This is a genomic window from Flavobacterium hauense (assembly GCF_054457175.1).
On sequence record NZ_JBTKVX010000003.1, the window covers coordinates 173,014 to 219,022 of the forward strand.

Annotated in this window: 39 protein-coding genes, 1 tRNA gene, 1 pseudogene and 1 riboswitch (1 of these 42 cut by a window edge); of the genes and pseudogenes, 22 read left to right on the top strand and 19 right to left on the bottom strand. The window is 39.8% G+C overall.

Annotated features, from left to right (window positions below):
• Positions 1 to 373: the end of an AraC family transcriptional regulator gene (locus ACX0HA_RS03000; RefSeq protein ID WP_458843792.1), read on the top strand. 545 nt of this gene lie to the left of the window's left edge; the window shows 373 of its 918 coding nt (coding positions 546-918); the start codon falls outside the window, past its left edge; the stop codon is at positions 371 to 373.
• Positions 374 to 376: 3 nt separating this feature from the next.
• Here ACX0HA_RS03000 and ACX0HA_RS03005 read toward each other — a convergent pair whose 3' ends face one another.
• The 6 genes from ACX0HA_RS03005 to ACX0HA_RS03030 form a co-directional block, all read right to left on the bottom strand.
• Entirely contained in the window at positions 377 to 751 is a 375-nt protein-coding gene (locus ACX0HA_RS03005) for a DUF779 domain-containing protein (protein WP_458843793.1), read from the bottom strand.
• Between the two features lie 49 nt (positions 752 to 800).
• Positions 801 to 1,865, bottom strand: coding sequence for a 2,3-butanediol dehydrogenase (locus ACX0HA_RS03010; protein ID WP_458843794.1), 1,065 nt, complete (start codon positions 1,863 to 1,865; stop codon positions 801 to 803).
• Between the two features lie 76 nt (positions 1,866 to 1,941).
• Positions 1,942 to 3,444 (bottom strand): aldehyde dehydrogenase family protein, encoded by a 1,503-nt coding sequence (locus ACX0HA_RS03015; RefSeq protein ID WP_458843795.1) that lies wholly within the window; start codon positions 3,442 to 3,444, stop codon positions 1,942 to 1,944.
• Positions 3,445 to 3,607: 163 nt separating this feature from the next.
• Complete coding sequence (locus tag ACX0HA_RS03020) at positions 3,608 to 4,420, bottom strand: phospholipase A (protein ID WP_458843796.1); 813 nt, start codon at positions 4,418 to 4,420, stop codon at positions 3,608 to 3,610.
• A 190-nt stretch (positions 4,421 to 4,610) separates the two neighbouring features.
• On the bottom strand, positions 4,611 to 5,891 hold the full coding sequence (locus tag ACX0HA_RS03025; protein WP_458843797.1) for an inorganic phosphate transporter: 1,281 nt from the start codon (positions 5,889 to 5,891) through the stop codon (positions 4,611 to 4,613).
• A 25-nt stretch (positions 5,892 to 5,916) separates the two neighbouring features.
• Entirely contained in the window at positions 5,917 to 6,564 is a 648-nt protein-coding gene (locus tag ACX0HA_RS03030; RefSeq protein WP_458843798.1) for a DUF47 domain-containing protein, read from the bottom strand.
• 199 nt (positions 6,565 to 6,763) lie between these two features.
• Here ACX0HA_RS03030 and ACX0HA_RS03035 point away from each other — a divergent pair, with 199 nt between their 5' ends.
• The 5 genes from ACX0HA_RS03035 (at position 6,764) to ACX0HA_RS03055 (ending at position 11,574) form a co-directional block, all read left to right on the top strand.
• Entirely contained in the window at positions 6,764 to 8,392 is a 1,629-nt protein-coding gene (locus tag ACX0HA_RS03035) for an acyl-CoA carboxylase subunit beta (RefSeq protein ID WP_458843799.1), read from the top strand.
• A gap of 160 nt (positions 8,393 to 8,552) precedes the next feature.
• Positions 8,553 to 8,996, top strand: a complete 444-nt coding sequence (locus tag ACX0HA_RS03040) for a GNAT family N-acetyltransferase (RefSeq protein ID WP_458843800.1) — start codon at positions 8,553 to 8,555, stop codon at positions 8,994 to 8,996.
• A gap of 30 nt (positions 8,997 to 9,026) precedes the next feature.
• Positions 9,027 to 9,680 (top strand): class I SAM-dependent methyltransferase, encoded by a 654-nt coding sequence (locus ACX0HA_RS03045; RefSeq protein WP_458843801.1) that lies wholly within the window; start codon positions 9,027 to 9,029, stop codon positions 9,678 to 9,680.
• 54 nt (positions 9,681 to 9,734) lie between these two features.
• Positions 9,735 to 11,354, top strand: coding sequence for a M1 family metallopeptidase (locus tag ACX0HA_RS03050; protein WP_458843802.1), 1,620 nt, complete (start codon positions 9,735 to 9,737; stop codon positions 11,352 to 11,354).
• 1 nt (position 11,355) lies between these two features.
• Positions 11,356 to 11,574 (top strand): hypothetical protein, encoded by a 219-nt coding sequence (locus tag ACX0HA_RS03055; RefSeq protein ID WP_458843803.1) that lies wholly within the window; start codon positions 11,356 to 11,358, stop codon positions 11,572 to 11,574.
• A gap of 140 nt (positions 11,575 to 11,714) precedes the next feature.
• On the opposite strand, the gene ACX0HA_RS03060 is transcribed toward ACX0HA_RS03055, so the two are convergent.
• Both ACX0HA_RS03060 and ACX0HA_RS03065 read right to left on the bottom strand, forming a co-directional pair.
• Positions 11,715 to 12,764, bottom strand: coding sequence for an AMP-binding protein (locus ACX0HA_RS03060; protein ID WP_458843804.1), 1,050 nt, complete (start codon positions 12,762 to 12,764; stop codon positions 11,715 to 11,717).
• Positions 12,757 to 13,722, bottom strand: a complete 966-nt coding sequence (locus ACX0HA_RS03065) for a lysostaphin resistance A-like protein (RefSeq protein WP_458843805.1) — start codon at positions 13,720 to 13,722, stop codon at positions 12,757 to 12,759. Before ACX0HA_RS03065 ends, ACX0HA_RS03060 begins: the two co-directional genes overlap by 8 nt.
• Positions 13,723 to 13,809: 87 nt before the next feature.
• Here ACX0HA_RS03065 and arsC point away from each other — a divergent pair, with 87 nt between their 5' ends.
• Positions 13,810 to 14,151: an arsenate reductase (glutaredoxin) gene (arsC, locus tag ACX0HA_RS03070; protein ID WP_458843806.1), complete on the top strand. Its 342-nt coding sequence runs from the start codon at positions 13,810 to 13,812 to the stop codon at positions 14,149 to 14,151.
• Positions 14,152 to 14,206: 55 nt separating this feature from the next.
• Positions 14,207 to 16,726: a TonB-dependent receptor domain-containing protein gene (locus ACX0HA_RS03075; protein ID WP_458843807.1), complete on the top strand. Its 2,520-nt coding sequence runs from the start codon at positions 14,207 to 14,209 to the stop codon at positions 16,724 to 16,726.
• Between the two features lie 32 nt (positions 16,727 to 16,758).
• Here ACX0HA_RS03075 and ACX0HA_RS03080 read toward each other — a convergent pair whose 3' ends face one another.
• From ACX0HA_RS03080 to ACX0HA_RS03090, 3 genes are all read right to left on the bottom strand, one after another.
• A complete protein-coding gene (locus tag ACX0HA_RS03080; protein WP_458843808.1) occupies positions 16,759 to 17,148 on the bottom strand; it encodes a hypothetical protein in 390 nt (129 codons plus the stop codon).
• A gap of 11 nt (positions 17,149 to 17,159) precedes the next feature.
• Positions 17,160 to 17,525, bottom strand: a complete 366-nt coding sequence (locus ACX0HA_RS03085) for a hypothetical protein (RefSeq protein ID WP_458843809.1) — start codon at positions 17,523 to 17,525, stop codon at positions 17,160 to 17,162.
• 92 nt (positions 17,526 to 17,617) lie between these two features.
• Positions 17,618 to 18,892 carry a Glu/Leu/Phe/Val family dehydrogenase gene (locus ACX0HA_RS03090; RefSeq protein WP_458843810.1) on the bottom strand — a complete coding sequence of 425 codons (1,275 nt, stop codon included), beginning with the start codon at positions 18,890 to 18,892 and terminating at the stop codon, positions 17,618 to 17,620.
• Positions 18,893 to 19,181: 289 nt separating this feature from the next.
• Here ACX0HA_RS03090 and ACX0HA_RS03095 point away from each other — a divergent pair, with 289 nt between their 5' ends.
• The 4 genes from ACX0HA_RS03095 (at position 19,182) to ACX0HA_RS03110 (ending at position 22,950) form a co-directional block, all read left to right on the top strand.
• The gene (locus tag ACX0HA_RS03095) at positions 19,182 to 19,976 is read left to right on the top strand and encodes a sulfite exporter TauE/SafE family protein (RefSeq protein ID WP_458843811.1); all 795 of its coding nucleotides are present in this window, start codon (positions 19,182 to 19,184) and stop codon (positions 19,974 to 19,976) included.
• A 45-nt stretch (positions 19,977 to 20,021) separates the two neighbouring features.
• Positions 20,022 to 21,437, top strand: coding sequence for an MBL fold metallo-hydrolase (locus ACX0HA_RS03100; protein ID WP_458843812.1), 1,416 nt, complete (start codon positions 20,022 to 20,024; stop codon positions 21,435 to 21,437).
• 80 nt (positions 21,438 to 21,517) lie between these two features.
• Positions 21,518 to 22,693: a redoxin domain-containing protein gene (locus ACX0HA_RS03105; RefSeq protein WP_458843813.1), complete on the top strand. Its 1,176-nt coding sequence runs from the start codon at positions 21,518 to 21,520 to the stop codon at positions 22,691 to 22,693.
• A 176-nt stretch (positions 22,694 to 22,869) separates the two neighbouring features.
• A tRNA-Tyr gene (locus tag ACX0HA_RS03110) sits at positions 22,870 to 22,950 on the top strand.
• Positions 22,951 to 23,008: 58 nt separating this feature from the next.
• On the opposite strand, the gene ACX0HA_RS03115 is transcribed toward ACX0HA_RS03110, so the two are convergent.
• Positions 23,009 to 24,292, bottom strand: coding sequence for a voltage-gated chloride channel family protein (locus ACX0HA_RS03115; protein WP_458843814.1), 1,284 nt, complete (start codon positions 24,290 to 24,292; stop codon positions 23,009 to 23,011).
• 37 nt (positions 24,293 to 24,329) lie between these two features.
• A riboswitch (Fluoride riboswitch) is annotated at positions 24,330 to 24,401 on the bottom strand.
• A 77-nt stretch (positions 24,402 to 24,478) separates the two neighbouring features.
• Here ACX0HA_RS03115 and ACX0HA_RS03120 point away from each other — a divergent pair.
• Complete coding sequence (locus tag ACX0HA_RS03120; RefSeq protein ID WP_458843815.1) at positions 24,479 to 25,477, top strand: phosphotransferase enzyme family protein; 999 nt, start codon at positions 24,479 to 24,481, stop codon at positions 25,475 to 25,477.
• 54 nt (positions 25,478 to 25,531) lie between these two features.
• Here the strand turns inward: ACX0HA_RS03120 and ACX0HA_RS03125 are convergent, their stop codons facing one another.
• Positions 25,532 to 26,224, bottom strand: coding sequence for an SIMPL domain-containing protein (locus ACX0HA_RS03125; RefSeq protein ID WP_458843816.1), 693 nt, complete (start codon positions 26,222 to 26,224; stop codon positions 25,532 to 25,534).
• A 56-nt stretch (positions 26,225 to 26,280) separates the two neighbouring features.
• Positions 26,281 to 26,904, bottom strand: coding sequence for a rhomboid family intramembrane serine protease (locus tag ACX0HA_RS03130; protein WP_458843831.1), 624 nt, complete (start codon positions 26,902 to 26,904; stop codon positions 26,281 to 26,283).
• Positions 26,905 to 27,001: 97 nt separating this feature from the next.
• Between ACX0HA_RS03130 and ACX0HA_RS03135 the strand changes: the two genes are divergently transcribed.
• Complete coding sequence (locus tag ACX0HA_RS03135; protein ID WP_458843817.1) at positions 27,002 to 27,886, top strand: lysophospholipid acyltransferase family protein; 885 nt, start codon at positions 27,002 to 27,004, stop codon at positions 27,884 to 27,886.
• A 62-nt stretch (positions 27,887 to 27,948) separates the two neighbouring features.
• Here the strand turns inward: ACX0HA_RS03135 and ACX0HA_RS03140 are convergent, their stop codons facing one another.
• Entirely contained in the window at positions 27,949 to 29,445 is a 1,497-nt protein-coding gene (locus ACX0HA_RS03140) for an aminotransferase class V-fold PLP-dependent enzyme (protein ID WP_458843818.1), read from the bottom strand.
• A gap of 200 nt (positions 29,446 to 29,645) precedes the next feature.
• Here ACX0HA_RS03140 and ACX0HA_RS03145 point away from each other — a divergent pair, with 200 nt between their 5' ends.
• On the top strand, positions 29,646 to 30,053 hold the full coding sequence (locus ACX0HA_RS03145) for a hypothetical protein (protein ID WP_458843819.1): 408 nt from the start codon (positions 29,646 to 29,648) through the stop codon (positions 30,051 to 30,053).
• A gap of 8 nt (positions 30,054 to 30,061) precedes the next feature.
• Here ACX0HA_RS03145 and ACX0HA_RS03150 read toward each other — a convergent pair whose 3' ends face one another.
• The 3 genes from ACX0HA_RS03150 to ACX0HA_RS03160 form a co-directional block, all read right to left on the bottom strand.
• Positions 30,062 to 30,529, bottom strand: coding sequence for a hypothetical protein (locus ACX0HA_RS03150; RefSeq protein ID WP_458843820.1), 468 nt, complete (start codon positions 30,527 to 30,529; stop codon positions 30,062 to 30,064).
• 113 nt (positions 30,530 to 30,642) lie between these two features.
• Positions 30,643 to 32,331 carry a T9SS type A sorting domain-containing protein gene (locus tag ACX0HA_RS03155; protein ID WP_458843821.1) on the bottom strand — a complete coding sequence of 563 codons (1,689 nt, stop codon included), beginning with the start codon at positions 32,329 to 32,331 and terminating at the stop codon, positions 30,643 to 30,645.
• A gap of 167 nt (positions 32,332 to 32,498) precedes the next feature.
• Positions 32,499 to 33,722 carry a porin gene (locus ACX0HA_RS03160; protein WP_458843822.1) on the bottom strand — a complete coding sequence of 408 codons (1,224 nt, stop codon included), beginning with the start codon at positions 33,720 to 33,722 and terminating at the stop codon, positions 32,499 to 32,501.
• Positions 33,723 to 33,904: 182 nt separating this feature from the next.
• Here ACX0HA_RS03160 and prmA point away from each other — a divergent pair, with 182 nt between their 5' ends.
• A complete protein-coding gene (gene prmA / locus ACX0HA_RS03165) occupies positions 33,905 to 34,738 on the top strand; it encodes a 50S ribosomal protein L11 methyltransferase (RefSeq protein WP_458843823.1) in 834 nt (277 codons plus the stop codon).
• 24 nt (positions 34,739 to 34,762) lie between these two features.
• The gene (locus ACX0HA_RS03170; protein WP_458843824.1) at positions 34,763 to 35,038 is read left to right on the top strand and encodes an ATP-dependent Clp protease adaptor ClpS; all 276 of its coding nucleotides are present in this window, start codon (positions 34,763 to 34,765) and stop codon (positions 35,036 to 35,038) included.
• 50 nt (positions 35,039 to 35,088) lie between these two features.
• Here the strand turns inward: ACX0HA_RS03170 and ACX0HA_RS03175 are convergent, their stop codons facing one another.
• Entirely contained in the window at positions 35,089 to 35,619 is a 531-nt protein-coding gene (locus ACX0HA_RS03175) for a hypothetical protein (protein ID WP_458843825.1), read from the bottom strand.
• Positions 35,620 to 35,982: 363 nt separating this feature from the next.
• Between ACX0HA_RS03175 and ACX0HA_RS03180 the strand changes: the two genes are divergently transcribed.
• The 5 genes and pseudogenes from ACX0HA_RS03180 to ACX0HA_RS03200 all read left to right on the top strand — a co-directional run.
• On the top strand, positions 35,983 to 38,787 hold the full coding sequence (locus ACX0HA_RS03180; RefSeq protein WP_458843826.1) for a helix-turn-helix and ligand-binding sensor domain-containing protein: 2,805 nt from the start codon (positions 35,983 to 35,985) through the stop codon (positions 38,785 to 38,787).
• Between the two features lie 242 nt (positions 38,788 to 39,029).
• A complete protein-coding gene (locus ACX0HA_RS03185) occupies positions 39,030 to 42,089 on the top strand; it encodes a SusC/RagA family TonB-linked outer membrane protein (protein ID WP_458843827.1) in 3,060 nt (1,019 codons plus the stop codon).
• Positions 42,090 to 42,092: 3 nt separating this feature from the next.
• Entirely contained in the window at positions 42,093 to 43,589 is a 1,497-nt protein-coding gene (locus tag ACX0HA_RS03190) for a RagB/SusD family nutrient uptake outer membrane protein (protein WP_458843828.1), read from the top strand.
• Between the two features lie 6 nt (positions 43,590 to 43,595).
• Positions 43,596 to 45,125 carry a hypothetical protein gene (locus ACX0HA_RS03195; RefSeq protein ID WP_458843829.1) on the top strand — a complete coding sequence of 510 codons (1,530 nt, stop codon included), beginning with the start codon at positions 43,596 to 43,598 and terminating at the stop codon, positions 45,123 to 45,125.
• A 4-nt stretch (positions 45,126 to 45,129) separates the two neighbouring features.
• Positions 45,130 to 46,009: pseudogene (locus ACX0HA_RS03200) on the top strand (glycoside hydrolase family 16 protein); the annotation flags it as partial.

Below are 46,009 nucleotides of genomic sequence, written 5' to 3' on the forward strand. Positions count from 1 at the left end.
CATACAGACGCAAACCGCGCAAAGGACCGAAAATCCTTCTTCAATGGATACTGACAGTCTAATGTACACCATCACCGATTACATCCGCAAAAACATAAACTCAGGCATAAGCCTTAAAGAACTCAGTGAAAAGGCCTGCATGAGCACCACCACCTTTTACCGCTATTTTAAGAGGGAACTGGGGATGAGCCCGATAGAATTCATACTGAATGAAAAGATAAAACAGGCAAAAAAACTGCTTAAAAATCCGGGAATACAGATAAACGAAGTGTGCTATATGGCCGGTTTTGACGATTGCAACTATTTTATCAGGCTTTTCAAAAAGTATGAAGGCATTACACCAAAACAATACCAGTTATTACAGGTAAGTTAATAACTAATCCTCAAGGTATTTGAGTGATTCAAGGTTTTTGGCTTCTTCTTCGGTAAAAAGCCGTGATTCTATGATGAATCTTTTCCCTAACGGAATTTCTAGCGAAAAGCTGGCACCCCGGCCTTCCACGGCATTCATAGTAAGGTGAGTATGCTTCCAGTATTCAAATTGGTCTTTGCTCATCCAGAATTCACAGCCTTCAATTACGCCAAGGCATACATCACTATAACCCAACCTAAAATCGCCTTTTTCAAAACACATAGGTTGTGAGCCATCACAACAGCCGCCACTTTGGTGAAACATCAATTCTCCATAGCGTTCTTTAAGTTCTGCAATAAGCGTAGTAGCTTGTGGGGTAACATCAATTCTTTTATACATAGCCTAAAATAAAAAAGCAGGGTCAAAGTAATTGACCCTGCAGTTATAATTATCCATTAATATCAACCAGTATTTTTACCTGTGACGGATTAGAAACCAATGCCTCAAAACCATCGGTAACAATATTATCAAGCTTAATTTTTTGGGTTACAAGCTTCTCAACCGGCATACGCCCAGAGTCAATAAGGTTAATAACCTGAGGAAATATATTTCTGTAGGCTATGATACCCTTAATGGTGATTTCGCGCACCACCTGATCAAAAGCATCATGCGTTACAGTCTTGCCAAAAAGCGCTACAAGAACAGCCGTCCCTCCGTTCTTGAGGCTTTTTATCCCGTTATCATAAGTAGCCTGTACACCGGCAGCATCAAGAAACACATCGGCTCCGCCATTGGTTAGTTTTTTTACCTGCCCGGCTATGTCTTCACTTTTACCATTAATAATATTGGTAGCACCTACTTCTTTTGCTTTTTCAAGGCGTTTATCGGCTACGTCTACCACGATAACATTTGGCGAACCAGCCGCTATGGCTGCCTGAACACACAGCAATCCTATAGGCCCTGCACCAAAGATCACACAGGAATCACCCAAACGTAATCCGCTTTGCAGTACTGCATATACAGCAACCGCGGCAGGCTCTACAAGTGCTCCCTGTTCAAAGCTCATGGTGTCGGGTATTTTATGCACCATATAATCCTCTACAACCGTATATTTTGCAAAACCTCCATTAGATGTTAACCCTACAAAACCTAATGGTTCAGACAGATTATACTCTCCATTAGCTATAAAAGGGCTGTCCGGATTCTTAAACAACGGTTCTACAACTACCCTGTCACCAGGCTTAACATTGGTAACACCTTCTCCCACTTCACTTACTATCCCCGAAAATTCATGCCCCAGAGTAGTAATACCCTGATGCCCGTTTAACGGATAAGGCTTATCTACAGGAATAAGCATTGGCCCATGCGTGTATTCGTGTAAATCTGAACCACATATTCCTGTAAACTGAACTTCTATTTTCACTTGTTTTTTTCCGGCAGTAGGTATCTCAGCCTGTTCGACCCTGATATCTTTTGCAGCATGCCAGCGTGCCGCTTTCATTGTATTTGACATTCTAAATATTTTTTGGAATTATAATTTACAGCAGTGAGGCTGCCCTGAGGCAGCCCTTTACCAAACAATTTAACTTCTAAAAAAAACCTAATTTATTTTTATCATAAGAGATCAGCATGTTTTTGGTCTGCCTGTAATGTTCAAGCATCATTTTATGGTTCTCACGCCCAAAACCCGATTTTTTATATCCGCCAAATGGCGCATGTGCAGGGTATGCATGGTAATTGTTTACCCAGACTCTACCTGCTTTAATCGCTCGTGGTACCTGGTACAGTTCGTGGGCATCGCGTGTCCATACCCCGGCACCAAGTCCGTAAAGTGTATCATTAGCAATTTCAATAGCCTCTTCGGTAGTTTTAAAAGTAGTGACACAAACAACAGGGCCAAATATCTCTTCCTGGAATATCCTCATTTTATTATGTCCTTTAAAGATCGTAGGCTGAATGTAGAAACCTCCGCCCAGTTCGCCGTCAAGCTGATTTACTTCGCCTCCGGTAAGTACTTCCGCACCTTCTTCCTTGCCAATTTTCAGGTAAGATTTAATTTTTTCATACTGATCGTTAGAAGCCTGTGCTCCCATCGCTACGGTTTTATCTAGAGGATTACCTAATTTAATGGCTTTGGTGCGCTCTACTACCCTTGCGATAAATTTGTCATAAATATCTTCGTGCACAAGCATACGTGACGGACAGGTACAAATCTCTCCCTGATTCAGGGCGAACATTACAGCACCTTCAATAGCTTTATCAAAATAGGCATCATCAGCATCACCAACAGATTTAAAGAAGATATTAGGCGATTTTCCGCCAAGCTCCATGGTAGAAGGAATGATATTCTCGGCTGCATATTGCATGATAAGACGGCCTGTCGTGGTTTCACCCGTAAATGATACTTTTGATATCCTTGGCGAAGTAGCCAATGGCTTCCCTGCTTCTACTCCAAAACCATTTACAATATTGATAACACCTGCAGGAACAACATCTTTAAGCAGCTCCATCAACACAATGATAGACACAGGAGTTTGTTCTGCTGCTTTAACCACTGTACAGTTTCCAGCAGCAATAGCAGGAGCAATTTTCCAGGTAGCCATAAGTAACGGGAAGTTCCACGGAATGATCTGCCCTACCACACCAAGAGGTTCATGAAGCACTATACTAACCGTGTTTTCATCATGCTCTGCAATAGTGCCTTCTTCAGCTCTTATTACACCGGCAAAATAACGGAAGTGATCTATACATAATGGCAAGTCGGCAGCAAGGGTCTCACGTATTGCCTTACCATTATCGATAGCCTCGACAGTAGCAAGATATTCCAGATTAGCTTCCATAACGTCGGCGATCTTATTCAGAATATTGCTGCGGTAAGCAGGAGAAGTTTTGCTCCAGGTTTTGAAAGCTTCGTGGGCAGCATCGAGTGCAAGTTCAATATCTTCTTTGGTAGAACGTGCTGCTTTGGCAAACACTTTACCATCAATTGGCGATACATTATCAAAGTATTCACCTTTAACAGGAGGCACGAATTTACCCCCAATAAAATTATCATATTTGTCCTTAAAATCAGGACGTTTCGCTATGCTCATAGTCTTTCGGTTTATTTGTTATATTCCAAAATTAGCCGACTAAATCGTTAGAGTATAGCATAAATCATCCAATCGATAGCACAAATTTGTCAGATTGGTATTTTGCAATCCATATTAATGCAATAATGGTAAAATATATTAGGCCTTATGGTGATTAAGCAGTCTACATCCACTCCACTAAAGAAATTCCTAATCCTACAGTAGTCTGGCGGTTATTATAATCGATAAGAGATTCCCCATAACCGTGTGTCAGCTGGAAGTACCCTTTAAGATTACCGGTAAGGTTCCGTGACCAGGAAAACTCAGCATATCCTCTTAAGTGGTTACCGAATGAGAGATTACTACTGGCTGTAAGCGAGAGTATATTTTTACCCATCCCATAAATAACTGTGGCATCACCGTGGCCTATATAGTCTACAATATCCGGATTATCATCTTCATTGTTCTGATCCGGCAGCCTGAACCACGGGCGGATGTATACCTGCCATTTATCCCCTACTTCAAACCCTGTGTGTAGTATTATCCTGTTCCAGCTTCTTGATAGTGGAACATCCCTGCCGTTAGACTGATGGTTAAAACTTATTCCAACCATACGGTTTGTAACTCCGAGAACATTAAAATTAGTAGCAAAATTAAGAATGAGCTCCGGCTCATAATTTGTTTCCCTAAAGGGCCTGGACAGGCTTTTGTTGTAGATCTGCCAATAGGATTTTTGCGTATAGGCACCCCAAAGGTCACCTGTACCCCAAAAAATACCCTGTAGAACCTTTACTTTAAAGCTAATCTGAAATTTTGCTTCCAGATTATTCAGGTCGACATTATCATCTACCACATAAGCCGGGCTGTTATTACCGCTATGCGGCTGTCCGTTGGGGCTGCTTGACCAGCGGGCAGGAAGCAGATATAGTGGCTTATAAGGGGTAATAACAAAAGTACCCGAAGAAGTAAGTGTATCCAGTTCCCAACGTTGGGACATGGTTTTGGGCTTTTGGTTATTAAATATGGAAGCTACCTGAGCTTCAACAGCTACACTGTAAACCAGTAAGACTACAATGAAAAGGGTTCGATAAGAGACAAAAGAAACAGGCATAGAGGAATTTGTTTACTTACAAATTTACCTACTATGCCTGTTAAGATTATATTAAAGATTGTTATCGAATCTTATATTACAAGAATATGCTTAAAATGTAATAGATCAATGCCGCAAGTGCCGCAGAAACCGGGATTGTAAGTACCCAAGCCCAAACAAGGCTTACTGTAACTCCCCATCGTACTGCTGATACACGTTTTGTTAATCCTACACCTATAATCGATCCTGTAATAGTATGTGTTGTACTTACCGGGATTTTTAAGTGCTCAGTAAAATATAGCGTTAAAGCCCCGGCGGTTTCAGCCGCAACACCTTCAAACGAAGTAACTTTAGTGATCTTAGAACCCATCGTTTTTACGATCTTCCATCCTCCACTTAAGGTTCCTAATGCGATTGCAGAATAACACGCAAGTGGTATCCACCCCGGCATATGCCCTTCAACATCATCTTTAGGAAGTATAACGTTCAACCAGTCAGGTAGGCTTTCCTGAGCATGACCGCTTGTATGGATGTAAACAGCTACAGCTGCAGCAATGATACCCATTACTTTCTGCGAGTCATTACCACCATGTCCTAGACTGAATGCAGCAGAAGAAAGCAACTGCATCCTCTTAAGCCACGACTCAGCTTTACTGTGCGACAGCCTGCTAAAAAACAAACAGAAAGTACTTATTGTCAACACTATGAAAGCTACAAGAAGCCATTTTATGTTATGAGGCTCAAAAGCAACACTCCAAAAATGTGATTCGAAACGTGGTTTCTTTATTTTGTCATAACCTATAAACTGCGTAGCTACAAACCAAACCGTAAGCAGCATTAGAGATACAGTGAATATTTTTGGCTTAATACTCTTTTTTGAAGAGTTAAGCAGCCATATTGAGATCAGGTACGAAGCAAGGGCGCCCAGTAGTGGTGCGAGAACAATGAACGCAACAATAATAAGTACACCTGATGGCATTCCTCCCTCTTTGCCCGGCGTGTACCAGGAAACCACACTGAACCCTGCGTGGGCTATAGCAGCTCCTGCAAAACCACCAATAAGGGTATGCGACGAACTTGAAGGTATACCCAGCCACCAGGTTAGAAGGTTCCAAATGATAGCCGCTATTACACCCGCCAGAATAACCACAAGGTTAATATCCATGGTGTGTGCCGTTTTAGCGACGGTATCGGCTACTCCGAATCCAAAAACCCAATAAGCCAGAAAGTTAAAGAATGCTGCCCAGACAACAGCCTGAAAAGGTGTAAGAACCTTTGTTGCAACAATAGTTGCAATTGCATTTGCAGCATCGTGAAAACCATTGATGTAATCAAAGATCAATGCCAGTATAATAATTACACAAAGTAATGTAAACATAAGAAATGCTTTAAGAGGTTATGTTTTACGAATGCTTAACAGCAATCGACTCCAATACATTCGCAACCCCTTTACATTTATCAGCAGCTGATTCAAGAGCAGAAAGTACTTCTTTATACTTAATGATGTTTTTAGCATCTGTTTCGTTCTCAAAAATATCGGCAACAGCCTTATCAAATACGTTATCTGATTTATTTTCAAGCTTATTTATCCTTTTAGAAGCATCAGCAATGCCTTTAAGGTTCTTCATATCTTTAAGATCACCTACTGCTAAGTGTATAAGCTGGCAGCTCTCAAGCGTGATTTCAGTCATTTTTCGGATAGACTTGGTAATTTTTTCTACCTGGTAAAGCCTCATCCTGTTTGCAGCACCATATAGGTAATCTCCCACATCATCAATAGCAGAGATAAGCGCGTGAATATCTTCCCTGTCAAAAGGTGTGATAAAGTTACGGCTAAGCTCAAGGTTAGTCTGGTGAGCTATCTCTTCGATAATTGCTTCAAGCTCTTCTATTTTCCTGAAGTAAGTTTCCCTTTCTTCTTTAGGGGCGTTTACTGCTTCGTGAAGTGTCTCTGCAAGAACAACAAGGTTAGATGTTGCCTGCTCAAAAAGAGGGAAAAATTTCTTATCCTTTGGTACAAGAAATTGAAAGATACTGTTAAGTGATGCCATTTCGTGTTTTTTTCTGGTGCAAAGGTATCTTTCCAATGTTAAGAAATGGTTAAGTCATTATGAAGATGGGGTTATTTATTTTAAGAAAGTATTAAGACTTAGAAATAAAGGAATTCTCAATAATTTCGTTTGATGTCAAACGTTTTCGTATTTTAGCCCCACGAAAATTGCAAACAGCACACAAATATACATTATTGTCATGGATATTAACTTCAATAAAAACGAAGACCATAATAAACTCTTATTATCAGATTTTAAACAAAAGCTGGCCAAAGTAAAACTTGGAGGCGGAGAAAAAAGAATTGCAAAACTGCATGGCGAAGGCAAAATGACTGCCCGCGAACGCATAGAGTACCTTTTAGACAAAAACAGCAAAAGCATTGAGATAGGCGCTTTTGTGGGTGATGGCATGTATGCAGAACACGGCGGATGCCCATCAGGTGGTGTAGTTATAAAGATAGGCTATGTGCGCGGCAAACAATGCATCGTTGTAGCCAATGATGCAACCGTAAAAGCCGGTGCGTGGTTTCCTATTACAGGAAAGAAAAACCTTCGTGCGCAGGAAATTGCCATGGAAAACCGTCTTCCGATAATCTATCTTGTTGACAGCGCGGGTGTATACCTGCCGCTTCAGGATGAGATCTTTCCTGATAAAGAACATTTCGGACGTATCTTCCGTAACAATGCGATCATGAGCAGCATGGGCATTACCCAGATCGCTGCGGTTATGGGCAGCTGTGTTGCCGGCGGTGCTTACCTTCCAATAATGAGCGACGAAGCCCTTATAGTAGACAAGACAGGAAGTATTTTCCTCGCGGGAAGCTACCTCGTTAAGGCTGCCATTGGCGAAAGCATAGACAATGAAACTCTTGGAGGCGCTACCACACATTGTGAAATATCAGGTGTAACCGATTATAAAGCGAAAGACGATAAAGATGCGCTTGATACCATTAAGAACATCGTCGATAAAATTGGCGATTATGATAAAGCAGGCTATAACCGTATTAAAGCTGAAAAACCAGCCTTAGATGAAAATGACATTTATGGCATACTGCCAAAATTGCGTACCGAACAGTATGATATGATGGAAATCATTAAGCGAATGGTGGATAACAGTGATTTTGAAGAATATAAAGCAGGCTACGGCCAGACTATCATTACCGGATATGCCCGTATCGATGGCTGGGCTGTGGGTATTGTAGCCAACCAGCGTAAAGTGGTAAAGTCTAAAAAAGGTGAAATGCAGTTTGGAGGTGTTATCTATTCAGATAGCGCGGATAAGGCCACACGTTTTATTGCCAACTGCAACCAGAAGAAAATTCCGTTAGTATTCCTTCAGGATGTTACCGGATTCATGGTAGGCTCAAAATCAGAACATGGCGGGATCATTAAAGATGGTGCCAAAATGGTAAATGCCGTGAGTAATTCGGTAGTACCAAAGTTTACAGTAGTTGTAGGGAACTCTTATGGAGCAGGAAACTATGCCATGTGCGGAAAGGCTTATGACCCAAGACTGATATTTGCGTGGCCAAGCGCAGAGCTTGCAGTTATGGGCGGCACGCAGGCAGCAAAAGTACTGATGCAGATAGAGGCTTCATCGCTTAAAGCAAGGGGTGAAGAAATAACTCCCGAAAAAGAGACTGAAATGTTCGATAAAATCAAAGCTAAATATGATGCACAGGTATCTCCTTACTATGCAGCCTCAAGACTGTGGACAGATGCCATCATAGATCCGCTTGATACAAGAAAATGGATATCGATGGGTATTGAAGCGGCTAACCACGCCCCTATTGAAAAACAATTCAATCTTGGTGTTATACAGGTGTAAGCTTCCTGTTAAACTTATTTTTTGAAACAAAATACATCAATACCCTTTATAGAATCAGCAATATGCTGATTCTATAAAGGGTATTTCTTTTAACTTTAGAAACTGGCAGGAGCATTTTAACGAATCGCCCATGCCTTATTTAGAAAAAAAAAAATTAAAGATGCTATTAAGAGAAGCTGAAATAAAGGACATAGAAGACATATCGATCGTACGCATGGCTGTTACTGAAAATGTATTGAATAATCCGGCACTGGTTACCCGTCAGGATTATGAAAATTATCTGACCACACACGGTAAGGGGTGGCTGTGCGAAATAAACAATGAGATCGTAGGTTTTGCTATTGTCGACACTATTGATAATAACATTTGGGCATTATTTGTAAAGCCCGGATTTGATAAGATGGGTATTGGAAAAGCCCTGCACAAACTGATGATGGACTGGTATTTTAACCACACCGACAAAACCGTGTGGCTTGGTACAGCGCCAAACACCCGCGCTGCCGATTTTTACACCCGCCAGGGATGGAAAGCTGTAGGGATGCATGGCAAAGAGATCAGGTTTGAAATGAGTAAATCTGACTGGGAATTATTCCAAAACAGATAAATGCTTCATTATTATTTGTAATTTGGGGGTATGAAACTATCTGAAAACGAATTACAGGAACTGGCACAACAGCTGCGTTGCCCTGATGGCGAAAATGGCATTAAAGTTGGCGAAATGATGAATTTTACCAATAGCAACATCATTACTAAAACTATTGAAAGCCTTAGCCTTAAAAACGGTGATACCCTCCTTGAAATAGGTCCGGGAAATGGCGCCCATGTAAAAGATATAGTGAATGCTGCCAATGTAGGCTATTTTGGTATTGATATTTCTGAGACCATGATAGCCGAAGCCGAAAAGCTGAATACCGATATATATAATGCCTCTTTCCTGCTAACGAATGGTGAGCATATCCCTTTTAGCGAAAAACATTTTGATGTTATCTTTACCTGCAATACCATTTACTTCTGGAAAAATCCACAGGAATATGCCCATGAGATTGCGCGTGTATTGAAGCCTGATGGTCTTGTATCCATAGGGTTCATCCCAAAAAGCACCATGCAAAAAATTCCGTTTGCCAAATATGGTTTTACGTTATACGATATCGAAACCGTAAGCGGACTAATGAATGCAACCGGACTCACAGTAATTGCTGCTGACATAAATACCGAAATGGTAATGAGCAATAGCGGTGAGCAGATTGAAAGGGAGTTTGTTATACTGACAGCTAAAAAATTAGCGTAACCTGTAACAATTCTTACTTTTCTGCACTAATAGGCTAACCAACCTGTAATCACAATGAAAAAAGTCCTTATTGCCACAGTTACCCTTTTGGGTATCTATACTGCTTCGGCACAAAACTACACCAGACGCGACAGTCTTCAGGGAGGGCTACGTCCGGAACGCACCAGTTTTGACGTTCAGCGCTATGACCTTAATATCAAAATAGATCCCGACAAGAAATTTATCAGCGGATATAACGACATCACATTTAAGGTGGTTGAGAATACTTCTAAAATACAGCTGGACCTTTTCGATAACATGAAGATTGACAGTATAGTGGTTAAGGGCAATAAAACTACCTACAAAAGAGATAATGATGCAGTCTTCATCAGTTTTGCAAAACCTTTGCAGAAAGGCAGTGAAGAGAAGCTGCGTTTCTATTATTCGGGAAATCCAATAATAGCTAAAAATGCTCCCTGGGATGGCGGTTTTGTATTTAAAAAAGATAGCGATGGTAAACCATGGATAGGCGTTGCTGTACAGGGAGATGGTTCGAGTATCTGGTACCCGGTAAAAGACCACCAGACAGATGAGCCTGACAAAGGCGCAACCATAAAAGTGGCAGTGCCTAACGGACTCATGAACGTTTCTAACGGACGTTTTACAGGAAGTGAAGATCTTAAGAATGGTTACACCCGTTGGGACTGGGAAGTGAAGAACCCTATAAACAACTATGACATTACAGTAAATGTTGCTGACTATGTTCATATACACGATAAGCTTGATGACCTTGACCTTGATTATTATGTGCTACGCAAAAATGAAGCAAAAGCCCGCAAACAATTCGAAGAAGTAAAGCCGATGATGCAATGCTTCCAGTCTAAATTCGGGAAATACCCTTTTGCCGAAGATGGATATAAATTAGTAGAAACGCCATATCTGGGTATGGAGCACCAAAGCGCTGTAGCTTATGGCAATCACTACATGAAAGGTTATATGGGCAGCGATATGACCGGAACCGGCATTGGCCTGCTGTTTGACTATATCATAATCCATGAAACAGGCCATGAATGGTTTGGCAACAGCATTACCTCAAAAGACATTGCCGACATGTGGATTCATGAAGGTTTCACAACGTACAGCGAAACGGTATATGTAGAATGCCAGTACGGTTATGATAAAGCAATGGAGTACATCGGCGGGCAGCAAAGAAACTCTATGAATATGAAGCCTGTAATAGGTGTATTTGGAGTAAATAAGCCGGGATCGGGTGATATGTACTATAAAGGGGCTGCAATGCTGAACACGCTAAGACACGTAGTAAATGACGATAAAAAATGGTGGGATGTTATCCTGAACTATTCCCTGATGTATAAAAAGGATATTATTGAAACCGAAACGGTGGTAAATTATTTCAATAACAAGACAGCGATGAACCTGACCCCTATTTTCGACCAGTACCTGCGTTACAAGAACATTCCTAAGCTCGAAGTAAAACTAAAAAACAAATCATTAGAGTACCGTTGGGTAACGGACGTAAAAGACTTCGCTATGCCGGTAGGTATTACCATTAACGGTATACCAGCCCGACTTAATGCTACTAATGAATGGCAAACTGTAAAAGTTGAGGCTTCGGATATTGATGCAGTGCAGGTAGAGAAGAATAAGTATTACGTTGAATTAAAGAGATTATAAAATGAATTTAAAGCAGCTGACATCACTTAAGTTCTTATTATTGATAATTTCACTTTTTGCAGGATATTACCTCTTTGAAAAGGCAGCAAAAAATCTTTATAGCAAAGAAGCCTTGTTCTTTGGGCTTTACATACTTTTTGTCTCTATATTGGTGAATATAATAAATGATAAAATTGACAGGATAAAAAAGGAAACCAATAATAAAAGTAATTCATTCTAAACAAGAAAGACAGCTTAAAAGCTGTCTTTTTTATATTCTTGTCAGTCATTGCGAGGAGGTACGACGAAGCAATCTAAAGAACAGATTGCCACGCTCCATTGCATTCCGCTCGCAATGACAAACCGTGTATTGTAAGATGTTTATGCCTCTTCAAGCGTTTTATCTCTAATTATTTTACCCGATGCCGTTTCAGCAAACTTAGGTACAAATAGTATCTCTTTAGGTTTTTCGAACCTGGTCAGTTTTTTGAAAACAGTTTCCTCGTTTATGATAAAAGGCTCCCCTTCTACAACCATGACCAGTTTTTCGCCAAGCTCTTCGTCAGCTACACCTTTTACAAAGAAACGCTGCGTTATCGTGCCTGAAAGCTTCTCCTCTATCTGTTCAGGGAAAAGTTTTACTCCCCCACTGTTGATGACATTATCATAACGTCCCAGCCAGATGAAATGGGTATCGTCTAATACTTTTACAACATCATTGGTTACCACAGGCTCATCGCACAGAACATAAGGATCGATAACCAGGCAATGCCTGTCATCTTCACTTATCCTTACATTAGGTAAAACAGTAAATGCCTCCTCCCCCACGCGCTTGGCAGCAATATGGGTAATGGTTTCGGTCATGCCGTAGGTTTCGTATATTTTTGTCGGTAGTGCTACTAACTGGTCAGACAACGCCTGGCTTACTTTGGCACCGCCCAGTATTATCTTTTTAACCTGTTGCAGCTTATCCAGCGAATGCTGAGCCTGCAACGGAACCATAGCAGCAAAATCATATTGCGAATCGCTTCTCAATGGTGTAGATGTTGGTGCTACCAGATCCATATCCCAACCAAGTATAAAAGCCCTTACAAGCATCATTTTACCCGCAACAAACTGTGTAGGCAAACAATGCAGAACCTTAATGCCCGAAGGCAGGTCGAAAAACTCACCCGTTGCCAGTGCAGAATTTATCATGGCCTGCTTGTCAACCCTTATAAGCTTTGGTACGCCTGTAGTTCCCGAGGTCTGCATTTCTATGTAATCCCTTTGGTCGAACCAGTCCAGCAGAAAATCGCCTACAGCCTTTTCGAAAGGAAAATCGCCTTCTTTTATAAAGCTATACGCAATACGCTTAAGGTCATCTTCATTAAGATGGAATCCGTTCAGTTTAAAATGGGGGTGTACAAAGTGGTAGTCAAGTTTATTCATGGCCCTGTCCTTTTTGGTCGATTGATATTTCATTTAGGGTCTGCAAATGCACTTTTCCTGTAAGTTTTTCTTTCCAGTTGGTCCATTTGTATATTCTACTAAAGATAAATAAAACAATTGGAAAAATTACAAGTACCGGAAATAATATATCTGTACCTGCTGTTGGCTCTGAGACATCAACAAAAACAGAATAAGTTTTAAAGGCAGTCCAGTCGGCGGTAACCAGCAGCACGCCTCCAAGATTATTCGCAGCATGAAAACCAAGAGCAAGCTCAGCCCCTTCATCCATCAGTGTCATGATCCCTAAAAAGAAACCGGTGCCTATATAGTATACCATTATCAGATATCCCATCTTTCCAACTTCAGGATTCGCAATATGCATACCTCCAAAGATAACAGATGTCATTACCAACGGAAACCACTTATTTTTAGCCAGATTACCAAAACCCTGCATCAGATACCCTCTGAAAACCAACTCTTCGACCGATGTTTGTATGGGTACCATTACTATGGCAATAAAGAATAGCGGAATGAATTTCCAAAGGTCAAACTGCAGTACGAAAGATTCAGGTTCAGCATAATAGCCGATAATGGTCGTTATAATAGAAAATAACATCCAAATACCAAATGAAAGCATCACGCGCCTGTAGTCTACTTTTGAACGCCCTGTAACTATTTCTTTAAACTTTTGCTTGTGAATGTGCTTAACCACCAATATAATAGCGATTAACGCAAACAAAAAAGACAACAGAATAAGTAACAGGTTAAGATTCAGCTCAAGATAACCCATAACTTCATCATTGGTCGTAGGCATTGCTTCTCCGGTTGACATAGCCTTCATGCCAATGGCTATTAATAATGGTAACTGTCCTATCACAGAGGCTGAAATAATAATTACTGAGCCTACCAGATATTTCCAAAACCTGTTCTCGGGCTTAATGCCCTGTTCTATAAACATATGCTTTCTGATTAAAATTTAAGATTTGTTTGCACTAAGTTAGTCCAAATTTTGGTTTAGAATAGCGACCTTTGCAAAAAGAATAAAATGATCACCATATACCATAATCCACGCTGCAGCAAGTCGCGCGAGTGTATGCAGCTATTGGAACTTCAGGATAAACCTTTTACGACTGTAAAATACCTGAATGAACCTCTCAGCAAAGAAGAGCTTACAGAGATAATCAACAAGCTGAATATAAAGCCAATAGACCTTATAAGGCAAAAAGAAGCAATTTGGATTGAAAATTACAAAGGCAAAGATCTGAGTGATGGCAAGGTTATTGATATTATGGCTGAACATCCGAACCTGATAGAGCGCCCAATCGTTATAAATGGCGAAAAAGCCGTAATTGCGCGTCCTGCAGAAAGGGTAAATGAAATTCTATAACCAAAAAAACATCACTATTCAACTGCTTAACGGCAGCTACACCAATTTTCACTGCATGAAAAAGTTTCAATCATCATCATTACTCCTGCTCTTTTTATTTTTTGCTTTTGCCGCTTTTGCCCAAAGGCCCCAGGGAGGAGCTCCGGGCGGTCAGGGAGGCCCTAAAGTAAAAATAAGCGGAAAGCTTATAGAACAGGACACAAAACAACCCCTTGAATTTGCCAACGTCATTATACAGACACTTGATAATGTTACCGTGAACGGCGGATTAACCGATGCCAAAGGTGAGTTTACTCTTGAAGTTCCGGCCGGAATCTATAACATTAAATATGACTTCATTTCTTTTAAGCCTGTTGTTATAGCAAACAAAGTAATTAAAGAGGATACAAATTTAGGTACTACTGCCCTTTTACCCGATGCTACCATGCTTAACGAAGTATCTATAGTAGCAGAACGTTCTACTGTCGATATAAAACTTGACAAAAGGGTATACACAGTAGGAAACGACATGATGGTTAAAGGTGGTACTGTAAGCGACGTGCTTGATAACGTGCCATCAGTATCTGTAGATGCCGAAGGAAATGTTGCCCTAAGGGGTAATCAAAGTGTTACAATCCTTATCGATGGACGCCCATCAACCATGGCAGGCAGCAATGTTGCTGAAGTGCTTCGACTACTTCCGGCAGATTCAGTAGATAAAGTAGAGGTAATTACTAATCCATCGGCACGTTATGATGCCGAAGGAGGTGGCGGTATCATTAATATAATCCTTAAAAAAGGTAAGGCCGACGGTTTTAACGGTTCGATAATTGCCAATACCGGTGATCCTGCAAACCACGGCGTGTCTGCAAACCTTAACTTCAGATCAGAAAACTTCAATATGTTCTCTAACCTTGGGTATAATTACAGAAAAAACCCAGGTAACTCGATGACCAATACCGAGTACCTGAATGAGGACAATACTACAAGGAACTATACAGACGAAAGAAGAGAAAACGAACGTCTTCGTAAGGGATATAATGCAAGCTTTGGCCTTGAATATTTCTTAAGCAAAAAAACAACCTGGACCAATTCATTTAGTTTCAGGAGAAATAATGGTGGAAACGAAACCGATACCTATTATGATAATTATGATGCTTCCCGCGTTTATACCGATACCCGTTACCGTAACAGCAATGAAGATTCGGACGACCAAAATGTAAATTTCTCGACGAACCTTATACATAAGTTTGATGACAAAGGGCATGAGATTAAGTTTGACGGATCTACATCTATGAGTAAAGAAGATGAGCTTGCACTAATCAGTGATGAGACCTTTGATGCTGATGCCAATGGTGTTACTGGCTATCAACGTACGCTTAACAACGAAAAAGAACACCGCTCTCTTCTTCAGGCCGATTATGTTTTGCCTATAGGTGAAAAAAGCAGGTTTGAAGCAGGTTACCGCGGAAGCTTTTCAGATCTTACGACTGATGCAAGAGCTGAAAATCTGCAAGATGGTATATGGGTAAATGACCCTAATTATTCGAATTTACTTGAATACAAGGAAAAAGTGAATGCCCTTTACTCTCAGTTTGGGTCTAAAGTGGGTAAATTCTCCTATTTATTAGGCCTTCGATGGGAAGATTCTAATATAGACGTAAACCTTCTTACAACAAACGATTATAACAATAAGAAATACAACAACTTTTTCCCAAGTGCTTTCTTAACGTATGAGTTTAGCCAGAATACTAGTTCAAGCATCAATTACAGCCGACGCATCAACCGTCCGAGAGGCCGATTCCTGAACCCGTTCTCAGGTCTTGAAAGCAATATCAATATCTTTAGAGGTAACCCGGATCTTAATCCGTCATATACCGACGCTATTGACCTTGGTTTCCTTAAAAAATGGACAACATTTACGCTTAGTTCATCTGCTTATGTAAACTTTACAAATGATCCGTTCCAGTTCATCAGAACACCAAACGGCAGCTATGTAGACAATACACCTGTAATTATTACTTCGCCTCGCAATATTGGAAAAGAATTCCGTTTTGGTTTTGAATTCAATGTCAACTACAACCCTTTCAAATGGTGGAGAATAAACGGTAACTTTAACTTCTACAGGAATGAGACACAGGGAGATTACAGCTATTCATACTTTGACCAAAAGTTGCAGGAAACCGTTAACGGTTATCTTGACCTGAACAGCGTAGGTGCATCCTGGACAACAAGGGTTAACTCTAAAATGACCCTGCCTTATAAAATAGACTGGCAGCTTAACGGTAACTATGAAGCTCCCCAAAATACATCTCAGGGACGCAGGGTTGGTGTGGCCAGCGCCAATACCTCTTTCAGTAAAGATGTACTAAAAGACAAAGGAACCATCGGACTTAGCATCCAGGATATCTTCAACTCAAGGAAAATGAAAAACGAAACCTTTATAGATGGTGTATCACGCTCTTATAGCGAAATGCAGTGGAGACAACGCCAGATCACACTATCATTCACCTATCGTTTCAACATGAACAAGAACGATAAGCAGCAAAAACAGCAGCAGCAAGATGGTGGAGGTGAAGAATATATGGGAGGATAAAAAACTAAAAACGGGCTTAAAGCCCGTTTTTTTTATGGTTGTTTAACTGAATAATCTTTTTCAGCATTAAAAAGCGATGTAAGGTTCTTTAATCCCCCTATGACATCCTGGTAGCCTGCAAAGTTGTAAGTAGGCCAATTACTTGGAATCTCTGTTATATAAGTCGAATTGCCATGGTAATACATGGCACCGTTGTACCCTACATATACATTACGTGCCCCGAAGTTATTGGCGTCACGGGTAAAATTAAATTCACCAAAAACCTTGTTATAGTTCTTAGCATAATAAGAGAAATCCAGCTTTAAAGGCATAATGGTTGCATCAGGCGCATTAAACCCTGAAACTTTCTGTGTACCCTGAACTGTCTGTCCGGACACCAATACGGATACTGTAAAGGCTAAGAGAAGGATTGCTCTTTTCATGTCGTTACTTTTTATTGCCTTGGCACATTTACAGGCTTATCAGGCAGGGCATACATTTTATCTACATTGTAAAAAGCATCTACTGCAAGATTTGTCTGATGCTGCTGAAGAACAATGGGTATATATGTATTTGAATACAATTTATCCCCATCTACATATATCATATTGATACGCCTGTCAAAAATATCAGACGTATAATTAGATTCTCTGAACACACCACCAAATTTAACAAAAAGAGATGGAGATGTCCCCACCGCATACACGCTAAGACCCTGTGCCTGCTTTACAGCTAAGTTCAGGTCGCTGGAAATATTTTTTTGCTGGCCATAACCGGCAACAGCCGCTAATACTGATATACAAACAAACAATTGTCTCATGTCAGATAATAATTACATTTACATCAAATATAAGCAATTAAAACTAAAAAAGGCACCCTAAGGTGCCTTTTTGTATATCATGTTCTACCTTATTAAGGGAAGATACCTCTTTGTTTGTAAGCCATTTCGATTCTGGTCAATGCTACGATATATGCCGCAGTTCTCCAATCGGTTTTGTACTGTACAGAAGACGTTATCACTTTATTGAAAGCCTCTTCAAGCTTTTTCCTAAGTTTAATAATAACATCATCCATTGTCCATATCTCACCGTTACGGTTTTGAAGCCACTCAAAGTAGCTACCGATAACACCACCAGAATTACAAAGAATGTCCGGAATGATATCTACACCATTAGCAAGTAGTATAACTTCAGCATCAGTGTCTGTAGGTCCGTTAGCACCTTCAGCGATAACCTGAGCTTTTATTGTATTTGCGTTCTCTTCAGTGATTTGGTTACCAAGAGCAGCCGGGATAACGATATCACAATCAATACCAAAGAACTCATCAGACTTATAGTTCTGAGTTCCTTTGTAACCTGTAATAGTTGCATTATCGCTCTGGTATCTAAGTAATGCTTCAGGATCGATACCTTCAGGATTGTAGATCGTACCTGTAGCATCCTGCACGCCTACAAGGATAGCACCGTTTTTGTTCATAAAATGAGCAGCCCAGTAACCTACGTTACCAAAGCCTTGTACAATGTATTTTTTACCTTCAAGACTAACACCTTTAGTTTTAGCCCAAGACTCAAGTGTTACAACAACACCAAAACCTGTAGCACGGTCACGGCCTTCAAGACCACCTGAACCTACCGGCTTACCTGTAACAACGTGTTGGTTTTTAGAACGCTCAGCCGGAGATTTTGTAGACATGTAAGTATCTGCAATCCAAGCCATCATCTGAGCATTGGTATTAACATCCGGAGCAGGGATATCGTGCTCAGGGCCAATGTTATCACCAAGAGCGAAAGTAAAACGTCTTGTAATTCTTTCTAACTCTCCCTGAGAATATTTTTTAGGGTCGATCTGGATACCACCTTTACCACCTCCGTAAGGAAGACCTGCAAGCGATGTTTTCCATGTCATCCATGTAGCCAGTGCTCTTGCAGCATCGATGTCTACTGTTGGGTGATATCTTAAACCACCTTTGTACGGGCCTAGTGCATTGTTATGCTGTACCCTGTATCCTGTAAATACTTCTACAGTTCCATTGTCCATTTTCACAGGAAAATGCACTACGATCTCATTATTCGTGATAGATAAGATCTTTTTAACGCTCTCATCAAGTCCCATAACGGCAGCCGCCTTCTCGAACTGATTCTTTACGTTTTCATACATGCCCAATCGGGGCTTTATTGCTGTTGCCATAAATTTTAACTTACAACTTTATATAATATAAATTTAGCTTTTTTTAAAAGCATCACAAATATATACGAAGTTTGTGATAACTTAATCGTTTGAATTAATAATTTTACAAAATTTAAATTGTAAAATTGCATTTGATTATTATTTAGACATCAAAAAGCCTACCAAACTGAACATATCATAAATATTAATCTGAAAATTGCAATACAAGTCATTAAAAACCAACAAAATAGACACACACTACCGTTCGGACAGCTGTTTTATACAGTTTTCTGCAGGGTAAAAAATTAAAATGGAGATAGTTACAGGATTTATTGGCGCTTTTATAATAGGAGTGATAATGGGCCTTATGGGTGGAGGTGGCTCTATACTTACTGTCCCTCTTCTTGTCTATTTTATGGCTATTAATCCGTTAATGGCAACTGCCTATTCCTTGTTTATTGTTGGCACCACAGCTGTCTTTGGCAGCGCTCAAAACTATTTAAAGAAAACCATTTCGATAAAAATGGGACTACTGTATGCTGCGCCGTCTTTAGTGGTAGTTTACAGCACCAGGCATTTCATACTACCTGCACTTCCTGACACTATATTTAAAGTAGAAGATTTCGAACTCAGCAAGGGTACGCTTATCATGCTTGTATTTGCAGTTGTAATGCTGATGGCATCCATATCAATGCTTACAAAAAAAATAGGCAATGATGAGAAAGAACCAAAAGAACCAAACTACTTATATATAATACCGGCAGCAGCAGTAATAGGCCTTGTTACAGGCTTTGTTGGTGCAGGCGGCGGATTCCTTATTATACCTACCCTTGTGTTCTTTGGCGGCCTGCCAATGAAAAAAGCAGTAGGAACTTCGTTATTTATTATCTCCATAAATTCACTTATAGGATTTTCCGGCGATATACAAAACTTAAACATTGACTGGGAATTTCTATTATTCTTTACTGTGATTTCAGTTTTTGGTATATTTGCAGGAACTTATCTGCAAAGGTTTGTAAACGAGAGACAGCTTAGGCACGGATTCGGTTGGTTCATACTTGTTATGGCTGCCTTTATCCTCTCAAAGGAAATCATCGGCTGGTAGCACTCCCCTGTTTCACTCCTTACATAGGTTTAACACTACACAATTATGAAAATAGAACAGATATATACAGGCTGTATCGCTCAGGCGGCCTATTATTTAGAAAGTAATGGCGAAGCAGCCATCTTTGACCCCTTAAGAGAAGTACAACCTTATATTGACAAGGCTGCAAAAGATAATGCAACCGTTAAATATATTTTTGAGACGCATTTTCATGCCGATTTTGTTTCAGGTCACCTTGACCTTGCTAAGAAAACAGGCGCACAAATCGTATATGGCCCTACAGCCCAACCTGAATTTGACGCTATTATCGCTACAGACGGTCAGGAATTTAAAGTAGGTCACTATACCATCAAAGCTATCCATACGCCGGGACATACACTGGAAAGTACTTGTTACCAACTGATTGATGAAAACGGAAACACACACGGTATCATTACCGGTGATACGCTATTTATAGGAGATGTAGGCCGTCCTGATCTAGCCCAGGCACTTACAGAAGAACTTACACAGGAAGTACTTGCATCTAACCTGTATGATTCTTTGCGTAATAAAATTATGGTTTTACCTGACGACATCACGGTTTACCCAAGCCATGGAGCAGGAAGTGCATGCGGAAAGAACATGAGCAAAGAGACTACCGACACTTTGGGCAACCAGAAAAAAGTAAACTATGCCTTAAGAGCAGACATGACCAAAGAAGAGTTCATTAAAGAGCTTCTTGACGGACTTGGAGCTCCACCTGCATATTTCCCTCAAAATGTAATGCTGAACATCCAGGGATACCAAAGCCTTGACACCATCCTTGAAAAAGGACAGACTTCATTTTCTGCTACAGAATTTAAGGCTAAAGCCAACGAAACTGAAGCTATTATACTTGATGTAAGACATGAGGATGATTTTGTAAAGGAACACATCCCGGGATCTATATTCATAGGCCTTCATGGTGGTTTTGCCCCATGGGTAGGCGCTTTGATCAGAGATGTAAACCAGCCGCTATTGTTAGTAACCCCTGAAGGAAAAGAAAGCGAAACCATTACAAGGCTTGCACGTGTAGGTTTTGATGCAAGCCTTGGTTACCTGAAAGGCGGCCTTAACGCATGGAAAGAAGCAGGTTTTGAAACTGACAGCATAGTCTCAATCTCACCTGAAGTTTTTGCAGAAAAATTAGCGAATGACGAAAAGATCGTAGTTGATTCAAGGAAACCGGGAGAATTTAATGGTGGGCATGTTGAAAATGCAGTAAACATTCCGCTTGACTTTGTAAACGAACAACTTGCCGAAGTGCCTAAAGAAGAAGATTTCTACCTTCACTGCGCAGGAGGTTACCGCTCAGTAATCATGGCTTCGATACTAAAAGCAAGAGGCTACCACAACATGATAAACATAGAAAAAGGCTTTGGCGGAATTAAAAATACATCTGTAAGGACTACAATTATACAGCCGGCATGCTCCCAGAGCTAAAAATAAAAATTATTTAAGGTGTAACAGTGTTACACCTTTTTTTAAATACTTTTACACTTTATAAAAACCTAGAAACAAATATGAAAAAAATTCTTTTCGTGCTTGCAGCTTCAGCATTCGTGATGTCTTGCAAAAACCTGGCAGACAATGAGTTTGAAATTACAGGTACAGTTGACCCTTCGCTAAACGGCAAAAACCTATTCCTTGAAAAACAAGATCCTGCAACCGGATTTAAAGCTATCGATACAGCAAAAGTGGAGAATGGCAAATTTACATTCAAAGGAACAGTAAAAGAACCTGATTTTCACTTTATCGCAATTGAAGGAAAAACTGACCAAAAGATCAACCTTGTTCTTGAGCATGGCTCAATCGAAGTTGAAATGGACAAAGACAGCCTGCATAAATCAAAAACAACAGGTACATACAACAATGATATGCTTACTAAATATATAGAAAGCACAAAACCATTTGATAAAGAAGAAAAAGCTTTCAGAGATAAAAACAAAGACGCTTACATGGCTGCTTTCCAGAAACAGGATCAGGCAACTATGGAAAAGCTAAACAACGATTACAAAGCGATCAAAAAGAAAAGAGAAACTTTTGATACTGATTTTATCAAAGCTAATCCAAAAGCATTTATCAACATTTTCCTAATTGGTCAGATGGCAGGCGGAAAATCTCCTGAAGAGGCAAAAAAACTATATGAAAGCCTGGATCCGGAATTGAAAAAAACTGAAAAAGGTAAAGAACTTGCCAAAGCTTATGGTGAAGTGCCTATCCCTGCACCAACTCCTACATCTGCAGCGCCGGCTGAAGCGCCGGGAAAGAGTAGTGCTGAACCAGGCTCTACGGCCCCTGCATTCAGCGCTAATACTCCTGCCGGAAAAAAGCTTTCTTTAAAAGAAGCTATGGGAAAAGTTACTATCATTGATTTCTGGGCTTCATGGTGCAAACCGTGCCGTATGGAAAACCCTAATGTTGTAGCCATGTATAAAGAATATCACGCAAAAGGACTAAACATCATTGGTGTGTCATTAGATAAGGATGCTGACAGTTGGAAACAGGCTATAACTGCCGACAATCTTACCTGGAGCCACGTATCTAACCTGATGTTTTGGGATGAGCCTATTGCAAAACAATATGGTGTAGAGTCTATACCTGCAACTTTTGTGCTTGACGCAAGCGGAAAAATTGTTGCAAAAGACCTTAGAGGCGCAGAATTAAAGGCTAAAGTAGCCGAGCTTCTTGCCAAATAAACCTGCATATAAGCATGTATTTTAAAAAATCTCCTTCGGGAGATTTTTTTATTTATTTAGGTTACAGCGCTTTAAAAAATAGTTATGAAATTACCCGCAAATATGTTTGTTTACTTAAAAAACAGTCCTATATTTGCACCGCAATGGCCGAGAACCTAATACGTTTTTGAATGCATGGGGAGATACTCAAGCGGCCAACGAGGACGGACTGTAAATCCGTTGGGAAACCTTCGAAGGTTCGAATCCTTCTCTCCCCACGAAAACCACTAAGCAATTAGTGGTTTTTTTATTTTATGCCAAATCGTTCCTTTTACACTATAGCTCTTCGAGGTTTCTTCTCTTTATCCTGCTATATAACCTGTGTTTGGCACCACCAATAATCTGCGAGGTATATATGCCTGTATATCCCGAAAAAAAATAAGCAACGCAACAGGCAAGGCCTATATATATTCCACTCTCAATCCCAAAGAGTTCGATTCCCATAAGTGTACAGGCAATCGGGGTATTAGTGGCCCCTGAAAATACCGCAACAAAGCCCATACCTGCCAATAGCGCCATTGGTAACGGAAAAACCAGGAATAATGCATTACCAAGGGCAGCCCCTATAAAAAACAACGGTGTTACCTCACCTCCTTTAAAACCGGCACCGAGCGTAAATGTGGTAAAAAAGAGCTTCAGCATAAAAGCATACACCGGGAGATTTTCACTAAAAGCATCTACAATAACAGGTATTCCTAAGCCTATATAATCAGTAGTACCCAATCCCCATACGGATAAGGCTATAAATATCCCTCCGATAAAAGGCCTTAAAGGCGGATAACCTATTGCATTCCTGAAAAGCTTTGTGAAAAAATGAACTGTCTTAGAAAATAACAATGCTGTGAGTCCAAACAATATCCCTGAAATGACAACCCACAAGAGTACATTAGGAGTAATATCCGGAACTGAAGGTATACTGTAGTACGTATGACCAACACCCCATGCTTTACAGCTATAATCGGCAATATAAGCAACTAAAAGACCTGGCAGTATGGCTTTATACCTGAATCGTCCCAAATCCATAACTTCAACGGCAAAAATGGCTCCCGCCAGGGGCGTCCCGAAAACAGAAGCAAAACCGGCACTGATACCCATTATCAGGATTATTTTTCTATCGTTTTCATTCAGTTTTAAAAAACGGGTAAACTGGTCGGCAATTGCGCCTCCCATCTGCACGGCAGTTCCCTCCCGCCCTGCCGAACCTCCAAAGAAATGCGTTATAAGTGTACCGAGAAGTACCAACGGTGCCATCCTGAAGGGAATGATCTTTTTAGGAGAATGTACTTCTTCTAATAGCAGGTTATTACCTTTTACCACACTGCTACCCCAATAATGGTACATCAGCCCAATAGCAAGCCCTCCAAGCGGAAGCAGGGCAATGACCCAGAGATGGCTTTCACGCCAGTTGGTCACCCAGTTTAATGAGGTAAGAAAAAAAGCTGAAACTGACCCTGTTATTGCGCCAATAACAACCGATAACAGCAGCCATTTGATTACATAGGAGAAATAAGTGATTTGGGAAATGTGAGCAATGCTTTTTTTGAAGTTAAAAGTTTTCATACCTTGAATTAATTAAATACATCTATTGTGGCATTAGCCATTAACAGACGTCATCAGCTCCAAAATAGTTTTGTAGCGGTTCAAGGCAGACATCATTGCCATATTATAGTACAAATATAAGTTTTAATTATATAACAGGACCTGATTGTTTTATATTTGCCTCCCGTTTTCTAAATCTTCCCAACCATGAGCATCTTCCCAACACAATACTCTCTATTGAAGGCAACTGCCGTCGGCGATTATATTGCCGACAACTACAAGCTACCTGTAACATCATGCAGCTTACTGATTCATAACGTTAGTGATACGTACATTGTTGAGACAGCTGACAACAAATACATATTCAAAATATACCGAAGCAGTCATCGTAACGAAGAAGCAATAAGAGGAGAAGCTCAACTGCTAAGGCTTTTAAAAGAAAGCGGAGTAAATATTGCTTATACCTTACCCAGCATTAAAGGAGATATGCTTACGCCGTTTTCAACAGCAGAGGGTGAACGCTTCGGGATGCTTTTTATTTATGCTGAAGGTGAGCCGGAATATAACCTCAGCAGCAACCAGTTGGAAACCTTAGGAAGGGAAATGGCAAAATTTCATAATGTATCTGCTACCATAAATCTGGATTACAGAAGGCCGGAATTTAATATAGATACAACGCTCCGCAACCCTTTGCGCATAGTAGAACCTGCCTTTAATAATATGCCCGAAGAATATGTCATTGCTACTGAACTTGTGAACATCGCCATAACGCAACTTGAAAAACTGCCTCTTGATACATTCTCCACAGGCTACTGCCAGTTTGACTTCCTTCCAAAGAATTTTCACTTTTCAGGAGATAAACTAACATTTTTCGATTTTGATTTTGCAGGGAAAGGACATTTAATTTATGACATCACCACTTTTTACATCCATTACTTTTTTGATGTATCCTTAGGAAAACGAAGCCGTGAAGATGCCGACAGCTGCTTTAGGATATTCCTTGACAGCTATAGAAAAGTAAGGCCAGTAAGCGATCTTGAAATTAATAACATGAAGTGGTTTGGTTTTGGATTCTGGATGTTCTATTTCGGCTTTCAGCATGAGAACTTCGACGACTGGTCGAATAATTTCTACACCGAACGTTTTATAAAAGAACGTGTGGCCATCTTAAAGAAATGGATGGACTACGAACCCTTTATAGCCTAAAAAACAAAGCCCCATGCAATGCATGGGGCTCTTTCAATTTAAATATACTAAAGATTAATTCAACTCAAAGCTTATGTTCACATTGGCCGTTACGGTTATCTCACCTATTGCCAACGTTTCTTTAGGCATATCGGCACTTTCCATATCAGAAAATTTCATCGCTGCCATAGCTCTTGGATAATATGTTTGTGTATTATCAGAAACAGTTACTGCTTTTCCAATTTTCTGGTTCAGTGCGCCTGCATAGTCATTAGCCTTTTGTTTGGCCGATGCTACAGCTTTAACGCGTGCTTCTGACTCATATTGTGCCAGTTTTGAAGTTTTAAACTCCACACCCTGTATATTGTTTACGCCGGCATCTACAAGCCCCATCATCATACTGTCATATTTAGACAGGTCTTTCAGGTGAATAACAATAGTCTGCGAAGCCGTGAAGCTATATTTTTTCTTGCTGGAATCATAGTTCCTGTAAAGGTTTACTCTTTGTGTCTGGTAATCCTCAGCAGGAAGTTTGATACTTTTCAGATACTTGATCACTGCATCTATGGTAGCATCATTCTTTTTCTTTACATCTGTGGCATCTGATCCCACATTTTCTACACCTATGGTGATATCTGCCCTGTCTGGCGTTACCATGATTTTTCCTTCTCCCGATACGTTGATCAGCGGCTGCTGATTTTGTTGTGTTACCTGCGCTCCCGCTAAAGTTGTTACAAACACAAATACTACTAATGCAATTCTTTTCATAATGATTGATTTTATTTTCTGTAAGAAATTCAAATTACGTGCCAGTTTTTTATCGGTTAAAGTTTTCCTGCTTTTGCCATAATGACCATAACCACTATCGGAACAGCCAACAATATCACTACCATAGTGTTATCCTGCAAAATATATGGCATACGTGCCAGCGTAATTAAAAATCCGCCGATAGCCCCGCCAAAGTGTGCCGTGTGCCCAATGTTACCCGCCTTCGTTTTCATGCCATAAATGGTAATAAGCAAATAAAGTATTCCAAAAATATAAGCCGGCATGAAATTAATCTCCATATCAGGATAAATGAGTATGGAAGAGAACAGTACACCCATCACAGCTCCCGATGCTCCTATAGCCCTGTAAGAGGGTTCATTTTTATGGAACGACAATGTTAGCAGGCTCCCGCAAATTAAACTTGCAAAATAAACCAGCAAAAAGCCTAGTACTCCCACATTACCAATTACAACCGGTGCAAAAAAGTATAACGTTAGCATATTAAAACCCAGATGCATCCAGTCGGCATGAAGAAAAGCCGATGTAAACATGCGGTACTGTTCTCCTGCCCTTATGCTACCAATATGGAATTCATATTTCCGGAAAAAAGATATATCGTTAAAACCTTTATAGCTTACTATAGCATTTATGGCAATTATTACGATAAGGACAAGAGGCAAATTCATATCTAAAATTTTAAGTGTAAATTTAGTCATTCTGAATTCTATAAGAAACACCTTAACAAACTTAAATCGTATATTTGTATAAAAAAACAGAATGCAGCTTTTAGCGTATATCCTGGCTTATCCTTTTATCTGGTTTATATCCATACTCCCGTTCAGGGTTCTTTATTTTTTTTCGGATATCTGCTATGTAATAGTCTACCATATCATTGGCTACCGTAAAAAAACCGTACGCCTGAACCTTGCCCTTACTTTAAGGCACCTTAGCCCTGAAGAGCGCAAAGATGTTGAGAAGAAATTTTACCATCATTTTACCGACAACTTTTTTGAGATGGCAAAAAGCCTCAGCATAAGCGATAAAGAGCTAAAAAAACGCTTTGTCTTTACCAATTACGAACTTGTACACGAATATGAAGCAAAAGGTAAAAGCGTGGTAATGCTGTTGGGGCACTATGGCAGCTATGAATGGCTGCTGTATATGAACAAGTTCTTTAAGACACACAAAGGCTTTGGCATCTATAAAGTCATTAGAAACAAATACTTTGATAAGCTCGTAAAAAAAATGCGGGGTAAGTTTAATGCTGAACTTATAGGCGTAAGACAGACCATCCCGTCAATGAGGCAGAACGAACGTAACGGCATTTTAGGTTTTTATGGATTCATCAGCGATCAATCACCCAAACTAAGCAGCACGATACACTGGGGCAATTTTTTTGGGATGGAGGTTCCCATTCACGTAGGTGGCGAAATGCTCGCAAAAAAAATAGGCATGAACATGATTTTTGCCAGGGTAGACAAAACATCGCGCGGACATTATAAATGCACCTTTGTAGGTGTAGATGGCGATATACGGGAAATTCCTAACTATGAAATAAGTGACAGCTTCATGAAAATGCTTGAACAGCAGATACTCGAAGCCCCTGAATATTATTTATGGACGCACAAACGCTTTAAGCACCGCAGGAATGACCCTGCTTAAAATAGTACAACAAAAAACGCCCCTGAATACTCAGGGGCGTTTTGTTTATTTATCAGATTCCGTTAAAGCGTAAACCATTCTTTTATCCTGTCATGATCTGCATTGGTAGCATTTACGTGAGTAAATTCGTTGCTTTTATTGTTGTAGTTGTAATCTTTAGACCATTCGCTAAAGTTCTCTGCCATTGCTTTAATACTTTCGCAAACGTATTGTATTTCGGCATTAGTGGTTGTAGGGTGAATTGACATCCTAATCCATCCCGGTTTTTGGATCAGGTCGCCCGAAGTAATCTTCTCTGTAAGGTAATTTGACTGCTCCTGGTCTACATGCAGCAGGTAGTGACCGTAGGTACCGGCACAGCTGCATCCGCCACGGGTCTGGATACCAAACCTGTCGTTAAGCATTTTAACGCCGAGGTTAAAGTGCAAATCATTAATATAAAAAGATATTACCCCAAGCCTGTTTCTGTGCTGTGGCGCAAGTATGTTTAGGTTAGGTACATTTCCAAGGAAATCAAAAACGTAATCTACGATCTCTTTTTCTCTTTGCAGGATATTGTCTACCCCCATCTGCTCTTTAAGCTTAACGGCAAGGGCTGTTTTTATCACCTGAAGAAAGCCCGGTGTACCACCGTCTTCACGCTCTTCGATGTTATCAAGGTATTTGTGCTCACCCCACGGATTGGTCCAGCTTACCGTTCCTCCTCCTGGATGGTCAGGGACCATGTTCTTGTATAGTTTTTTGTTGAATATCAGCACTCCTGATGTACCGGGACCGCCAAGGAATTTGTGCGGAGAGAAAAATATCGCATCAAGGTAAGCTTCGCTGTCGGCAGGATGCATGTCGATTTTTACATAAGGCGCCGAGCAGGCAAAATCTACAAAGCAAACACCGTTGTACTGGTGTACCAGTTTAGCGATTTCGTGATAAGGGGTTTTTATACCCGTTACATTAGAACACGCTGTAACCGAAGCAATCTTTAAGGTATAGTCTTTATGTTCTTCAAGCAATTGCTTAAAGCTGTCCAGGCAAATAAGCCCTTCAGGGCAAGCCGGGATAAGTACCACTTTAGCAATAGTCTCCAGCCATGATGTCTGATTGGAATGGTGCTCCATATGAGAAACGAACACGACCGGCTTTTTCTCTTCAGGAATATTGGTAAATGCTTTCAGGTTCTCAGGAACCTTAAGTCCTAATATACGCTGGAATTTATTTACCACACCAGTCATACCTGTACCATCGGTAATAAGTACATCATCGGCACTGGCGTTTACATGATGCTTGATGATATGGCGTGCCTCATGGTAGGCATTGGTCATAGCCGTTCCCGAAACCGTGGTTTCGGTATGGGTATTAGCCACAAAAGGACCAAAATCGTTTAGTAACTTATCTTCAATAGGTCGGTACAGCCTTCCGCTGGCAGTCCAGTCGGTATAAACGATTTCCTGTTTGCCAAATGGCGAAACGAACTCCTGCCCTATACCTACAATATTGTTCCTGAATTTCTGGAAATATTGCTCTAATTCTCCTGTAAGCGTTTTCTCGGCTGTCTGTAACATATTAAATTGACTATTAACGTTGCAAATTTATTAAAAAGAAAACGATATAACTGAATATTCTTCATTGTATAACATTTTTACATTGTTTTATTAGAATTACATCGCAAGCTGTTTACAGTAGTTTTTTATAATTATTTTTCGGGTAAATTTGAAAAGGGAAAGATGTCCTGCTAATTCAAGTAAGCAAATAAAAATTATCAATGAATGAATTTTTACTAACTCTAAAAAAATATTTGTCGCTACATCGGGACAAATTTTACCTACACATGACTATTTTGTTTTTTGTAGTCTGGATAGCATTTAAAGGACCATTCAGGTGGTTTTTAAAGAGCGATAATGAGTCTGCAAAGTATTTTCTTGGAGTGGCACCAAATTTTTTTGCTGCAATTACCTTAATGTTTTGGATAACTTATGCTACTAGTTCTAAAATAACAGCATCAGTTATTTTTGTTATGGCGATACTTATCACAGGAGAGGTAATTCAAAATTTTATACCTACCCAAACTGTGGACGTTGCGGATATCTACGCAAGTTTAGCAGGATGCGGCATTGCTGCAATAATTATCAGATTGCGCTTAAAACAGGTTCCTAACATCAAAAATGATTGAATTAAAACTCACTCAGTCTTTTCCAGAATAAGAGAAGCAGGCGTTTCTGTAAAATTTAAATTTAGATAAAGCTTGTCTTCCTTCAATGTATAAGGTAATTCATCAACTACTATTTCGTTAAGTGAGTTTTTACTATTTACAATAATTACATTACGCTTCACATCATTTTTATATTTCGCGTCTATTACAAACCCTGACATTAATTCCATTTTTAAAAGTTCACCTTTACTAAATTCAAAAACAGAGTTACCATATAACATTTTTACATTCTGTTTTAGAACGGCTATTTTTGATTCATCTTTGTACATTTGTTTTAAATCATCAGATAAAATAGAAATAGAGTCTGTTTTGAAATTATAGCTGACCTCCCCATTATCAACCATAACAATTTTCCATTTACCAGTTAATGAATTGGTTTGAGAATACCCAACTTTAGTAAAAAGCAAAAAAAGCAAGATCAAAGCATATTTTGACATAATTGAAATATTAAAAAAACTAAAATAGTACTATTCATTTGAATAGAGCCCGATATTAATAAAAAAACCTGCCGAAGCAGGATTTTGTAACTTATATTTTTAGAACAGTCAGATTACTCTTTTATGAACTTTTTGCTTTCGCTGCCCACTTTTACGATGTAAATGCCCGCTGGCAATTTGCTTACATCAAAACTTGTATCACTCAATCTTTCGCAAAACATCTGTCTGCCTGTAAGGTCATAGATTACAGGAGTTGCATGGTCCATATTATCACTGATCTTTATATTCAGTTCATTTTTTGCGGGGTTAGGATAAATTATCCATGTATTTGCTTCAAAGGTAAAATCAGGATTATCAAGCGTTGCAAATTCAAATCTTGCACTTACCGGCAAGTGGTTAGAGGTCGTATCATAATAATCATCAAATACATAAGATATTTCTACTTCCTGTTTAGCGCTGTTAGCAACGTAGTTTGCTGAAAGTTCGTTAGAAATTATCATATTCTCGATAAGCGGATGAACACCCCAATTGGTATTTACATCTGTCATGTTTTTCGTAATACCATTGTAGTTGACTGTATCGTCAATAAAGTTCTTATATGGCGAAGTGGTACACTGACATGCATCACTTGTTGTCCCAACCAGGTAATCGTTAAAATCCCCAATAATTATAAGGTTCTTTGTGTTGTAGTTAGATCCGTCCATCATCATTTTCAGCCCTTCAGAAGCTCCCTTCCTGCGTGTGTAAGACATCGCGTTATTATCTTCCGACTTTGCGTGGATGTTTATCAGTGACACAGGAACCAATCCGTTGCCAACAACCACGTTTATATTATATAAGGCAGGAAAACGCCCGCTTGACCAGTTGTAAGAATATGAATTACCCTGTGCCGAGCTTCCGTTGCTTAACTCAACAGAGTTAACAAGCTGTACTTTTGATTTTTTATAGATAATGGCCTGTCTTTGGTTACACTCGCCTGTGTTAGTCGGTACAATAGCCCCTCCCCACTCGGTGCTCCCCAAAAGCGATACCAGTGTCTGGATAGTAGGGTTTGTAGTTGTATTTGAAACTTCCTGGATACAATAAACATCAGAATCCATGATTGTCATCGCCGAAGCTACGTTATTTATCTGCGCTTCATCATCCCACGGAGATTCTGCAGAACAGCCAAGCCATTCCGTATTCCAGTTGGTAACTTTTAAAGCGGTGGTGTTACCGGGATTAGTACCGCCCGGACCGGCTATAACTTTTACATCTTTTACTTCCCACATGGCGCTTTGGGTATTGCTGCTTTTGTATCTAAAAGCTATGCGCGACGTTGCCGATTTTGCCGATGCCGGAATTGTAAGTTCGCCGGAAGATATAAACTGCCATGCAGTCGGAATATTTTGGTTAAGCCCTGTAAGCTCAACCCATTGGGTAGTAGCAGGATTTCCCGTATAATTAGCTGTGGCAAATGCCTTGTACCACCCTTGTGATACACCAACATTCATTACCGCAGAAGTACCGCGGGTATGGCTAAAGCTAAGCTTTACATTTTGTGCCTGCGAAAGATTCATAGCCGGACTGATAAGCCAGTCTTCGTTCTGATAATTCTGTCCACCTGCATATCCGCTGCAAACGGCACCATACAGAGGATTAAAATTCCAGGTTTCAGATCCTGCAACACTATAAGTAGTAAAGCTGGTATAACTATTCAGGGTTAATAATGTCTGGTCGAGGATTGTAGTTTGAGCCTGTACTGTAAAGCAAAAGCCAGCAAAAGCCAGTAAAGAAAAGAGTTGGCGTAGTTTTTTGATCATAATTATGTGCTTATTTTCGCATGCCAAAAATACTTAACATTCAGCACCTTATAACTGCTTATCAGGTATTTGACAATTTCTTAACCCCCGAAACATTCAGTTGATTTTGTGGTAACATAGCTATATAAAAAAACCTGCCGAAGCAGGATTCTTTATATATAATCAAATTATATACCTATCTCCACCTGGAAACGTACATAATAATTATGTTTAGTGGTATTGTCAAAATAGTTCAGCTGATCATACGTAAATTCAAGCTGTGCCTTAAAGGCGTGCTCCCATATATATTTGGTTACACCCAGGGTATACTGGTTAGCATCCGGAGCCAGCATGGCAATATCCTTATCTGTTTTTTGTGTTGATACACGGCCTATCAGCTCATAGTTTGAAGGAAAAAGGTAACTCAACTCATAATCAAATCCGTGTCCTGTAGCAATGAACCTTACATCGGTTGCATCGTCTGGGTTAACGGTAATCGGGTTATCAGCCATCCTTTGCATGTATGCCGTCATAAAAGCCCAGCCATTATATTTAAACATACCATCTAATAATAGTGTCTGTATGTCTCTCTTGTCATAAAGGTCAAGCCCAAGCTGTCCGCCTGTCCTTCTTGCCATGTCATTGTACTGGTACGCACCTGACACCATAAATTTAGGCTTAGGCTCTCTTTTAAGGTCGCCCTCAAAAAAAGCACCATCTTTAGTAAACGCCCCTAACGGATACAATTCCAATTTTCCTGTATAAGCCAGTCCATTGTCAGGCTTATCGGTAGAGTTCCTTCCTTCACCTGTACTTATGGCACCTCTCATTGCATAAGAGAATTTATTCAATTCTTCTATTTGATGGTGCACCTGAAAACCAAAGTCCCTGTCTATATTAAACCTTGCATTATTGATACTCCTGTCGGTAAGCTGTAAACCTCCTGATGAGTTCACACGCTGGCGGTTACCCGGCAGTTTTGTCTGCCCAAAACCAAAGTTCCAACGTTTGTTAGGCCTATAGAATACAACCGCATCACGGATAATATTAATATTTTCACCAGGTTCAACAGGGCCTACATCGCCGGGAGCAAATGAAAGCTGAATAGCATAAATGAAACGTGGATCGCCCACATAACCATCAAAACGAAGCCTTAATCGGCGAATTTCTCCTGTTATCGCTCCGTCTTCGTCCTCATTTTGTATGTAAGTCGCACGGTTCTGCATCCTGAAGCGGATGTTGAACTGGAAAATACTATCCGGAGAGGTTAATCCCACACCCTTACCATAATTATAATACGGAAGTGCAGAAAGCTTAAGGTCGTTATCGGTAGTAGTCTTTTTGATCACGGTTTCCTGCGCCGCTGCACTAAGGCCAATAAAGATAATAAGTAACGTAAAAATGTTTTTCATTTAATACCTGTTTGAAAAATTTGTTCGTGTTTTGCGTAAAAACGATACAAGCTCCGTAATAATCGTATTAAAGCGGGGGCAAAAATAGCCTTTACGGAAGCATTGTAAAGTTTGCGCAAACTTAATATTAATTATTACCAAGCAATGTTACGTAAATGTTACCTTTGCAAAAAATTAAGGTTATGTCAAATATCTATATAGGATATCATTTTACTGTAGAACCCAAAGAGTTAGGTTCTGAAATACTAATCGCAGAACTGGGTGAAACACCTTTTGAAAGTTTTATCGAAACCGAAAACGGACTATCGGCCTACATTCAGAAACAATACTGGAACGAAGATATACTGAATGATATACAAATTCTGGAATCGCCTGAATTCAGGATCGAATATACTTTTGAAGAGATCGAACAGGTAAACTGGAATGAGGAATGGGAAAAAAATTTCGAGCCTATTGATGTAGACGATACCTGTCGTGTGCGTGCTCCTTTCCATGAAAAGACTGCAGCCAAATATGATATCGTTATAGAGCCGAAAATGAGTTTTGGCACCGGGCATCACGAGACTACCTTCATGATGATACAGCACCTGCTTGAAACTGATGTTGAAGGCAAAAAAACCCTTGATATGGGCTGCGGAACGGCTATTCTTGCTATTCTTGCCGAGATGAAGGGCGCACAACCTATCGACGCAATTGACATTGACAACTGGTGCTACCTGAACTCTATTGAGAATGCAGAGCGCAACAACTGCCACCACATAACTGTTTATGAAGGCGATGCTGAACTGTTGAAGGGCAAGCAATATGATGTTATCATTGCCAACATTAACCGTAACATATTACTTAACGATATGCAGCAGTACGTTGACTGCCTGAACAAAGGCGGGATTCTCCTACTGAGTGGATTCTATGAAGAAGACATTACTGCAATTGATGCTTCATGTACTGAAAAAGGGCTTACCTTTGCAAAAAAATTTAGCAGGAACAATTGGGTTTCGCTAAAATATGTAAATTAGCATTTTTAGATTAAGCATTTGAATATGAGTACCAAAGAAAAAGTATTAGAAGAGGTATTGGTTGAAGAAGCCATTGGCGCAAACAACGAGATTGTGTTATACAATGATGAAGTGAATACTTTTGACCACGTTATAGACACACTAATCAGGGTATGCCGCCATACGGCAGAACAAGCCGAACAATGCTCGCTTATTGTTCACTACAATGGCAAATGCACTGTTAAGACAGGCGAATTTAAAGACCTGAAGCCGCAATGCACCCAACTGCTTGAAGCCGGCCTCAGCGCCGAGATCATATAAAAAATGGATGCCGTTTGGCATCCATTTTTATTTCATAGCAATTAATCTTATTATTTCTCGTACACATACTGAGTACTTCCCGGTACCATAACAGCAGCACCATCATCGTTTCTGTCTGGATATGATGAGATGATCGTTGCATCGCTCCATGTAAGCTTATCGCCTACTTTGTTAAACTGGCGTGTTACGGTTTGTCCGTTATTATTATACGTTAGCGTGATTAACGCATTTTTAGGATCAGAGGCAGATTCGGCAGTGTAAACACCTGTTACAGTTTGTGTCTGTGCGCATCCGGCTACACCATCATTAATAAGGATACCTGTAATTTTATACTCAAAGGTATTATCAGAATTCAGGATAACCCTTCCTCCATCATAACAGTCTGACTCTTCCATTTGGTCAATGTGCGAATCGTTATCCTGATCGAAGTCAGTAGCAGCCGCAGTATTAACCTCATCAAGGTTATACGTTCCTTCAATCTTTACATCATTGTTTGTTCCTTCATTGTCGTCATCACTACAAGATGTAAACCCTAAGCCTGCAATGGCAAGCGAGCAAATAAATAAATTAATCTTTTTCATGTCTTTTAAAATTTAAATTAAGTAAATGTTAGTGAGGCAAATCTATGCCTGCATACTCTTAATAATATTTTAAAAACAATTATTTAATCTTATTTTAACTCACTTGCCAGAGTAAAAAACGTCACAAATCTTTATTATTCAGGCAACTTAGCGTTTTTAAATAATTATCCGTTTTTATTCCTTTAACATAAACATTTAACATCTTTTTTAACAGCCAAGACCACAATATTGCATAAGTATCAATAAAAACACTATAGCATACCTATTCACGACATATTTATCTCCAACGTTTGCGTATAGTGGCTTTATATTATTTTGCAGTAATTGTATATTCGTAGAATTCTATTCTAAAAAACCAAACCCTTGATACGAAAATTACTTTCGATATATGTCTTTTTTGCCGTATTATCAATACATGCACAAGAGCTTCCCCCAATAGTAAAATTTAATGCCGGTACTTATAATGCGGGTAACCAAAACTGGATGATATCGCAGGATAGCAACCGTTTTATATATTTTGCCAACAACGAAGGCCTGCTTGAATATAACGGGATGACATGGACACTGTATCCGTCGCCCAATGAAACAATCCTACGCTCGGTAAGAGTAATAAATAAAAGGATATATACCGGCTGCTACATGGAGTTTGGCTATTGGGAAAGACAAAAGGACGGTATACTAAAATATCATTCACTGAGCAAACCGGTAAAAAGCAAAATACTGGATGACGAACAGTTCTGGAATATTGCCCAATATGACCACTGGGTAATCTTTCAGTCACTGAGCCAGATATTTGTTTATGATACCAGAAATAAATCGTTTAACATTATAAAGCCAGAAACAGGCGTGAACAAAGTGTTTATGGTAAACAGTAAAATACTGTATCAAACCTTTGGAACCGGACTGTATGAAATAGAAAATGGCAAAAGTAAGCTGCTGACTGCCGATGCTGCTGTTACAAAAAATAAGATCGTCAATATCTACGACCGAAACGAAGGTCTGCTCATACAGACCCAGCTGAACGGCTTTTTAGAATATAAAAATGGTATTGTTTCTAACTGGTCAACAGAAGCTGACAGCGAACTTAAAAGCAGTAGCATCTATAGTGGCCAAATGCTTAGCGACGGAGGCCTTGCCCTTGGATCGGTATCAAATGGTATATTTATACTGAGTAAAGAAGGACGCATACGATATCATATTACCCAAAATAAAGGACTGAGCAATAATACTGCATTATCACTATTTGAAGATAAAGATAAGAATCTGTGGATAGGGCTTGATAATGGTATTAACTGTATCAACCTGCAGTCGGCAGTAAAGAGTTTTGTTGATGATACCGGTTTTTTAGGCACAGTATATACCTCTATCCTCCATAATGGCCTGTTGTATATAGGCACAAACCAAGGACTTTTTTATAAAAGTTATACTACCAATGAGGATTTTAAGTTCATTCCCGGCACAAAAGGACAGGTTTGGTCTTTATATACTTATGACAATACCCTCTTTTGCGGGCATGACTCAGGCACTTATATCATAAATGCAAACAGAGCTTCTCAAATATTTTCGGCATCCGGTACCTGGAAACTCGAAAAGCATCCAACAAACGCTAACTTACTATTACAGGGTAATTATCACGGCATATCGGTACTTGAAAAGAGTGCAGGAGGCTGGAAATTCAGGAACTGGATCAAAGGATTCGATTACTCCAGCCGCTACTTTGAGACACTGGGTAAAAACGATATTTACATAAGCCACGAATATAAGGGCGTGTTCAGGATCGTTACTGATAAAGACTTTACAAAAGCCATAAAATTTGTTGCTTACAAATCTCCTGAAAAAGGTAAAAATGCCAGCCTTAGCAAATTCAACAATGATATTTACTATGCCTCTAAAGACGGATTCTTTAAGGTTGATGCCAAGACAAGGAATTTTGTAAAGCAGGAGCAGCTTTCAAAAGTTCTAACCAAAGATGAGTATACTTCGGGTAAGCTTACACCCGACAGTTCCGACAAGCTATGGTTCTTTACAAAAGATTATATCAATTACTTTTCAGCAGGGAAGCTCAATGCCGAACTAAAGCATAATATAATATCTATCCCCTCTTCACTGACCAACTCAATGCTTGGCTTTGAAAACATAACCCAGATTACACCAAGCATTTACCTTGTAGGTACCACAGACGGTTATTATACCCTTAATATTAACGAATTAAGCTTTAACACCTACAATATAAGCATAACTAATATCGCAATCAATACCCTTAACCAAAGTGCCGTTTCAAGGGCAATCAGTACTGAAGGGAGTTTTAAATACAAGGAAAACAACCTTAATTTTTCTTTCACAGTTCCTGAATACAGCAAATATGTGAGTGCCGAATTTCAGTACCTTTTAGAAGGCATGCAAGACGAATGGAGCGAATGGAGTACCAAGTCTACTGCTAACTTCAAGAATCTGCCTCCGGGGCATTATGTCTTTAAAGTAAGGGCTAAGACCGGCAACTCCATATCGGCTAATATTGCTGAATATTCGTTTACCATATTAAAGCCATGGTATGCCACCAATGTGGCATTGTTTATTTACCTGATCCTATTTGCAATTGCCGCCTATATGATAAACCGTGCTTATAAAAATTACTACCACAGGCAAAAAGAAAAACTTATCGAAGAGAATAATAGGCTCCTGGAAATAAAAGAACTGGAAAATGAGCAGGAACTCATGAAAGTGAAAAATCAGCAGCTTGAGCAGGATTTTGAAAGCAAGAACAGGGAACTTGCCGTCTCTACTATGAATCTCATCAAAAAGAATGAACTGCTGTCCATGATCAAAGATGATCTTAAGAAAACATCTGAGGGCAATGAACGCAGTGTCAAGTCGGTCATAACTACAATAAATAAAAACATTAACGAGGATGATACCTGGGATATGTTTAAAGAAGCTTTTAACAATGCCGATAAGGACTTCCTGAAAAAAGTAAAAAATACCCATCCCCTGCTTACGCCAAATGATTTGAGGCTTTGTGCTTACCTGAGACTCAACCTTTCGTCAAAGGAAATTGCCCCCTTGCTTAACATATCTGTTAGAAGTGTTGAGATAAAACGATATCGTTTGAGGAAGAAAATGGAATTATCGCATGAATTAGGGCTTGTTGAGTACATTCTATCGATATAACAAACTACAACAAAAACGAAATTCACCTATACAACACCTCAACAAAACCACTATTTACAAGGTTTTCGTAACTATTTCACATAAAGCAACATTATCTTAAAATGCTGTTAACAGTAGCTCTGTGCCATATTTCGACCTCAAAACCAAAATAATTTCGAATTGTATATATTTTGTAGGGGTTAATTTTATTCTTTATAATTAATTGTGATATAATTTTAGATTATCACAAAAAACAATTTTATATGAAGTCAAAACTATTCTTGATTGCTTTTTTGCTGATTTCAACTTTTGGCTTTGCCCAAAACATAGAAGTTAGCGGAAAGGTAAGCGAAGTGGCAACCGGATTACCTATGCCCGGTGTGAATGTCACGGTAAAAAATTCCACAGTAGGAACAGTAACAGACATGGATGGTAATTATACCATAGCTGCCCCCAAAGGCGCAGTGCTTGTCTTTAGCTTTGTGGGCTTTAAACCTCTTGAAGCCACTGTTACAGGCCCAAATGTAACAGTAAAACTGGAGGAGGATTCTAAAATGCTTGAAGAGGTCGTTGTCATCGGCTATGGTACCCAAAAGAAGAAAGAAATAACGGGTGCTGTAGGCGTTGTAGACAGCAAAACAATTGACCAGTTAAAACCTGTTAAGGTAGAACAGGCTTTACAGGGAACTGTTTCAGGTGTAAATGTAACAACCACATCAGGAGCGCCCGGTGCTAACCTTAGTATTCGTATAAGGGGTATCGGTACAAATGGTAATGCCGACCCTGCAGTAATCATAGATGGTTATTTGGGAGACATTAATTTATTGAATCCAAATGATATAGAAAGTATTACTGTATTAAAAGATGCTCAGGCAGCTATATATGGTACTATTGCTGCTAACGGTATCATATTGGTAACAACTAAAAGAGGTAAGAAAAACAGCAAAACATCTTTTTCTTTCAACTCGTATACCGGTTTCCAGGAAACTTCTAAAAAAATGAATCTCCTAAACGCTACCGAATATGCATTGTTGCAAAACGAAAGGTATGCTAACGGAGGTAAAGCACTGCCTTTTACTGATGTTTCAGGTATTGGCGTTGGGACCGACTGGCAGGATGAAGTATTCAATAAAGGTGTACCTGTAATCAATCACGATTTGACGATCTCCGGTGGTGGAGAAAAAATATCATATAGCGTGAGTGGTTCGCATGTTGACCAGGAAGGTATTATTGGCGGTAATAAGTCGAGTTTCTTAAGAAACACAGCACGTTTATCACTTAACGCTGACCTTACTGACAAGATTAAATTAAATACAAATGCTACATATACTTCTTTTGACAGGAATTCGCTTAACGAGAATGTACTAGGCTCTGTATTATTTAATGCCATCAATACACCATCAATATACACTCCTTATGATGCAAATGGAGATTTTACCGTATTACCTACAGGAGGAAGTGCACCGGGAAGCAATCTTGGAATAGAAATTATCAACCCGCTTGCACAAATAGCAAACACCTATAACGACTACAACTTAAAAAAACTGAATGGTACATTTGGCCTTGACTATGAAATCATTAAAGATTTAGTCATTACAGGCCGTATCGGTTTCAATACCCAAAATGCAAGACAAAAGGTATTCAACAAAATGGTTAATTATGGAGGAAAAGTATTTGACACGCCCAGAAGCAGCGTAAACCAGAACTCTTTCCAGGATAATGATTATTCTTTTGACCTTTATGCGAACTACAAAAAATCGTTTGCCGAAGCACATAACTTTACCTTTACCCTTGGTATGACAGCATATAAATCTTGGGGAGAAGGATTATATGCTACCGGCTTTGACGTACCTAATAATGATGTACACTTTGCCGACATTAGCCTGACAACAGGATTCTCTGAATCTAAAACTGTAGGTTCTTATGTCTATGACAACAGAAGGCTATCACATTTTGCACGTTTACAATATGACTACAAAGGAAGGTATTTGCTTTCGGGTATGTTAAGAAGGGATTTGTCAACGCGATTTGGCCCAAATAACCGTGTGGCGTATTTCCCATCGGTAACCGGTGGTTGGATAATTTCTGATGAAGCATTCTACAAACAGTCTAAAGCTGTAAGTTTTGCAAAATTAAGAGCGAGTTATGGTGCATTAGGTAACGATACAGGTTTTGGTGATAATCCATATGTAGGGTTATTAAATGGTGAGGCAACATACCTTTTTAATGGCCAGCTGGTACAGGGAGCCGCAATTGGAGCACTTCCAAACCCTGATATCAAATGGGAAGAAGCCCGAAAGTTTGATGTTGGTGTTGATTTAAGATTTATCAATGATAAACTTGAATTTACCGCTGACTATTTTATAGATACAAGAAAAGATCTTATCATCCCAGGTATTCCTGTTTCGGGTATCATAGGTACTAACGGACCAGGCGGATTAAATCCTGCTATCAATGCTGGTAAAGTAGAAAACAAAGGTCTTGAGCTTGCTTTAACTTACAGTGACAAAATTGGCGATGACTTTAATTTCCGTGCCAGTTATAATGTTACTTTCCTGAAAAATGAAGTTCTTGAAGTGAATAATGGTACTGGCTACATTGAGGGAGGAAGCTTTGGCGTAGGCCAGCCTTCTATGACAAGAATGGAAGTAGGCCAGCCAATAGGTTATTTCTATGGTTATAAAACAGATGGTATATTCCAGAATCAGGCTGAAATAGATGCTCACGTTCCTCAAACGGGAGTAAATAATACTGCCCCTCAACCCGGAGACATACGCTATGTAGACGTTAACGGCGATAATAAAGTAGATATTAACGACAGAACCAATGTTGGTGACCCTATTCCTGATGCAACAATGGGCTTTAACCTGCAGCTTAACTACAAAGGATTTGATCTTGCTGCCTATGCTTTTGCTTCTTTAGGCAACGATATGGTAAGGAACTACGAAAGAGATGCAGCCGATGTTAACCGTTCTAACTATCTTTTAGGAAGATGGCATGGTGAGGGAACAAGCAACTCAGTCCCGAGGGTAACTACAGGTAATACTGCTAACAACGTATTCTCAGATTATTTTGTTGAAGATGCTTCATACTGCAGGATACAAAATGTACAGCTTGGATACTCCATCAATGAAAATTTCATAAAAAAATCAGGAATCACTAAATTAAGATTATACATGGGTGTAAATAACCTGTATACTTTCACCAAATACAGAGGATATGATCCTGGTGCGAGCAGTGGTGCACCACTATCATCAGGAATCGATTTTGGTTTCTATCCTATTCCGAGAACTTATCTATTCGGTGTAAATCTAAATTTTTAAAAAATGAAAAGAAAAATAACAACCGCAATACTGGCTTTAAGCCTTACAACAACAGTATTGGTTTCGTGTACCGACGATTTTATCGAGAGAGATATACCATATTCAATAAGTTCAGACAGTTATTTTAACTCTGAAGAAGAATACAACAAAGCGTTAATAGCCACTTATGACATACTTCAATCAACGTATGTAAACGCCATACTTGGCGAGATTGCATCAGACAATACCTTTGCCGGTGGTGCCGACGCCAATGACGTAGTGGGTTGGCAACAGGTTGATGACATGACACATAGTTCAGTAAATTCAAACCTTAGGGATATTTGGAACTGGATGTTTGCAGGAGTTAACCGCGCAAGTTATATCCTTGAATTTAAAGACAAAACCGAATTTCAAGGCAAAGCACAGATTATTGCCGAAGCACGTTTCCTTCGTGCCTATTACCAGTTTGAGCTTGTAAAATGGTTTGGTGGCATCCCAATGAAAGGTGACGCACGATTTGCGCTTGGCGATGAGCTTACAATACCAAGGTCAAGCGCTGAGGAAGTATATGAAGCAATTGAAAACGATTTATTGCTTGCTATTCCTGAACTTGCATTAGATGCTCCTCAGGTAGGAAGGGTAACAAAAGGTGCAGCCCAGTCACTACTTGGAAAAGTATATTTATATCATGCGACAATTGGCGATGGCCATTCAGAAAAATATGGACAGGCAGCAGCAATATTTGATATAGTGATAGGCAGCGGAAAATTCTCCCTAAAACAAGGTAATGATTATCTTAACCTATTCGAAGATGCTCAGGAAAACAGTACTGAATCTGTTTTTGAGGTACAATATACCGATGTTGAAGGTGCCGGTTTTGGCTGTCTTCAATGTAGTGAAGGGAACGTAGCAGTAGGATTTAGTGGTCCAAGGAGTTACGAAGGACCTTCGTTTACTTCCGGATTTAGCTTCAACGTCCCGGTTCCTGAAGCTGTAGGGCTTTATGAAGAAGGCGATAACCGTCTTGCTGTAACACTTCTTAATATGGCTAACTGTGGGTGTACTTATGCCCCTGCACATGAAGACACTGGCCTGTTTAACCGAAAATACATACCAAGAACAAGAAGAGATGAAGCTGCAGGGGATAAAAACCTGACTAACCCTAATAACTACCGTGCAATACGCTATGCCGATGTTCTCCTAATGGCTGCAGAAGCACATGCTAATGCAGGTAACACAGGTGTAGCAATGGGTTATGTGAATGAGGTAATAAGAAGAGCATATGGCAATACAAGCCATGATATCACCAGTACTTCTAACCTTATTCAGGATATCCTTAACGAGAGAAGAAAAGAACTATTTGGCGAAGGCCACCGCTTCTTTGACCTTGTGAGGACTAAACAGGCTAAGGATGCTATTGAAGGGTTTGAAGAGAATAAAAATGAGCTATTCCCTATCCCTTTTGAGGAAATTCGTTTTTCTAATAACCTCTGGACACAAAATCCGGGATATACAAACTAAGAGATCATGAAAAATATAAAGATACTATTACTGTTTATGCTGACAGCTTTTGCAATTAGCTGTTCAGATGACGAAAACAGCCTTAATGATGTTAATAATGGGGCACCGGCAAGTAACATCTCTGCCTTGTTTACCATTACACAGGACAACTCGGGACTTGTGACCATTACACCAAATGCCGACGGTGCCATTCGTTTTGAGGTGTATGATGGCGATGGCGCTGTAGAACCTGTAGCGCTTGGTATTGGACAAAGTATGCAACATACCTATGCCGAAGGCATTTATCAGATAAGGATTGTGGCTTATGACATTACCGGTAAAAGCAGCGAAGCAACCCAGGAACTTACTGTAGCCTTCAGGGCTCCTGAAAACCTTGAAATTATTGCTACTCCTGTAGCAGGAAATTCACTGGCTATGGATGTGACTGCCAAAGCAGATTTTGAGACATTTTTTGAAGTTACCTTTGGCGAGGCTGGCGAAACCCCGGTTCCTTTTAACGAAGGACAAACTGTAAACCATGTGTATAGTGGAGTTGGGACATATACAATTACTGTTGTAGCATATAGCGGTGGTGTTGCTACCACTACAGCTACCAAAGAGGTTACTATCCTTAACCCGCTTATCCTACCCCTTGACTTTGAGAATACAACAATTACATACACTTTCAGCGATTTTGGAGGACCAGCTACAAGCGTAATTGATAACCCGCAATCTACGGGTATCAATACAAGCTCTAAAGTAGGTCAGCACATTAAAAATGCTGGGGAGACATGGGGAGGAACAGCTATTCAGCTTGACGAGACACTGGATTTTGTAACCTACAAAAGCGTTACCATGAAAGTATGGTCGCCGGCAGCGGGTATACCGGTTATACTAAAAGTAGAAAATGCAGCCAATGCAGGAATCAATTTTGAGAACCAGCAATACACTACAGTTGCTAATGCATGGGAAACCCTGACTTTTAACTACGGTAGCATTGACGACACTCAGGAATTCTCTAAACTGGTACTGTTCTTTAACTTTGGAACAAGCGGTGCAGGCGAAACATATTATTTTGACGATGTTAAGCTTTCTATTAACCCACTGCCACTAAACTTTGAGAGCCCTACAAACATAGTTAGCTTTGGTGATGCAATAGGTTCTATTGACGTGAATCCTGACCAGACAGGCATTAATACCAGTGCCGGTGTAGGTAAGCTTTTTAAAGCTAACGGATCACAAACATGGGCTGGTGTAGCTATGCCTCTTGTTGCCCCAATCGACTTTAGCATACAGAAGAAGTTAAAGATAAAAGTATGGTCGCCGCAGGCAGGTATACCGGTATTGCTGAAAATTGAGAAAGCAGGAGACAATCAGGTATTTATGGAAAAAATAGTAAACACTACCGTTGCTAATGCATGGGAGGAACTTACATATGATTATGAAGATGCTATTGACAGCTCTGTAAATTACCAGACAGTTACATTGTTCTTTAATTTTGGTGTTAGCGGAGACGGATCAACTTATTATTTTGATGATATAAAACAATCGAACTAAGATTATGAAAAAGATAAACAACATTATAAAATTCCTGCTGGTACTTGTATTGGTAAGTGGCTGCCAGGAAGAAGACCTTAGCTTTGGCGATATCAATGCCCCGACAGAACTGGAGGTAACAGCAGAGATCGTAGGCGTTTCATCTCCAGAATTCCCCGATGGTGATGGTTCAGGACTGGTAAACATTACTGCTACCGCTAAAGGCGCAATGACCTATCAGTTTAAATTTAGCGATGGTACTCAAAGCGAAGCCGCACCTTTGGGCAAGGCTACAAAGCGTTTTACAAAAACAGGTACACATACTTATGTTATAACCGCAATTGCTTATGGCAGCGGTGGTGCACCTACAACAAAATCAATAAATGTTACTGTTTACAGCAGCTTTACAGATCCTGAAACAGTTCAGAAATTAACCGGAGGCACAAACAAAACCTGGTATTGGTTTGCCGCTAAACCAGGACATCTTGGTGTAGGCCCTAATGATGCTACCGATAATGGTGCTATACCTCAGTATTATGGTGCTGGCCCTTTTGAAAAATCTTCAGGATCGGCGGCTTGTTTCTATCAGGAATCGTTAGTCTTTACCAAGGATGGCGATAATATGAGACTTAAACTTAATACTGATGGCAATATATTCTTCAATGCGACCTTCAACAGTGTTGGCGGTAGCAGTGCTCCGGATGATCAGTGTCTTGCTTATGACACATCGGCTGACTATATGGTAAGCCTTATGCCTACAACCTCACTGGTAGCTCCTGATAAAACGACAGGAACATCAATGAGCCTTAACGGCGGTACTATGGGATACTATATAGGTACTAATGTAATCTATGAGATCATGAAGATTACTGATACTGAACTCTATGTAAGAGTAGTAATGCAGG

Bases quoted from the DNA above. Each gene is read 5' to 3' on its own strand.
- ACX0HA_RS03115 (WP_458843814.1), bottom strand. From the start codon at position 24,292: ATGAAAACTTTTAACTTCAAAAAAAGCATTGCTCACATTTCCCAAATC.
- ACX0HA_RS03185 (WP_458843827.1), top strand. From the start codon at position 39,030: ATGAAGTCAAAACTATTCTTGATTGCTTTTTTGCTGATTTCAACTTTT.
- ACX0HA_RS03085 (WP_458843809.1), bottom strand. From the start codon at position 17,525: ATGAGACAATTGTTTGTTTGTATATCAGTATTAGCGGCTGTTGCCGGT.
- ACX0HA_RS03030 (WP_458843798.1), bottom strand. From the start codon at position 6,564: ATGGCATCACTTAACAGTATCTTTCAATTTCTTGTACCAAAGGATAAG.
- arsC (WP_458843806.1), top strand. From the start codon at position 13,810: ATGATCACCATATACCATAATCCACGCTGCAGCAAGTCGCGCGAGTGT.
- ACX0HA_RS03025 (WP_458843797.1), bottom strand. From the start codon at position 5,891: ATGTTTACATTACTTTGTGTAATTATTATACTGGCATTGATCTTTGAT.
- prmA (WP_458843823.1), top strand. From the start codon at position 33,905: ATGTCAAATATCTATATAGGATATCATTTTACTGTAGAACCCAAAGAG.
- ACX0HA_RS03035 (WP_458843799.1), top strand. From the start codon at position 6,764: ATGGATATTAACTTCAATAAAAACGAAGACCATAATAAACTCTTATTA.
- ACX0HA_RS03060 (WP_458843804.1), bottom strand. From the start codon at position 12,764: ATGAATAAACTTGACTACCACTTTGTACACCCCCATTTTAAACTGAAC.
- ACX0HA_RS03120 (WP_458843815.1), top strand. From the start codon at position 24,479: ATGAGCATCTTCCCAACACAATACTCTCTATTGAAGGCAACTGCCGTC.
- ACX0HA_RS03190 (WP_458843828.1), top strand. From the start codon at position 42,093: ATGAAAAGAAAAATAACAACCGCAATACTGGCTTTAAGCCTTACAACA.
- ACX0HA_RS03170 (WP_458843824.1), top strand. From the start codon at position 34,763: ATGAGTACCAAAGAAAAAGTATTAGAAGAGGTATTGGTTGAAGAAGCC.
- ACX0HA_RS03015 (WP_458843795.1), bottom strand. From the start codon at position 3,444: ATGAGCATAGCGAAACGTCCTGATTTTAAGGACAAATATGATAATTTT.
- ACX0HA_RS03195 (WP_458843829.1), top strand. From the start codon at position 43,596: ATGAAAAATATAAAGATACTATTACTGTTTATGCTGACAGCTTTTGCA.
- ACX0HA_RS03020 (WP_458843796.1), bottom strand. From the start codon at position 4,420: ATGTCCCAACGTTGGGAACTGGATACACTTACTTCTTCGGGTACTTTT.
- ACX0HA_RS03105 (WP_458843813.1), top strand. From the start codon at position 21,518: ATGAAAAAAATTCTTTTCGTGCTTGCAGCTTCAGCATTCGTGATGTCT.
- ACX0HA_RS03100 (WP_458843812.1), top strand. From the start codon at position 20,022: ATGAAAATAGAACAGATATATACAGGCTGTATCGCTCAGGCGGCCTAT.
- ACX0HA_RS03045 (WP_458843801.1), top strand. From the start codon at position 9,027: ATGAAACTATCTGAAAACGAATTACAGGAACTGGCACAACAGCTGCGT.
- ACX0HA_RS03055 (WP_458843803.1), top strand. From the start codon at position 11,356: ATGAATTTAAAGCAGCTGACATCACTTAAGTTCTTATTATTGATAATT.
- ACX0HA_RS03095 (WP_458843811.1), top strand. From the start codon at position 19,182: ATGGAGATAGTTACAGGATTTATTGGCGCTTTTATAATAGGAGTGATA.
- ACX0HA_RS03175 (WP_458843825.1), bottom strand. From the start codon at position 35,619: ATGAAAAAGATTAATTTATTTATTTGCTCGCTTGCCATTGCAGGCTTA.
- ACX0HA_RS03065 (WP_458843805.1), bottom strand. From the start codon at position 13,722: ATGTTTATAGAACAGGGCATTAAGCCCGAGAACAGGTTTTGGAAATAT.
- ACX0HA_RS03010 (WP_458843794.1), bottom strand. From the start codon at position 1,865: ATGTCAAATACAATGAAAGCGGCACGCTGGCATGCTGCAAAAGATATC.
- ACX0HA_RS03145 (WP_458843819.1), top strand. From the start codon at position 29,646: ATGAATGAATTTTTACTAACTCTAAAAAAATATTTGTCGCTACATCGG.
- ACX0HA_RS03135 (WP_458843817.1), top strand. From the start codon at position 27,002: ATGCAGCTTTTAGCGTATATCCTGGCTTATCCTTTTATCTGGTTTATA.
- ACX0HA_RS03160 (WP_458843822.1), bottom strand. From the start codon at position 33,722: ATGAAAAACATTTTTACGTTACTTATTATCTTTATTGGCCTTAGTGCA.
- ACX0HA_RS03075 (WP_458843807.1), top strand. From the start codon at position 14,207: ATGAAAAAGTTTCAATCATCATCATTACTCCTGCTCTTTTTATTTTTT.
- ACX0HA_RS03080 (WP_458843808.1), bottom strand. From the start codon at position 17,148: ATGAAAAGAGCAATCCTTCTCTTAGCCTTTACAGTATCCGTATTGGTG.
- ACX0HA_RS03150 (WP_458843820.1), bottom strand. From the start codon at position 30,529: ATGTCAAAATATGCTTTGATCTTGCTTTTTTTGCTTTTTACTAAAGTT.
- ACX0HA_RS03125 (WP_458843816.1), bottom strand. From the start codon at position 26,224: ATGAAAAGAATTGCATTAGTAGTATTTGTGTTTGTAACAACTTTAGCG.
- ACX0HA_RS03005 (WP_458843793.1), bottom strand. From the start codon at position 751: ATGTATAAAAGAATTGATGTTACCCCACAAGCTACTACGCTTATTGCA.
- ACX0HA_RS03155 (WP_458843821.1), bottom strand. From the start codon at position 32,331: ATGATCAAAAAACTACGCCAACTCTTTTCTTTACTGGCTTTTGCTGGC.
- ACX0HA_RS03050 (WP_458843802.1), top strand. From the start codon at position 9,735: ATGAAAAAAGTCCTTATTGCCACAGTTACCCTTTTGGGTATCTATACT.
- ACX0HA_RS03140 (WP_458843818.1), bottom strand. From the start codon at position 29,445: ATGTTACAGACAGCCGAGAAAACGCTTACAGGAGAATTAGAGCAATAT.
- ACX0HA_RS03090 (WP_458843810.1), bottom strand. From the start codon at position 18,892: ATGGCAACAGCAATAAAGCCCCGATTGGGCATGTATGAAAACGTAAAG.
- ACX0HA_RS03040 (WP_458843800.1), top strand. From the start codon at position 8,553: ATGCTATTAAGAGAAGCTGAAATAAAGGACATAGAAGACATATCGATC.